General features: G+C 63.8%; 41 protein-coding genes, 2 tRNA genes, 3 rRNA genes and 1 pseudogene (2 of these 47 cut by a window edge). 20 read left to right on the top strand and 27 right to left on the bottom strand.

The window, feature by feature from the left end; all coding sequences use genetic code 11:
- The 6 genes from DTA15_RS32560 to DTA15_RS32535 all read left to right on the top strand — a co-directional run.
- On the top strand, window positions 1–894 hold the 3' portion of the coding sequence (locus DTA15_RS32560; RefSeq protein ID WP_006482417.1) for a DMT family transporter. Its footprint begins 27 nt before the window's first position; only the last 894 of its 921 coding nucleotides appear in the window; the start codon falls outside the window, past its left edge; it ends in the stop codon at window positions 892–894.
- Between the two features lie 27 nt (window positions 895–921).
- Window positions 922–1,683, top strand: a complete 762-nt coding sequence (locus DTA15_RS32555; protein WP_006482454.1) for a glycine betaine ABC transporter substrate-binding protein — start codon at window positions 922–924, stop codon at window positions 1,681–1,683.
- 236 nt (window positions 1,684–1,919) lie between these two features.
- Window positions 1,920–2,720, top strand: coding sequence for an SDR family NAD(P)-dependent oxidoreductase (locus tag DTA15_RS32550; protein ID WP_006482433.1), 801 nt, complete (start codon window positions 1,920–1,922; stop codon window positions 2,718–2,720).
- 56 nt (window positions 2,721–2,776) lie between these two features.
- Window positions 2,777–3,538: an SDR family oxidoreductase gene (locus DTA15_RS32545; protein WP_006482429.1), complete on the top strand. Its 762-nt coding sequence runs from the start codon at window positions 2,777–2,779 to the stop codon at window positions 3,536–3,538.
- A gap of 42 nt (window positions 3,539–3,580) precedes the next feature.
- Window positions 3,581–4,945, top strand: a complete 1,365-nt coding sequence (locus DTA15_RS32540; protein ID WP_006482403.1) for an FAD-dependent oxidoreductase — start codon at window positions 3,581–3,583, stop codon at window positions 4,943–4,945.
- A gap of 498 nt (window positions 4,946–5,443) precedes the next feature.
- A complete protein-coding gene (locus DTA15_RS32535) occupies window positions 5,444–6,772 on the top strand; it encodes an MFS transporter (RefSeq protein WP_006482446.1) in 1,329 nt (442 codons plus the stop codon).
- A 39-nt stretch (window positions 6,773–6,811) separates the two neighbouring features.
- On the opposite strand, the gene DTA15_RS32530 is transcribed toward DTA15_RS32535, so the two are convergent.
- From DTA15_RS32530 to mdeB, 5 genes are all read right to left on the bottom strand, one after another.
- Window positions 6,812–7,456 (bottom strand): response regulator transcription factor, encoded by a 645-nt coding sequence (locus DTA15_RS32530; protein WP_006482375.1) that lies wholly within the window; start codon window positions 7,454–7,456, stop codon window positions 6,812–6,814.
- Window positions 7,453–9,351, bottom strand: coding sequence for a PAS domain-containing sensor histidine kinase (locus DTA15_RS32525; protein ID WP_006482381.1), 1,899 nt, complete (start codon window positions 9,349–9,351; stop codon window positions 7,453–7,455). Before DTA15_RS32525 ends, DTA15_RS32530 begins: the two co-directional genes overlap by 4 nt.
- 29 nt (window positions 9,352–9,380) lie before the next feature.
- Window positions 9,381–9,761 carry a response regulator transcription factor gene (locus DTA15_RS32520; RefSeq protein ID WP_006482387.1) on the bottom strand — a complete coding sequence of 127 codons (381 nt, stop codon included), beginning with the start codon at window positions 9,759–9,761 and terminating at the stop codon, window positions 9,381–9,383.
- A 158-nt stretch (window positions 9,762–9,919) separates the two neighbouring features.
- Window positions 9,920–10,936 carry a LysR family transcriptional regulator gene (locus DTA15_RS32515; RefSeq protein WP_006482426.1) on the bottom strand — a complete coding sequence of 339 codons (1,017 nt, stop codon included), beginning with the start codon at window positions 10,934–10,936 and terminating at the stop codon, window positions 9,920–9,922.
- 450 nt (window positions 10,937–11,386) lie between these two features.
- Window positions 11,387–14,101, bottom strand: a complete 2,715-nt coding sequence (gene mdeB, locus DTA15_RS32510; protein WP_006482385.1) for an alpha-ketoglutarate dehydrogenase — start codon at window positions 14,099–14,101, stop codon at window positions 11,387–11,389.
- A 160-nt stretch (window positions 14,102–14,261) separates the two neighbouring features.
- On the opposite strand from mdeB, the gene DTA15_RS32505 reads away from it, so the two are divergent.
- Window positions 14,262–14,801, top strand: a complete 540-nt coding sequence (locus DTA15_RS32505) for an Lrp/AsnC family transcriptional regulator (RefSeq protein ID WP_006482427.1) — start codon at window positions 14,262–14,264, stop codon at window positions 14,799–14,801.
- A 284-nt stretch (window positions 14,802–15,085) separates the two neighbouring features.
- On the opposite strand, the gene DTA15_RS32500 is transcribed toward DTA15_RS32505, so the two are convergent.
- Window positions 15,086–15,919, bottom strand: a complete 834-nt coding sequence (locus DTA15_RS32500; protein ID WP_006482392.1) for an SDR family oxidoreductase — start codon at window positions 15,917–15,919, stop codon at window positions 15,086–15,088.
- Between the two features lie 101 nt (window positions 15,920–16,020).
- Here DTA15_RS32500 and DTA15_RS32495 point away from each other — a divergent pair, with 101 nt between their 5' ends.
- The 4 genes from DTA15_RS32495 (at window position 16,021) to DTA15_RS32480 (ending at window position 24,975) form a co-directional block, all read left to right on the top strand.
- The gene (locus DTA15_RS32495; protein WP_006482414.1) at window positions 16,021–16,968 is read left to right on the top strand and encodes a LysR family transcriptional regulator; all 948 of its coding nucleotides are present in this window, start codon (window positions 16,021–16,023) and stop codon (window positions 16,966–16,968) included.
- Between the two features lie 629 nt (window positions 16,969–17,597).
- On the top strand, window positions 17,598–20,015 hold the full coding sequence (locus DTA15_RS32490; protein WP_006482398.1) for a restriction endonuclease: 2,418 nt from the start codon (window positions 17,598–17,600) through the stop codon (window positions 20,013–20,015).
- 561 nt (window positions 20,016–20,576) lie between these two features.
- Window positions 20,577–23,297: a tetratricopeptide repeat protein gene (locus DTA15_RS38390; RefSeq protein ID WP_012493815.1), complete on the top strand. Its 2,721-nt coding sequence runs from the start codon at window positions 20,577–20,579 to the stop codon at window positions 23,295–23,297.
- A gap of 557 nt (window positions 23,298–23,854) precedes the next feature.
- Window positions 23,855–24,975, top strand: a protein-coding gene (locus tag DTA15_RS32480) for an IS3-like element IS407 family transposase (protein ID WP_102896096.1) whose coding sequence is annotated in 2 segments (ribosomal slippage) — window positions 23,855–24,113 and window positions 24,113–24,975 — 1,122 coding nt in all. Because the reading frame shifts where the segments join, the coding sequence is not laid out codon by codon here.
- A gap of 44 nt (window positions 24,976–25,019) precedes the next feature.
- On the opposite strand, the gene DTA15_RS32475 is transcribed toward DTA15_RS32480, so the two are convergent.
- From DTA15_RS32475 to DTA15_RS32455, 5 genes and pseudogenes are all read right to left on the bottom strand, one after another.
- On the bottom strand, window positions 25,020–25,997 hold the full coding sequence (locus DTA15_RS32475; protein ID WP_041494551.1) for a lipoprotein: 978 nt from the start codon (window positions 25,995–25,997) through the stop codon (window positions 25,020–25,022).
- Window positions 25,998–26,051: 54 nt separating this feature from the next.
- Window positions 26,052–26,951, bottom strand: a complete 900-nt coding sequence (locus DTA15_RS32470; RefSeq protein WP_006482377.1) for an anti-phage nucleotidyltransferase — start codon at window positions 26,949–26,951, stop codon at window positions 26,052–26,054.
- Window positions 26,952–26,960: 9 nt separating this feature from the next.
- Entirely contained in the window at window positions 26,961–27,923 is a 963-nt protein-coding gene (locus DTA15_RS32465; protein WP_006482380.1) for an anti-phage phospholipase, read from the bottom strand.
- 84 nt (window positions 27,924–28,007) lie between these two features.
- Window positions 28,008–28,187 (bottom strand): annotated as a pseudogene (locus DTA15_RS32460) (integrase core domain-containing protein); the annotation flags it as partial.
- Between the two features lie 12 nt (window positions 28,188–28,199).
- Window positions 28,200–29,234, bottom strand: coding sequence for a PDDEXK nuclease domain-containing protein (locus DTA15_RS32455; protein ID WP_006482379.1), 1,035 nt, complete (start codon window positions 29,232–29,234; stop codon window positions 28,200–28,202).
- 931 nt (window positions 29,235–30,165) lie between these two features.
- On the opposite strand from DTA15_RS32455, the gene msrB reads away from it, so the two are divergent.
- From msrB to DTA15_RS32435, 4 genes are all read left to right on the top strand, one after another.
- Entirely contained in the window at window positions 30,166–30,696 is a 531-nt protein-coding gene (gene msrB / locus DTA15_RS32450; protein ID WP_012493816.1) for a peptide-methionine (R)-S-oxide reductase MsrB, read from the top strand.
- A 31-nt stretch (window positions 30,697–30,727) separates the two neighbouring features.
- Window positions 30,728–32,587: a cytochrome c biogenesis protein DipZ gene (locus tag DTA15_RS32445; RefSeq protein ID WP_012493817.1), complete on the top strand. Its 1,860-nt coding sequence runs from the start codon at window positions 30,728–30,730 to the stop codon at window positions 32,585–32,587.
- Between the two features lie 61 nt (window positions 32,588–32,648).
- On the top strand, window positions 32,649–33,392 hold the full coding sequence (gene msrA, locus DTA15_RS32440; protein ID WP_006485646.1) for a peptide-methionine (S)-S-oxide reductase MsrA: 744 nt from the start codon (window positions 32,649–32,651) through the stop codon (window positions 33,390–33,392).
- Window positions 33,393–33,629: 237 nt separating this feature from the next.
- On the top strand, window positions 33,630–34,745 hold the full coding sequence (locus DTA15_RS32435) for a Rieske 2Fe-2S domain-containing protein (RefSeq protein WP_006485640.1): 1,116 nt from the start codon (window positions 33,630–33,632) through the stop codon (window positions 34,743–34,745).
- A gap of 33 nt (window positions 34,746–34,778) precedes the next feature.
- Here DTA15_RS32435 and DTA15_RS32430 read toward each other — a convergent pair whose 3' ends face one another.
- The 8 genes from DTA15_RS32430 to DTA15_RS32395 form a co-directional block, all read right to left on the bottom strand.
- Window positions 34,779–35,168 carry a cytidine deaminase gene (locus tag DTA15_RS32430; RefSeq protein ID WP_006485641.1) on the bottom strand — a complete coding sequence of 130 codons (390 nt, stop codon included), beginning with the start codon at window positions 35,166–35,168 and terminating at the stop codon, window positions 34,779–34,781.
- Window positions 35,169–35,193: 25 nt separating this feature from the next.
- A complete protein-coding gene (gene deoA, locus DTA15_RS32425) occupies window positions 35,194–36,510 on the bottom strand; it encodes a thymidine phosphorylase (protein ID WP_006485638.1) in 1,317 nt (438 codons plus the stop codon).
- A 33-nt stretch (window positions 36,511–36,543) separates the two neighbouring features.
- The gene (locus DTA15_RS32420) at window positions 36,544–37,818 is read right to left on the bottom strand and encodes a NupC/NupG family nucleoside CNT transporter (RefSeq protein ID WP_006485647.1); all 1,275 of its coding nucleotides are present in this window, start codon (window positions 37,816–37,818) and stop codon (window positions 36,544–36,546) included.
- 248 nt (window positions 37,819–38,066) lie between these two features.
- Complete coding sequence (gene hydA / locus DTA15_RS32415; RefSeq protein WP_006485639.1) at window positions 38,067–39,524, bottom strand: dihydropyrimidinase; 1,458 nt, start codon at window positions 39,522–39,524, stop codon at window positions 38,067–38,069.
- A gap of 65 nt (window positions 39,525–39,589) precedes the next feature.
- Window positions 39,590–41,098 carry an NCS1 family nucleobase:cation symporter-1 gene (locus tag DTA15_RS32410; protein WP_006485642.1) on the bottom strand — a complete coding sequence of 503 codons (1,509 nt, stop codon included), beginning with the start codon at window positions 41,096–41,098 and terminating at the stop codon, window positions 39,590–39,592.
- 102 nt (window positions 41,099–41,200) lie between these two features.
- A complete protein-coding gene (gene preA / locus DTA15_RS32405) occupies window positions 41,201–42,517 on the bottom strand; it encodes an NAD-dependent dihydropyrimidine dehydrogenase subunit PreA (protein ID WP_006485645.1) in 1,317 nt (438 codons plus the stop codon).
- A gap of 55 nt (window positions 42,518–42,572) precedes the next feature.
- Window positions 42,573–43,910, bottom strand: a complete 1,338-nt coding sequence (locus DTA15_RS32400) for an NAD(P)-dependent oxidoreductase (protein WP_006491469.1) — start codon at window positions 43,908–43,910, stop codon at window positions 42,573–42,575.
- A gap of 127 nt (window positions 43,911–44,037) precedes the next feature.
- Window positions 44,038–45,318, bottom strand: a complete 1,281-nt coding sequence (locus DTA15_RS32395) for a Zn-dependent hydrolase (RefSeq protein ID WP_006485716.1) — start codon at window positions 45,316–45,318, stop codon at window positions 44,038–44,040.
- Between the two features lie 321 nt (window positions 45,319–45,639).
- Here DTA15_RS32395 and DTA15_RS32390 point away from each other — a divergent pair, with 321 nt between their 5' ends.
- Window positions 45,640–46,332 carry a TetR/AcrR family transcriptional regulator gene (locus DTA15_RS32390; protein ID WP_006485720.1) on the top strand — a complete coding sequence of 231 codons (693 nt, stop codon included), beginning with the start codon at window positions 45,640–45,642 and terminating at the stop codon, window positions 46,330–46,332.
- Between the two features lie 108 nt (window positions 46,333–46,440).
- Here the strand turns inward: DTA15_RS32390 and DTA15_RS32385 are convergent, their stop codons facing one another.
- The 3 genes from DTA15_RS32385 to DTA15_RS32375 are packed head-to-tail and all read right to left on the bottom strand — an operon-like array spanning window position 46,441 to window position 50,098.
- Window positions 46,441–47,631: an acetyl-CoA C-acetyltransferase gene (locus DTA15_RS32385; RefSeq protein WP_006491472.1), complete on the bottom strand. Its 1,191-nt coding sequence runs from the start codon at window positions 47,629–47,631 to the stop codon at window positions 46,441–46,443.
- A gap of 18 nt (window positions 47,632–47,649) precedes the next feature.
- Window positions 47,650–48,417: a 3-hydroxyacyl-CoA dehydrogenase gene (locus DTA15_RS32380; protein WP_006483642.1), complete on the bottom strand. Its 768-nt coding sequence runs from the start codon at window positions 48,415–48,417 to the stop codon at window positions 47,650–47,652.
- Between the two features lie 13 nt (window positions 48,418–48,430).
- Complete coding sequence (locus tag DTA15_RS32375) at window positions 48,431–50,098, bottom strand: acyl-CoA synthetase (RefSeq protein ID WP_006483645.1); 1,668 nt, start codon at window positions 50,096–50,098, stop codon at window positions 48,431–48,433.
- Between the two features lie 143 nt (window positions 50,099–50,241).
- On the opposite strand from DTA15_RS32375, the gene DTA15_RS32365 reads away from it, so the two are divergent.
- The 4 genes from DTA15_RS32365 to DTA15_RS32350 all read left to right on the top strand — a co-directional run bounded on the left by DTA15_RS32365 (window position 50,242) and on the right by DTA15_RS32350 (window position 53,053).
- Window positions 50,242–51,246, top strand: coding sequence for an AraC family transcriptional regulator (locus DTA15_RS32365; protein ID WP_006483644.1), 1,005 nt, complete (start codon window positions 50,242–50,244; stop codon window positions 51,244–51,246).
- Window positions 51,247–51,421: 175 nt separating this feature from the next.
- Entirely contained in the window at window positions 51,422–52,021 is a 600-nt protein-coding gene (locus DTA15_RS32360) for a hypothetical protein (protein ID WP_006491465.1), read from the top strand.
- Window positions 52,022–52,076: 55 nt separating this feature from the next.
- Window positions 52,077–52,448, top strand: a complete 372-nt coding sequence (locus DTA15_RS32355; RefSeq protein ID WP_006483646.1) for a nuclear transport factor 2 family protein — start codon at window positions 52,077–52,079, stop codon at window positions 52,446–52,448.
- Window positions 52,449–52,588: 140 nt separating this feature from the next.
- Entirely contained in the window at window positions 52,589–53,053 is a 465-nt protein-coding gene (locus DTA15_RS32350; RefSeq protein WP_006483647.1) for a GNAT family N-acetyltransferase, read from the top strand.
- A gap of 136 nt (window positions 53,054–53,189) precedes the next feature.
- On the opposite strand, the gene rrf is transcribed toward DTA15_RS32350, so the two are convergent.
- The 5 genes from rrf to DTA15_RS32320 form a co-directional block, all read right to left on the bottom strand.
- Window positions 53,190–53,302 (bottom strand): 5S ribosomal RNA (rrf, locus tag DTA15_RS32345).
- Between the two features lie 155 nt (window positions 53,303–53,457).
- Window positions 53,458–56,338 (bottom strand): 23S ribosomal RNA (locus DTA15_RS32340).
- A 288-nt stretch (window positions 56,339–56,626) separates the two neighbouring features.
- Window positions 56,627–56,702: transfer RNA gene (locus DTA15_RS32330), tRNA-Ala, on the bottom strand.
- Window positions 56,703–56,792: 90 nt separating this feature from the next.
- Window positions 56,793–56,869 (bottom strand) — tRNA-Ile (locus DTA15_RS32325).
- A 63-nt stretch (window positions 56,870–56,932) separates the two neighbouring features.
- Window positions 56,933–57,671 (bottom strand): 16S ribosomal RNA (locus DTA15_RS32320); it runs 794 nt beyond the window's last position.
- The 16S, 23S and 5S rRNA genes sit together here with 2 tRNA genes alongside, the layout of an rRNA operon.

Here is a 57,671-nt window from a genome sequence, read left to right as displayed (position 1 = left end):
CAGCGCAGCACGACGGCTGCGTCGTCGTCCAGATATGGCGGTGCGTTGTTATTGAGCGCAGCCATCTTCCTGTGGGGCGCCAACTGGCCGGCGATGAAGCTGGGCCTCGCGCACGTCACGCCGCTGTGGCTGTCGGCGACACGCTTCGCATCCGGCGCGCTGTGCCTGTTCGCCGTGCAGGCCGCGACCGGCACGCTGCGGGTGCCCAAGCGCGGCGATCTGCCGTTCCTGGCCAGCATCGGCGTCCTTCAGATGCTCGCGTTCACCGCATTGAGCGCGGTTGCACTGCATCACGTCGGCGCCGGCCGCTCGGCCGTGCTCGCTTATACGACGCCGATCTGGGTCACGCCGGTGTCGGTCCTCGCGTTCCGCGAGCGGCTGTCCGCTCGCGCCGCCTTCGGCACGGCGCTCGGTGTGGCCGGCGTGCTGCTGTTCAGTCCGCTCGACGTGGACTGGCACGACCATCGCGCCGTGCTCGCGAACCTCATGCTGCTCGCGGCCTCGCTGTGCTGGGCCGTGTGCATCCTGCACCTGCGGCATTTCCGCAGCGCATCGAGCGCCTATGCACTCGCACCGTGGCAGATGCTCGTCGCCGCCGCGCCGCTGGTCGCGCTCGCCGCGATCGTCGAAGGGCCGTACACCGGCGACGGCAGCGTCGCGCTGACGTCGGCGCTGGTCTACATCGGCCCGATCGCGACGGCGTTCTGCTTCTGCGCGGTGAATGCGGCGAACACGCGCATGTCGAGCACGAGCATGGCGACTGCGATGCTCGGCGTTCCGGTCGTCGGGCTCGTCACGTCGGTGCTCTGGCTTCACGAGCATCTCACCACGGGTCTCGCGACCAGCGTCGTCCTCATCGTCGCCGGCATCGCGCTTTCCGTTACATCGCGCTGAACGCGTTCGTCTACCCAGGAGCATCCCATGATCGACCCCATCCCGACGCCATCCAGCCTCACGCTGGTTACCATCGACCTGTCGTTTCATCGTGCGGCGTCCGCCGTCGTGCGACGCATTCTCAACGCGCACGGCATCGCGGTCGACGAGTGCTTCGCGCCGCACGAACAAGCGTTCCAGATGCTGCGCGAAGGCCAGGCCGACATGCTCAGCAGCGCGTGGCTGCCGAGCAGCCACAGCATTTATCTCGCGCCGTTTGAGCATGACGTCGAGAAAATCACCGTTCTTTATCGGCCATACGCGTTGTGGGGCGTGCCGGATTATGTTCCGGCCAGCGCAGTGCGCGCGATTCCCGATCTGAAGCGGCCCGATGTCGCCGCCCGGATGGTCAAGCGGATTCAAGGCATCAATCCAGGCGCGGGCATCAGCCGCTTTTCGCGCGAAATCGTTACGCAGTATGGTCTGGACGACGCGGGCTATCACTTCGAGAACGGCACGCTCGATGACTGCGTTGGCGCCTTCGAACAGGCGGTCGCCGAGCGTCGCTGGGTCGTCGTTCCGCTGTGGACACCGCAGTATCTGCATGAGCAATACACGATCCGCGAACTCGACGATCCAAAGGGTCTGCTGGGCGGCACGGACGACGCCACGCTGATCGTGAGGAAGGCATCGCTGCACGCTATCGCCCCCGCCGCGCTGGCCGAACTGCGCGCGCTGAACCTCGGCAATCGCGAGACGAGCCGGCTCGACTACCTGCTGTCACGCACCGGTGCGACGCAGCCGAGCTGACGCGCGACGATCGGCGCCGCCAGACGCCAGTTCGCCGATCGAGTATTCATGCTGGATGAATTGAGTTTATGGGTGGGGCTCGTTGATCGACCTGTCATGCGACCAATACACTGCATCGCACTACGCCGACACGACCGAGGAAGCGCATGCAGCACCGAGCCACCGGCATCACGCAAGCGGTTCGTGGACTTCCCCGACAGTGTCGATCACTTCGTCACCCTCATCGGAGCAACAGCATGACGCAAGCACATCAAGGCACCGCACTCATCACCGGCGCATCGTCGGGCATCGGCGCGATCTATGCCCAACGACTCGCACGCCGCGGCTTCGATCTCGTCCTCGTTGCCCGCAACCGCGACCGGCTCAACGACTTCGCGAAGCGCATCACCGACGACACGCAGCGCAATGTAGACGTGATCGCCGCCGACCTCGGCGATCCGCATGCGCTCGCCGAGATCGAAGCAAAGCTGCGCACGGACGCGAGCATCACGCTGCTCGTGAACAACGCCGGCGTCGGCACGCACAAGCCGCTGCTCGAAAGCGATGTCGACGCCATGACGCGCATGATCGACCTCAACGTGACGGCGCTGACGCGCTTGACCTATGCGGCCGTACCGGGCTTCGTCGCGCGCGGCCGCGGCGCGGTCATCAACATCTCGTCGATCGTCGCAATCGGCCCCGAGCTGCTGAACGGCGTGTACGGCGGCAGCAAGGCGTTCACCCTCGCCTTCACGCAGTCGCTTCATCACGAGCTGGCGGACAAGGGCGTGCAGGTGCAGGCCGTTCTGCCGGGCGCGACGGCCACGGAGTTCTGGGACATCGGCGGGCTCCCGCTCGACAATCTGCCGAAGGAGATCGTGATGTCGGCGTCCGACCTGGTCGATGCGGCACTCAGCGGTTTCGACCGTCGGGAAGTCGTCACGATTCCGTCGCTTCACGCAGCGGAAGAATGGGACGCCTACGATGCCGCGCGTCGCGTCATGCTTCCTCATCTGTCGAACAGCGTCGTCGCTGCCCGTTACGCGGTCACGCATTGACCGTCGCCATCCATTTTCGTAGCAGCTCCCGTCACACACTCAAAGGAACGTCGATCATGAAACTCACCGGAAACACCATCTTCATCACCGGCGGCACGTCGGGCATCGGCCGCGCGCTCGCGGAAAACCTGCATCGTCGCGGCAACAAGGTCATCGTCGCCGGGCGTCGCAAGGCGCTGCTCGACGAAATCGCACGCGCGAATCCGGGCATCGACACCGTGGAGCTGGACGTGGGCGACGCGCAGCAGATCGAGCGCGTCGCACGCAAGCTGATCGCCGACTATCCGACGCTGAACGTCGTCGTCAATAACGCGGGCATCATGCCGTTCGACGATGCCGGCGGCGCGCTCGACGACGCCCAGGCCGTGCGGCTCGTGACCACCAACCTGCTCGGACCGGTTCGCGTCAGCGCGGCGCTCGTCGAGCATCTGAAAGCGCAACCCGAGTCGTACATCATCAACAACAGCTCCGTTCTCGCATTCGTGCCGCTCGCGGGCACCGCGCTCTATTCGGCGACGAAGGCGGCCGTTCACTCGTACACGCTGTCGCAGCGCTTTGCGTTGCGAAACACGAGCGTGCGTGTTCTCGAGATCGCACCGCCGTGGGTCGATACGGACCTAATCCACAAGAGCGGCGATCCGCGCGCAATGCCGCTCGACGCATTCATCGCGGAGACGCTCAAGCGTCTCGAAACCGCGACGACGGAAGTCGTGGTCGAGGCGGCGCAGCCGCTGCGCAGCAACGTCGGCCCGAACGAGCATGCGTTCGTCGAGCAGTTCAATCAGGCGCTCGTCGACAACCCGATTCCGGTTGCATGAGTCGTTGCGGATCAACGTATGGACAACTGGAGGAGTCGCATTATGGAAAGCCCCAGACATTACGAGTACCTGTTCCTTGGCGGCGGCAAGGGCGGCAAGTCGCTGGCGATGGATCTCGCGCGTAGCGGCAAGCGCGTGGCTGTCATCGAGCGCGGGATGATCGGTGGTTCGTGCATCAACGTCGCGTGCATTCCGAGCAAAACGTTGATCCAGAACGCACGCAACATGCACGCGTGGCGCACCGCCGCTGCGCCGGCGCGCCCCGTTGCCGACATGGCGCGCGTTCATGCGAACGTTCGCGGCGTCGTCGAAGGGATGGTGGATATCAACCGCCGCGCGTTCGAGCAGTCCGGCCTCGAGCTAGTCATCGGCTCCGGCCGCTTCGTCGCGCCGCGGCGGATCGCCGTACGTGCTGCCGACGGCAGCGAGCAGGTGTTCGAAGGCGAGAACGTCTACATCAACACCGGCACCGTCGCGACGATTCCCGACGTACCGGGGCTACGCGACGCCGGCCCGCTGACCCACGTCGAGGCGCTCGACCTCGACGTGCTACCCGAAAAACTGATCGTCATCGGCGGCGGCTACGTCGGCCTCGAGATGGCGCAGGCGTTCCGGCGTCTCGGCAGCGAGGTCGTCGTCGTTCATGACGCGCCGCGCGTCGCAGCCCGCGAGGACGAAGACGTCAGCATCGCGATCCAGCAGGCGTTCGAAAGCGACGGGATCACGCTGAAACTGTCCGCCCGCGTGGCACGCGTGGACGGCCGGTCGGGCGCCGGCGTCACGGTCGCGCTCGGCGACGGCACTACGGTCGAAGGCAGTCATCTGCTCGTGGCGACCGGCCGGCGGCCGGTCACGGACGGCATCGGCCTCGAGCTGGCCGGGGTCGAGCGCGACGAGCGCGGCTTCATCAAGGTCGACGACACGCTCGCGACCACAGCGGAACGGACCTGGGCCATCGGCGAAGTAGCCGGCACGCCGATGTTCACGCACGCGTCGTTCGACGATTATCGCGTGCTTAAGGCCGGCATCGAAGGCCGTCGCGGCAGCACGGCGTCGCGCGTGATTCCGTACGCGTTGTTCACCGACCCGGAGCTGGCGCGCATCGGCCTGAACGAAGCGGAAGCCAAAGCGCGGAACACGCCGGTCATTGTCGCGAAACTGCCGATGGCGGCCGTACCGAGAGCGCGCACCAACGGCACCACCACAGGGTTCATGAAGGCGCTCGTCGCGCCGGACACCGGCCGGATTCTCGGCTTCACGATGGTCGGTGCGGGCGCTGGCGAAGTGATGTCGGCCGTGCAGATCGCGATGATCGGCAAGTTGCCCTACACGTCGGTGCGCGACGCGATTCTTGCCCATCCGCTTCTCGCCGAAGGCCTCAACCTGCTTTTCGCAACGATCAAGTAAGCCGCCGCTCGCGCAGATTGCCGGTTTTTCCCGGCCGGTCGCGCGGGCCGGGCCGGCCGCTCGCGCCGTCGCGACGCCTGATGCGTCGCGACGGCGCCGGCACTTCCGCACGCGTGTCGCAGCCGACATAAAAATGACTGCACTTGGCGTACTCGCGTCGCCACTATCCGGTAAAATCCGCGGGCAAGTTCGAATGGCGCGTCGCTCCTGTCAACGTACACGGGCTGCGCCGCAGTCGCGAGCTTCGAGAAAAACATGCGTTCGTCGATACCGGCGCCCCGCCGCGGGCGTGTGGGCATCGACCGTGGGTAAAGTCGCCGTTCTTCCACTTGCATCGAGCATCCCGCTGCGCTTCGTTAGCGAGCGAACGACGTGCACGCGTAGATGTGGGTCGCGGCGTGGAAACATGAATTGCTGTTGGCATTCGATATCGACGAACACAGGCGTTGCCATGGACGAATCCGCGTGGCCTGGCTCGCCAAGCAACGGGGAAACCTCTTGGATCTGAACGCGACGCGCTCATCCGGTCATCCGGCCGGCAGCGACGACCCCAACGACGAAGCGCGCGAAAATCGGATTGCGCGGCATCTCGCGCTACGCATCCTGCCGATCTTCATGTTCGCGTACGTTGCCGCATACGTCGACCGCATCAACGTCAGCTTCGCGAAACTGCAGATGGGCGTCGACCTCGGTTTCACCGATGCGGTCTTCGGATTCGGAGCCGGCACGTTCGCGCTGGGCTACGTGGTGTTCGAGGTCCCGAGCAACATGATCCTGCAGCGGGTCGGAGCGAAGCGCTGGCTCACGCGCATCATCCTGTCATGGGCGATCGTGTCGGCGCTGACCACGTTCATCGCGACACCGAAGCAGTTCTATGTGATGCGCTATCTGCTGGGCGTCGCGGAAGCCGGGCTCGTACCGGGCATCGTCTATTACATCTCGCAGTCGTTCCCGCGATACCATCGCGCGCGGGTGCTGTCCACGTTCTACGCGGCGCTTCCGCTGTCCGGGCTGATCGGCTCGCCGCTGAGCGGCTTCATCATGGAATACTTCGACGGCATCGGCGGCCTCGTCGGCTGGAAATGGATGCTGGTCGTCGAGGCGCTGCCGGCCTTCGTCGCCGCGCTGCTTTGCTGGAGATATCTCGAGGACGACGTCACCCAGAGCGTCCACGAAAGCGACGCCGATCGAGCGTATCTGAGCCGGACGCTCGCCGTAGACCGCGCGCTCGCCGCATCGGCGAACAACAACCAGATGTTCGGCAGCTGGATCTTCTGGACGTTCGGGGTGATCTACTTCCTCGACGTGTTCGGAATATACGGCTACACCCTGTGGGCGCCCACGATGATCAAATCGCTGGGCGTCGGAAGGGATCTCTTCATCGGATTGATTGCGGCCTTGCCGAATGCGGTCGCGATGATCGTGATGATCACGGTCGGCCAAAGTGCGGATCGCCGTCGCGAGCGACGCGTTCATACCGCCGTGCTGTTCCTGCTGGCAGCGACCGGACTGACGCTCGCGCTCGTCTGGCACGGCAACCTGTGGCTGACCGTGATCGCGCTGTGCATCGCCAATGCCGGGTTGCTGTCCGTGCCACCCGTGTTTTGGGGTATGCCGACGGCATTGCTCGGCCCGAGCAACGCGGCGAGCGGCATCGCATGGATCAGCGCGATCGGCAACATCGGCGGTTTTTTCGGCCCCTATGTCGTCGGCGTGCTGAAACAGTCGTCGGGCAGCTTCGTGCTTCCCGTGTCGTGCATGATCGTGTGTCTGCTGGCAGGCCTGTGTCTCACACTGACGCTGCCGAGGCACATCGTGAACCGATAGGCTGCCGGCAGCGCACGCGCCGCTGCGGCGCCGACACCGTCATTCCGATGCGGGATCCAGCCCCAGTGCTTGCGCGCCAAGCACGAATTCGGGCAGCGTTCGCGCGCCCATTTTGCGCATCGCATGGCCGCGATGGATCTTCACGGTGATTTCACTGAGCCCCATCTCCGCGGCAATCTGCTTGTTCAGCAGGCCGCTCACCACGTACTTCATCACTTCGCGCTCGCGCGGCGTCAACGTGCCGTAACGGCGGCGAACGTCGGCGAGACGACCGTCCGACTTGCGGCGCTTCTCGTCCTTCAGCAATGCATTCTGGACGACGTCCAGCATGTCCTGATCGCGGAACGGCTTGGACATGAAGTCCAATGCGCCGTTCTTCATCGCCTTCACCGACATGGCGACGTCGCCGTGCGCCGTGATGAAGATGATTGGCAACTGGAGATCGCCGGCAACGATCTGTTCCTGCAAGGCGAGGCCGCTTTGACCTTTGAGCCGGACGTCGAGAATCAGGCAGCTCGGCACATCGCGCTTGTCGAAATCGAGAAACTCCTGAGCCGAACCGAAGAGTTCCACGCCAAGACCGACAGAGCGAAACAGCCGGCCGAGCGCATTGCGCATCGAGTCGTCGTCGTCGACGACATATACGACGGAGTTCGTTGCGAGGAGATCGGAACCGTTGCTCATGGCTGCGTGATTCCTTCGACTGGTAGAACGAACTGCATCGATGTCCCCTCGTTTTCTTGTGATTCGGCCCAGATGCGGCCACCATGCCCTTCGACGATCGAACGGCAGATCGACAGGCCCATTCCCATGCCCTCCTTCTTGGTCGTGAAGAACGGCGTAAAGAGCGAATCGGCGTCTTGCCTTCTGATGCCGTGACCCGCGTCATCCACCCTCACCTGCACAGACGTGCCGTCAACGAGCCGCGTCGACACGGCCAGCGTGCGCCTGCGGTCCGTGACGCCGCTCATCGCCTGCACCGCGTTCATCAGCAGATTGATGATCACCTGCTGCAACTGAACACGATCGCCGCGCACCCACAGCGACGGCTGGCAGTTCTGCGCAACTTCGACGTCGTGGCTCTGCAGCTCGCGGCGCATCAGATCGATCGATTGCTCGACGATCGACGTCACGTCGACGCGCGCGTCGTCCCGGTCATTGCGCTTCGCCATCGCACGAATCTGCCGAATGATATCCGTCGCGCGCCGCGCGTCGTCGGTCATCTGTTCGATCGAATCCCGCACCTCGTCGAGATCCGGCACGTCGTGGTTGAGCCAACGAAGCCCGGCCTCGCCCGATGTGACGATCGCAGCCAACGGCTGCGTGACTTCGTGCGCGATCGACGCCGCCAGTTCGCCGAGCATCGTGACCCGCGTGACATGGGCCAGTTCCGCGCGCGACCGCTCGAGCGCCTGCTCGGCCTGCCGGCGCGCCTCGATGTCCGTATTGACGCCGTACCAGCGGCGAATCCGGCCGTCGCCGTCGCGCAACGGGGCGGCGCCGATGATCATGCAGCGATACTCGCCGCTGCCGAGCTGGACCCGCACCGTCACCTCGAACGGGCTGCCCGACGTAATCGCGTCGTGCCACGCCGCCTCAAGCGTTGCGATATCGTCGGGATGCACGATGTCGCGCCATACGTTCGTGCCGTCGCGCGTTCTCACGTCGTAATCGGTCCAGCGCCGATTGAGGTACAGCAGCCGGCCGTCTTCGGCGGTGCTCCATACCATTGCGGGGATCGCGTCGATCGTCGCTACCAGTTCTTCCTTCTGGCGGCGCAACTCGGCCTCAAGCGACTTCGCCTTCGTGATGTCGCTGTCGGTGGACAGAATCGCGATCGGCTGGCCCGACTTGTCGCGCGACACGATCCACCGGCTCGAAACCAGCACCGTCTCGCCGTTCTTGCGCGTGCGCGTAAGTTCGCCTTGCCAGCTACCGTCCCGGATCGTCGTGTCGATCAGTTCGGCGATCGGCGATACGGCTCCGGTGCGCGTCAGCTCGTGAAACGCCTCGCCGAACGCTTCCTGCGCGCGCCATCCGTACAGGCGCTCCGCGCCCTTGCTCCAGAAACGGACTCGCCCGTCGAGCCCGTACACCACGATTGCATCGTGCGTGAGATTCAGCAAATCGACCTGGTTTTGCAGCATTGCGCGGCTGCTCTGATTGCGCAGCGCCAATGCCGACACCGTCACGATCGCAATGACGCTAACGATACAGCGCGCGAGTGAACTCACCGCGATCTGATCGCTTTGCGCGAGCAAAAAACCGAGGAGGGTCAGCGACACGCACGCCCATGCCATGCCGACGGTGACCGTCGGGGACGCAACCGACGCGACCAGCAGCACCACGACGACATACAGCACGGCGACCGCGACGTCGACCGGTGCAAACGCATCGATGAGGAACACCGCTAAGCCCAGTGCAATCGCAACCGCATATACGACGTACGGGCTCGTGCGCAGTTGAGCGTCGATATTCGGGCCCAGCGCCGACGCGTGCACCGCCGCGAGCTCGGGCGGCGCAATGATGTGGTCCACACGTACGCCGCGACCCTCGCTCATCTGGCGATTGCTATCCATATCGTGACTCGGTAAAAACGATGTCCGGGTTACTGGGGGCCGCTGCTCGCGGCGACGTCCTCGAGGCGCTCCTGGATTCGCGCCGGATCCACCGGTTTGCTGAACACGCAGATCGCGCCAAGCTTCATCGCTCGCTCGCGCGTTGCTTCGGACGGGAAAGCCGTGATGAAGATCACAGGAGGAGCCGGCCCGCGCTCCAGCAGGGTTTCATACATCTCCAACCCCGTGATGCCCTTCATATGCACGTCCGAGATGATACACGCGACATCCAGTATCAGATCAGCGTCGAGGAACGCCTCCCCGGACTCGTAGACGCGCACGTCCCAGCCCAGCGAGCGCACGAGACTGCGCGTTGCCCGACGGATGGACCGGTCATCATCGACGATGGAAACAATACCTCGGTTCGGCATACCAGCGGGTCCTTGCCCTTCAATTCAAAAAAATGGCGAGATCGCGCCTTCGAGGTCCGCGGGCTCGACCGCATCCTATGCCGCCGGCATCGGCTCGCAAACTATACTTCGGTATAACGCCGCGCCCGATATGCATGCTGCCACCCAGTCTGTGCGTCTCACGCCGTAGCCGACAGCTGCTGGAAGCCCGTTGTAATGAACGGCCGCTCGCTGTTCGACGTCCAGTACGGTGCCGCGTCGCGCCTGCCGTTCGGCGCCGACGTGTGGTCGAAGCTGGCGATTTCCAGATCGCGAAGCTGGGTCTGCATCCAGTCGATGAACGCGCGTATCGACATCGGCACCTGACGTCGATCCGGATACAGCACCGAAATCGGCAGCGGCGGCGGGCCGTACTCGCCGAGAATGCTGACGAGCGTACCCGTCGCCAACTCTTCCGCGACCATCCGTTCGCTCACCTGCGCGATGCCGACGCCTTCGACCGCATATCGAACGGCCGAACGCACATCATTGACGGAAATCCGCTCCGCCAGCTTGAGCCGCGTCTCGGCGCCGTCCACGGTGTAACGGAACTCTCGGACCGGACCGAAGCGCCGCGGCGTGTAATGGATCACGTCGTGGCAATGGAGGCCGTCGGGGTCGACCGGCGTGCCGCGCGCTTTCAGATAGTCGGGACTCGCCACCGTCACCGCATGAAACTGCCCGACGCGCCGGCTGCGCAGCGACGAGTCCGCCAGCTGGCCGACCACGACCGCGCAGTCCACGCCGTTCGCGATCAGGCCGTCCGCGTCGCCGCCGACGTCGACCCGCAAGCCCACTTCCGGATGGTTCGCACGGAACACCGGCAGGAACGGCAACACCGAATGCGCGACTTCCTGATCGAGATCCACCGCCAACCGTCCGCGCGCGATCTTCCCGGCGCCGCTCAGTTGCTGCTGCATCAGTTCGATCTCGCCGAGAATGCGCTGGCAGTGCTCCTGATACTGCTCGCCCTCCGTCGTGAGCCTGACACAGCGGGTCGATCGCTGAAGCAACGTTACGCCGAGATATTCTTCCAGTCTGCGAACCAGCGTGCTGGCCGACGCTGCACTGATACCGAGCATATCAGCCGCTGCGGTGAAACTGCCGAGGCGGGCGACGTGACTAAACACTGACATCGCGTGCAGGGTACGGTCCATGCTGTTCTCCGGAAATCGTTGCGGTGGAAGGATTAACCGGAAGTCTAGAGAACAGTCGGTCTCCGCAATATCACCTCGTGGGAGTTCGGACCTTATACGATAGTGTTAGCCGCCACACCATCGACTCGGCGAAATCGCCCGGCGGTACGTGGAATTGAACGGGTGATCGCTGTTGGTCACGCGCAGCCCGGCGCAGGGTCGCCTGGCCGGCTACTGACACCCATGGATTTCCGATTCAGCACGTCGCCCAAGTCCGTTGGCCCGGAACGAAACTTTTGGACGTTCAGACGAGTTCGCTTCCGAGCGGGATGGTCGCCCCGATTCCATTCAACACTGATGTTGGGGTAAAGCGGTTCTTCCTTCAGGGAACGCTAATGCCGGGCGTGCGCCACAAGCGACGGCCCGGCTGTTCGAAAGAGCGCGGTTTGCGCCCCTCTCTCTTGCGACAGTTCAACGCTCCCATGTTGGTGCAGCCGGTGCCCCTCCTCTGGCGTAGCGCTCGAGCGCCGCCTTGAGCACGGTGCGCTCGATCGAACCCTCGTCCGCGAGCGCACCGAGCGCTGCAATCACGATCGAGATACGATCGACCTCGAAGAACTCGCGCAGGGCCGCGCGCGTGTCGCTACGGCCGAAGCCGTCGGTACCGAGCGTGACATAGCGCCGTGGCACGAAGGCACGAATCAGTTCGGGCACGGCGCGGACATAGTCCGTCGCCGCGACGACCGGACCACAAGTGGTGCCGAGAACCGACGTGACGTAGGCCGGCGTCGCCTCCGCCGCTGGGCTCAAGCGGCGATTCCGCTCGGCGGCAACGCCGTCTCGATGCAGTTCGGTGAAGCTCGTCACACTCCACACCGCTGCTTCGATGCCCCAGTCCTGCCTGAGCAGTCGGGCCGCCGCGAGCACTTCGCCGAGGATCGCGCCGGAGCCCAGTAACTGAATACTCGCCTCGCCGCTTTGTGCATCCGGAACCGGATGGATTCCTTTGAGCACCCCAACTCGCAGCGATTCGTAATCGCCGGTCGGTGCGGACGGTTGAGGATAATTCTCGTTGGTGACGGTCAGGTAGTAGAACACGTCCCGCTGACGCTCGACCATTTCGCGCATGCCTTCCTCCATGATCAGCGCGACCTCGTACGCGAACGCCGGATCATAGGCTCGGCAATTGGGCACCGTCGAGGCGGCGAGATGGCTTGTGCCGTCCTGATGCTGGAGTCCTTCTCCGCCAAGCGTTGTCTTGCCCGCCGTGGCGCCGATCAGAAAACCCCGCGCGCGCTGGTCTGCCGCCGCCCAGATCAGATCACCGATGCGCTGAAAACCGAACATCGAGTAGTAGATGTAGCAAGGCAGCATCGCCAGATCGTGAACGCTGTACGACGTCGCGGCCGCGATCCACGACGAGATGGCGCCGGCTTCCGAAATACCCTCTTCAAGGATTTGGCCACCTTTGTCCTCGCGGTAGTAAAGCATCGTGCCAAGGTCTTCGGGTTCGTACAACTGACCAAGCGGCGAATAGATTCCGACCTGGCGGAACAGATTGGCCATGCCGAAGGTACGAGCCTCGTCTGCGACGATAGGGACGACGCGTGGGCCGAGCGTTGGATCCTTCAGGAGACTGCCGAGCATGCGCACGACAGCCATTGTCGTGGACATTTCGCGGCAACTGGCATCAACGGAAAATTGCGCCCAGGAAGCGAAGTCAGGCAAGGCCGGTACCGAGGACGCCGCGCGGCGCCGCCGGGGCAGGTAGCCGCCGAGGGCCGTGCGCCGGTCGTGGAGATACTTCATCTCCGCACTCGTGGCGGCGGGCTTGTAGAAGCGCAATTGCTCGACGTCCTCATCGGACAACGGCAATCGAAACTTGTCGCGGAATATCTTGAGCTGTTCGACGTCGAGCTTTTTTTGCTGGTGCGTCGTCATCCGCCCCTGGCCGATCGGGCCCATGCCGAAGCCCTTCATGGTCTTTGCGAGGATGACGGTCGGCTGGCCGCGGTGCCGAACAGCTCGGAGATACGCGGCGTAGAGCTTGCGAACGTCGTGGCCGCCACGGCGCAGGCGGTCGATGTCGTCGTTGCTCAAATGAGCCGCCAAGGCAGCAAGTTCTGGACTCTGGTTGAAGAATCGTTCGCGATTGTACTGACCGTCGTTCGCGGAAAATGTCTGGAACTGGCCGTCCACCGTGTTGGAAAAGGCGCGCGGCAACGCGCCGGTACGATCGCGCTCGAGGAGATCATCCCAGTCCGAACCCCAGAGCACCTTTATGACGTTCCACCCGGCCCCCACAAATTGGGCTTCGAGTTCGTCGATGATACGGCTGTTGCTGCGCACCGGGCCGTCGAGCCGCTGAAGATTGCAGTTGATCACGAAGACCAGGTTATCGAGGCTCTCGCGGGCGGCAAGTGACAACGCGCCGATCGATTCTGGTTCGTCCATTTCGCCGTCGCCAAAGAATCCCCAGACCCTGCGTTCCTCGGTAGCCGACAGGCCGCGGTTTTGAAGATAGCGCATGAAACGCGCCTGATAGATGGCATTGATCGGACCGATGCCCATTGAGCCTGTAGGGAACTGCCAGAAGTCGGGCATCAGCCATGGGTGAGGGTACGAACACAAGCCCTGCCCCGCGATCTCGCGACGGTAGTGTTCAAGATGAGTGTCGTCGAGAAATCCTTCGAGATACGCCCGCGCATAAATGCCCGGCGACGAATGCGGCTGGAAGAACACCAGGTCGCCTCCGCCTGCGGCGTGCGCACCGCGAAAGAAATGGTTGAAGCCGACTTCGAACAGGTCGGCCGCGGACGCGTAGCTGGCGACGTGTCCTCCGAGTTCGCCATAGGCGCGGTTCGCGCGGACGACCATGGCGAGGGCGTTCCAGCGCAAAGCCGCCGAAAGACGTTCTTCAATTTCCAAGTCGCCCGGGTACGGGCCCTGTTCCTCGACTGGGATCGTGTTGACGTACGGCGTCTTGCTCGCGCGGGCCGATGCGATGCCGCGTGTCAGTGCATGGGCGGCGAGCCGGTCGAACAGATATTGTGCGCGATCGAGGCCCACGTGCTGAATGACGCCGTCCAGCGCGTCAAGCCACTCCGCAGTCTCGTGAGGATCATTATCTTCGTCGCTTCGGGCAAGGGCCTGCAGCGAGGCGTGGCCGCTCGATAAATCGGTCATGACGCAACTCCGGATAGGAAAACAGGGGTTTGATCTTGCTTGGGATCGCCGTATCAGCTTACGCGCCGAGTCGCAGAAAGTGCGTCTGTTTCCACTATCAAATCGCAATCAAGTAGTGTATAAATTCCCCAAACCCGCCACTAATCGGAATATGTGAACTATGGCTGCAGAGCAGAAATCCGGCGCCCGCCGGCTCGATCGCATCGACATCGCGATCTTGCAGCAATTGCAGAACGACGCCCGCATCACTAACGCCGAACTGGCGCGCGCCGTCAATCTGTCATCGACACCATGTTTCAACCGCGTACGAACGCTGGAGCGACTTGGGTTGTTTCGTCAGCAGGTCACGCTTCTGGACGCCGAAGCCCTGGGTCTGCATCTGAACGTATTCATCCAGGTAAGCCTGGAAAAGCAGGTAGAAGACGCGCTGAACCGCTTCGAAGATGCGATCGCGCAAAGACCCGAAGTCATGGAGTGCTATTTGATGACGGGCGATGCCGATTATCTGTTGCGCGTCGTGATGCCCGACATGCAGAGCCTCGAGCACTTCATTGTGCACTGGCTCACGAAAATTCCCGGCGTTTCGAATATCCGGTCGAGCTTTGCACTGAAGCAGGTTCGCTACAAGACTGCGCTGCCGTTGCCGGCAAGCGGAATGGAACTCCTGGCACGGCCACAGGCGCCGATCGAATGGACGTGAGCACGGAGGCGCGCGTGAGCAGTCTTGGCGTCTTTGCGCGCGATCACTCTAAAGCACGAGTGCCGGGCGGGTAAGAGTGCGCCCCGCGGCACGGTCACTCGTATCGCATTCCCCAAATGCCCACAGCGGTGACCGCATCGTCCCCGCCTGGCGCATGACGCACGTACAAGCGTTCCGCCATCGCAACGACGGCGGCGGCAGACTTACCCGAGGAGTTCCATGCGACGCTCCGGATCAAGCTGATGGGCACGATCATGTGTTCGCGCCATCCAGCGATTTCGGCGTTACGCACTGTCCGTCGACTGTGCCTGATCCTTTTGGGCCTCAAGGCTGGCGAGGCGTTCGCTGAGGGCCTTATGGATCATGTTGTATGAATCAGTGCCCAGCACGATCCGTCTTGGCGCTGGAGTTTCGTGCGCGCTGGCGATAATCAAGCGCACCATCTTCTCAAGATCGCCATTCGGCGCGAAAGCAGGATCGGCCAGCCGCGCGCGCAGTGCGCCGATTGGCGTGTCCTTGTAGGCCGGCAGGTCCGCACCCATCCGGGTGCCGGCCGTGCGTCGGAATGCCGTACGTACACTGCCGGGCTCGACGATCGTCACGCCGATATCGAAAAATGCGACCTCGGAGGCAAGCGATTCAAAAAAACCCTCTAGCCCCCACTTGCTCGCATGGTAGAGCGACGCGCCAGGATGTGCGGCCTGGCCACCGTACGTAGACATCGCGACGATTCGCCCGCCACCCTGCGCACGCAGGTGAGGAAGTACCGCACGTGTCACATGTATCGGACCAACCAGGTTGGTATCAATCTGGTCTCGGATTTGCTCATTCGTCAAACCTTCGGCCGGCCCGAACAGCCCATAGCCTGCATTATTCACCACGACATCGACCCTGCCGTATTCTGCAAACGCTCGCTGCACCACCTTGGGGATGGCTGCGACGTCGGTGACATCCAATGGGAGTCGCCGAAACGATTCCGGGTACCTCTCGTGCAGGTCTTCGACGGATTGCAGTTCACGTACCGTGCCAACGACACGGTCACCACGCGCGAGCAGTTGTTCGCTCATTTCGCGGCCAAAGCCGCTGTTCACAGCCGTAATGAACCAGGTATGGGTCATAACACGCTCCTTCGGTCGAATGGGAATTGGGCCATCACTGTATCCGCCGCTAAAGCAGGCGATAAGTGGTCTAATGCGGCATGTCTTGATGGCAAAAAACCATGAATAGCCGCCCCACATTGAATGAACTGAGAGCGCTCAGCGCGGTTGTCAGTCACCGCAGTTTTCGAAAGGCCGCCGAAGAACTCGAGCTGGCTGCCTCCACGCTTAGTCACATGATGCGCGACCTGGAAGAGCGAGTAGGCGTGCGCCTGCTTAACCGGACGACGCGCAGTGTCTCCCCCACACCAGCCGGGGAGCGCCTCGTCACGAAGCTTCATCCGATTTTGCAGGATCTCGATAGTGCGCTAGCCGAGATGGATGCGAACCGCGATCACCCTTCTGGCACATTGCGTCTCACTGCATCCGAGACGGTATCGATGTTGCTTGTTCAGAAGATCATCCCCGAATTCCTGAACCGCTACCCCGAAATGCGCGTGGACCTCGTCGCCGAACCGGCCTTTGTGGATATCGTTGCCGAAGGCTTCGATGCAGGCTTTCGGCTCGGGGAGGCAGTGCCTCAGGATATGGTCGCGGTCCATTTCGGCGGTCCGTCTCGAATGATTCCCGTCGCATCGAAAACATATCTCGCTGCCCGCAAACCGCCGCGCACGCCCGTTGACCTTGCCGAACACCAGTGCATTTGTTCTCGTACGCCGAACGGGCGACCGTACAAGTGGGAGTTCAAGCGCCGCGGTCACGCAGTTTCGATTGATGTTCCGGGCTCGCTGGTCTTGAACCGGACCGAATTGATGCTTGAGGCCGCACTACAAGGGCTCGGGGTAGCTTTCGTTCCCGAGCAGATGGCCAGGCCGTACCTCGATAATGGCTCACTGAGCGCGTTGCTGAGCGAGTGGTGCCCGACCTACCCCGGCTTGTATTTGTACTACCCCGGACACCGACAAGTTCCTGTTGGTTTGCGCGCTTTTGTCGGCGTTCTTAAGGAGCTCGACGCTACGCGGTCGCATCGCTGCAGTCCAAAGGCGCCCACCGAAACTCTGGCGAGGTAGCCGGCCTCAGCGCATTTGCGCCCGCGACAAGCGCACGGCCGGGCCCGCCTATGTTTAGCCATAGGTTACCGAGCTTTGCGCCGCAAAGACGGGGTTAGCTCGCCGTTACGCTGTTGTACCACCTGGCAGCTCCTGTCACTAGTTGAGCGAGTTGCGTGTTCGAGCGGACTAATAGTGCTGGCGTGATAAGGTTCCCTATCTTGCGGGCACGTTCTTCCCGGCGTCAGCGGTGGCACGCAACCGCGAATGGCGGTTCTGGCACGACGCGAACGACTCTGCACGTCCCGCTGCCGCCGGTCACCGTAGGGTGCACCCTACGGCTGCTTTTGAGCCAAAGCGATCGCAAGGTGCTCAAGCCGGTCGGCCGACCCAAGGCTTTTGCTCGTACGGTGAGACCGACGGCGGTGAGACTGCTGCAAAATGCTCCCCAATCATTTACTCCTGATTGGTGTCCAATGTGAACAGCCCTCAATTGTCCCGTTGAGCGGACCAACTTCAATACAGACCAATTTGTCGTTGCCGATCCGTCGACCATTGATTGGTAAGATAGGCGATGGGGTTGCGGCAACGTACGCCCATCTGCGGGCATCATATGACTACCTCATCCTAAATCGGCTTCGAAATCGAACATGGACGACGACAAAAACGATGCAGCAGAAATCGCCCCATCCGGAGAGACACGCCGCACTCAAACAGCTGATATGCCATTCGCTCGTGCAAAGGCGACACACTCTTTGCCGATTACCGCCGACGGGTTGAGAGAGCTTGTGGCGAAATTCTGCGGTACGACGGTCGGGCAGCGTTTCTTTGGGCCTGCGTGGGTGGGCGATGATGGCGTACCCTGCATAATCTTTATCGCGTACGATCCCGACGCTGTTAAACGCGTTCGTCGTGCAGGGGCATGTGCGGCAGTCGGGTGGAGATGGAATACCTCGCCATCGACGCTTTTTTCCTTGACGGTCATGACGCGCGCACAAAATCCGCGTCCACATGTGCGCTGGATGCGATCCGGCACGGACGCCGTCGTGGTGGCTCTTCGCCAGAAAGGCCGTTTCCTCATGACTGTCGCCACGCCAGACGGGCAGCATTCAGGCTGGATGGAAGCCGATCTGTACGCGGGCATGAGTAGTACCACGCCCTCAGTCCGCGCTATGGACGCTCAGTGGAAATTCCCAACGCCCGGAATTCCACGTTCCAACGTTCAGGAACGGTTCGATCCGTTTTGTCTCGATAGCGTCGCGAGCAGAGACGAGAGGGTCGAAATACCACTATGGCCGGATGCATCGTCAGACGTGTGGGCCGAACTCTCGTACCAGGGACCATGGGCAGACGATCTTCATGCAAAAGATCGGGCACGCGCCGCATGGGGTCGTCAGGCTCTCCGTAACCGCGGGCGGGCCGCCGGTTTCGTCCAAGCGATTCTTGATCGCCAAGCGCTCGACGGTGTCCGGCCTGTGGTCGATGCCGACGGCATGTGGCTAGAGCCCGGGCCATTGCAACAGCGCGCGATTACGCTGGTGAAGCGCGCTCCGCTTATTGGTCGCTGGCTTGCCGAAATGGCTGGACCGGAACCGAGTGCGCAAGCTGCGTACGAGGCCTGTTTCGCGGTTCTTAACGACCCATACTCGCTCTTCTGCTTGCTAGACAAACTGATGCCGATCTTGCTCGATGCGGCAGATGACGTACTGGCTGAGGCGGCAAAAGGCACGTTCGAAGCCGCGTTGCTCGACACCAGAATCACCAAATCAGGTTCTCATCGGCCTTGGATGGCCAACACGTCGGACTATGGTCTCGAGATGAAGGCCGCAGCCATCGACATGGAAGCGCCGCTCGGCGACATCGAGGAACTCTGGCGTAGCGGCCTGGAAATCATTGATCTATTGGATGCCGGTTTGCGACTGACCCCGCACGATTTCCCAGTGCCGTTGGCGGATATCTGCGAGTCATTGCGGAATGTGGCGCTCGAAGGCTCTTATGACGAGGCAGAGGCTGCTATCGAGAGGATGCTGCGTGAAGCCCAGGAAGCCAGGCAGTGGTCGATCCCTTGGGGTGCGCGCGTCGAGGTGGCTTTCGGCCCCTTCGTTGCAGCAAGAATATTCGAGACCAATGGGGAATTTTCCTGCCATTTTCTAGACTCATCCGAACGATATCACCACGTCGCCATAGGCATCACAGGCGATCCGCCAAGAGCGGTATCGGCACACCTAATTCGTCCACGCAACGACGACGGCGAGGCCGTCTGGAACTCTGACGCGGAGCTTAGCCTAAAGCTAATCGCCGCGGCGATCGTTCGCGACTTTCTAGTCGTCGAGGAGCGGGAACGCCTTTTCAACGTGCGCCCGATGCGTCGTCGGATTCGAGGGAGAGACGTGCGAACCGTTATCTATCTTCCGCGGGTGCGTTATTCGGCCCCCCACTCCGACCGCTTGGCCGTCGGCGAACTGAGCGCAGGCCGCCCAAAGCATTCAGTGGCACCGCATCTTAGACGAGCAGGCACTGCGTCCGCCGCGCAGCGGTTCCTGGCCCAAAGATATGGTATGCATATTCCGGAAGGATTCACTTTCGTTCGTCCGCACGAGAGGGGGCACGCTGGCGACGAGGAGCGGATAAGGATCTATCGGAGTAGGTCGGCGTCACGGATGATCTTCGACGAGGTATCGACTGCCCCGGCCGGATCTCGACCAGCGTGGTTCGACTTCGAAAAGGACTGTCTTCGTCTGTTGACGCGCCGAGGGCTGCGAGTCGTCCATCAGTCGGCAAACAGGGACGGCGATGGCGGTGTCGATCTCTATGCTGTGGGCGAGGACAATCAATCGTGGATCGCTCAGTGCAAATGTTGGGCACAGCATCGCACCGTGGGGCCAGAGGTCGTGCGCGAACTTTACGGCGCCATCGCCCTTGCGGATAAAGGGGCGTCGTCAAAAAGTCGCGGCATCCTGATCACCACAAGTAGGTTCTCGGCGGACGCTATAGCGACTGCGGCAGAGTTCGGCTTCGAGCTTATCGACGGTGAGCTGTTTCCAAGTCTGCTGAGCGATGGCGACTAGGCTCGTCTGTCCAGCGCTATGTGCCAGTGACGTCAATAGTCCTATGACGACCTCAGGTTCCGATGACTGCTGGCGTCAAGTTGCGCATACGCTCGCCGGTGAACGCCGCGTAAAGGTCCGTTGTCTATGCGTAGCTGACGCAAGAGCGTCCACTTCAGCTCCCCCAACGAACGGCCCAAGATGGCCGAACGCGCGCGGATGCCACTCTGCACCGTGCAACCGTCTCGGATCGACCCTGTTCCGCCATTCGTTTCTGGTAATGCGCTATGTTCCTTCGAAGACTCAGCGGTCAATCACCCGTGTTTCCATCGTGGGCAGATCGCCGGCCTTCTGCCACTCCTGCGGATCCGATGGAACTCCGACCAAGGATACTTGCAACCGTTCGGAAAGGCCGGAAAATCTTATCGCTCACATAGGCGGCGCAGCCTACATGCGGATGCGAATGGGCTGGTTGTCTCTCAGGACTATGCCCGATGGACTGACCTTTATAATAATATTCTGAATGGTATGTCAGTCACGTCCGGGCGGGCGGATTAGAACCGGGAATACGGGGGAATCAAATTGAACGGTGACGGTCAATTGCGCATTCAATGCGCGATGGTGATATATGAATTCGAACGTAGTCTGGGACGCTATATTCTCGAATCAAACACGAACATCGCCTCCGTCCCTGTGGGGAGGGAAATACTGAACCGAATAGGTCGCTCCATCGTCGGGGATCTGCAAGAGACTTGTTCGATCATTATCGAAAACAGTTACTTCGCAGAAGTCCTGCAGCTTGCCGTCGAAGTAGCAGAGGGCTCGTCAGAGTCCGCACACGCTAAGCGACTGATGGCGCTTTGCAATGCTCTTGAGGTGTTCGACATCCGCAATGCGGTCAGCCATCCCAACAGGCCGTTCCCGCACTGCTACTGGTACCGGTGCTGCGCTCTAGCCAGTGACCCCGCGATTGACTCGCTGCACCTATATGATGTCTCTGCGGCGCTGGCAAGCGCAATTGCCGGCGACCTCAAGGAACCGCCAGAAGAATGGTTGAACCAGCCGCGATGGTGTGTCCCCACGAATTTGCCCACAGAGTTCGAACACTCGTCCACGGGCTTGATCGGGCGAAATCGGGATGTCGCAAGATTTCAGAAGGAACTGAGGAATGCTCGGTCGCCTCTTGTCTCGATTGTAGCTAGAGGTGGCATCGGCAAAACGAGTTTAGTACTGCAGGTGCTAGCCGATTTTTGCGTTTCGCCGGAGGCACCGCAGCTAACCGATGGCGTACTCTTTATCTCGCTCAAACAGGAAAAGTTGACCGAGCGTGGCATCGAGACGCTCAACGCCCCGCAGACCATTGCCGGCGTTCGTGACCATCTCACCGCCTCATTGAACGCTATGTTCGGCTGGGACTGGCCCGACTTTTCTGCCGCGCTGAGGGCTTGTGACGACAGACGGATATGGCTATTTGTTGACAACTTAGAAACTCTGCTGCGCGATGAGCCGCTCGTCTTTGATGGCCTCATGGATGAGTTGCCGCAAAACTGGAAGGTGATTGTCACAAGTCGGGTACCGCTCGACGGGGCGAAAAACATCCCGTTGCCATCTCTCGATGATGGCGGAGCAATGGCGCTCGCGCGTGCCTACCTAGCTGCGAAAGGCGCGGCGGCCCTCGACGCCGTTACACTCCAGCGCATCATTGATACTTGCCACAGCAACCCACTCGCAATACGTCTAACGGTAGACTACTACGTCGCAGGCCGAGACATCAACGAGAGCCTAGAATCGTCGCAAGTCGATGTTACCGAGTTTTCCTTTTCGAATTTGCTCGAAACATTGTCCCCGGCAGCAAACGAAGTACTTGAAGCGCTATTCGTGTTGGAACAGCCATCTCGAGGTCGCCTCTGCGAAGCGTTGAACTTGGACGTCGACACGATTTCGGCGGCAATTGCCAGCCTTGGTAAGACTTCCCTTATTACACGGGAAACCACAGATGCGGGCGAGGTTTACGCGTTGGGCACATCAATCCGGGAACTGTTGCGTGTACAGCCCAGAAATCTGAAAGTGCGGGCCTCGCTGCTTGATTGGCAGCGAAAGAGCGAGGCCGCCGTCGCTTCCGCGCTCAAACTGCAGGCCGAGCGCGGGCTTTCCCCGCTCGATCCATTTTTCATCCCTGAAGGTACACCGGCTTCGACGATTGCGCTCTCAAGACAGGTTGCAGGCGCATGCGCTGCCGAGAGTCCTTTGGCATGTGCACCACTTCTGACGCGCGTACGGCAGCAAATCGATAACCAAGGAGGTTCGGCATTTCTATATCGCCTGCAAGCCAAGTTGCTCCTGAGATTGAATGATCCGAGGGACGCAGAGTCTGCACTGAGGTTTGCAATCCAGCAGGATAGTGCCGATCCTGCTGCCAAGCTCATGCTTGCAGCGCTGGCAATGCGTGCAAACAACCACGAAGAGGCGGAGACCCTATGTCAGGTTCTTATCGACGCAGGATGGGGTAATGCGTCAGAAGATGTAGAGCATGCCGTCCTGCGGCTGTGGAGCATCTATCTGTCCGCACTAAATTTCCAGGAGAAGCTGGGAACCGTTTATTCGCTGACGCAGGATTGGAAGGTGTCTGGACCGTTAATGGCGACACACGGTGCAGCACGTGTGTCAGCATATCGCCGACAGGCTGATCTTGAGTTCCGGCGAGGTGTCGCTGGGCACGGGCGTGTATGGAAGCTAATTGGCCATGGCATTGACGCCGCAGCTTTCTTGCTAAAGCGATACGGTATGTCTCGCACACTTGCGCACGAGCTACGAAAACTGTGCGGCGATATCGCGTTCTATCTGCGCAAGCCCGACCTCGGAAAGCCCTCCGACCCACAGGCCGACTCAATCCGCCGCCTTATTGATGACTATTTGCCCGAACTGCAACGCGCCGGCGCTGACGAATCGGACCTGCGGCTGGTCGCGGCAACGTTGGGTATCGCGCTGCCGCCGAAAATCGGCATCGCCGAGATCGCGCCAGCGGTCGGAGAATCGCTCCAAGGGGCGACCGAAACGCTCGGGGCTGAGGGCTATACCCTTGTTTGCGTCAGCAACGTGCCCGCTGCCGATGGGTTTCCAAGTTATGTGTTCGCAAAGGACGACGATGGCCAATCGTATTTCCTGCATTCATCTGCGTTCGAGAACCGGAATACGCACCGATGGACACATATTGGAGCCGGTACGCGACTGGCGATCAAGCATGAGGCCGACACAAATGGCCGGCGCTCGCGACGCGCGACGGCAATTATGTATCTCGGTTAAGTGTCTCTGCCGCCTCGCCCTTGAATCCAAGCGGCGAGGCGGCTGACGCGATACGCCCGCCGCGATTTTACTTGCGTCCGCATTGGACATAGCGACCGGTTTCAAGCGGCAGCACGAGGCAAACATTTGGATGCGCACCGTCCAGGCCCTGAGCAAGGGGCCGGTAGTGAGTGCAGAGCAGACGCTTGAAGGTTCGTGCGATAACGCCTACGAACGATGCTTCCTGGTCGAGAGCCGACGGATTCAGTCGGCCTCGGATGCCTCACAATACAGCCCTTGACCCGGCCACCATCGGCGGGCTTAGCTAAAACAAAGAGCGTCCAGCCTGAACACCGTGTCGTGATGGACTGCATCGTGCGTCAAGAATCGATCAAGAAATCAGGGGATTACCGCGGGAAGTCGAGGTCTGCTACGAGAGTAGACGACATTATTTTGGTGAGATTTTCAATAAAGCCGTCAACTCGTGTCCCGAGTGCCTTGGTCTACGGGTGACCTGCCCCCTGCAAACAGGGCCAGCCGGAGTCTAGTAAAGTTCGTTTTCGGAGAAGAAGACGAACATGAAGAAGCGCTTTACGGAACAGCAAATCATCGGGTTTCTGAAGGAAGCCGAGGCCGGTATGCCGGTCAAGGAACTGTGCAGGAAGCACGGGTTCAGTGATGCGTCGTTCTACACTTGGCGTGCGAAGTTCGGCGGCATGGAGGTCTCGGAAGCCCGCCGGCTCAAGAACCTCGAGGTGGAGAATGCCCGGCTGAAGAAGCTGCTGGCCGAAGCAATGCTCGATATGGAAGCGTTGAAGGTCGTCGTCAAGGGAAAGCCCTGAGCCCGCAAGCCAAACGCGAAGCAGTATCGGCGATTCGGGGGAAGGTCAACATCTCCGAGCGCCGCGCCTGCCGGCTTGTCGGGCTTTCTCGCAGCGTGCTGCATTACGACGCGAAGCCAGACCACGAGAATGAGGTGCTAGCGGCGCGTCTGGTGGAGTTGGCACACGAACGTCGTCGATTCGGCTACCGCCGATTGCACGCCCTAGTGGAACGCGAAGGCACGCACGCCAATCACAAGCGCATCTATCGCCTGTACCGTGAGGCAGGGCTGGCTGTGCGGCGCCGTCGCAAGCGCCACGGCGTAATGATTGAGCGCGAGCAACTGGCATTGCCGGGCGCCCCCAACGAGGTGTGGTCAATCGATTTCGTGATGGATGCGCTTTCCAACGGCCGGCGCGTGAAGTGCCTGACCGTCGTCGACGACTTCACGAAAGAGGCTGTCGACATCGTTGTCGACCATGGCATCTCAGGTTTGTATGTCGCTCGGGCATTGGACCGCGCAGCTCGCTTCCGTGGCTATCCCAAGGCGGTGCGAACAGACCAGGGCCCCGAATTTACGAGCCGCGCGCTTGACCAGTGGGCGTATGCGAACGGCGTCGCTCTGAAGTTGATTCAGGCGGGCAAGCCAACGCAGAATGCGTACATCGAATCGTTCAACGGCAAGTTCCGCGACGAATGCCTTAACGAGCACTGGTTCACGACGCTCGCGCATGCTCGGGCAGTCATCGCGGCATGGCGTCAGGACTACAACGAGCAAAGGCCGCACAGCGCACTGAACTACCTTGCGCCGTCAGAGTTTGCGGCGAAACATCGGGCAACCGCGGATACTCCTGCCGCTTTCCAGGAGTTGGTTTAAAGGGACTTTGCTAGAAGCCCATTGGCCCTATTGATGGGGGCAGGTCAACGTACCCGCGTCACGCAGCGCAGCGGCGTAGTTTCCCGTTTACCGAGGGGATCGCTGTAAGGCACCGAGGCCTGGCGCACCACCTCGAGTTTGAGCAGCAGGTCGAGCCACGGCGATCCGCGATAGGCCTGGAAGTATTCGAAGAAACGCACCCCGAACGACGGATGCAGCGGGCTCTCGCCTTGTTGCATCGACAACACCTCGCGCACACGCTGCGGCAGATAGTCCACGCCGCTGACGCGGGCAATCGCGCCGCGGTCGTCGAGATACAGATCGTCGGTTTCCGCGTGCAGGGCCCACCCGCTGCCGAGGTCGCTCACGTCTACGCGCGCCGCACCGGGCGCCACCGTGCACCGAAGGTGGTAACCGGCGTCCTGTTTCGCGAGGACCGGCGCCGCGGCGAGAACACGGCCGTCGCCCAGTTCGTTGCTGAGCACATAGCGATCCTCGGGAGACAGGCGTCCGAACCGGTCGATGTAGTCGACGACCCCTTGGAGATCGCCGATCAGGAAATGCCCGAGCCGCAGCGTCCATCCACTCGCGTCGACCTGTGTCAAATCGCCCGTGCAGACGATCTCGGGGCCGATCGCAAGCAGCCCCGCCGCGACCAGCGCGGGCTGCCCGGTGCGCACGGCCCGCTTGCAGGCGTCCTCGTGAGCCTGTTTCATCGCGCGCAGCCGCGGTGCGGTATAGGTGACGCTGTCGCGGTCGATCAACCGAGCATGGTCGACGCAGAGCCAGATCGCGTTGTCGATGCCGCTACGCGCTTCCGGCGTCATCGTCGCATCGTAGCGCCGGCCGCCCGGCGCGGCGGCATGGATATGGGCGGCCTCGCCGATCGTGGTGCTTCTGTCGGCCCCTTCGTCGCTCGGCCCGACCGTCAGCTTGCCGCAGCCGGTGAACGCGCAGTGCCAGCCGGCATTCGCCGCGACCGCCTGCCGCACTTTCTTGCTGAAATCGTCCCGCTGGCTCATCCGCGCCTCCCGCGCATCGTTATCCGGATCGGCCCTCTCGCCGCCGACGCGCCCTCATGCGCCCCAATCGTCCCAATACGCCAGGGTCGCCGCGAGAAAGGCCTCGCATTGCGCCGGGGCCCAGCAGGTCGGCGCGTTATCGCGCAACAGGTAGTACTGCCGGTTGGCGCACACCAGCTGAGTCTTATCCGCCTCGGTCACCAGCCAGTTGTAGACGTTGACGAACGTATCCCCATAGCTGCCGACGAACTTGTCCACCGGCACGTTGTACAGCAGGCCCTCGAGATAGTAGGACGGCGCGGCGCCAGCCTCGATCGCGGCCGCCTCGACCAGCGCGCTGCGCAGGTTCTTCCAGATCCGCACCATCGGCTTGAGCCGCTGCTGGGTGGCCTGATGCTGGGCGGTAAGGTTCTCAGCGTGTTGCTTGGGATAGTTGGCGATCCGCGTCCCCGCCGCGTCGTAGAAACAAATGCCTTCGTCGTAGGACTGGTCGCGCAGGCCGTTGAAGCGGTAGTAGCGCCGGTAGCCAATCGCCGCGATCACATCCGCCTTGCGGCGCACGCCGCGCGCGGCGATGGCGATCGCCTTGTCGCCGACCGTGACGTCACCGCCGTAGGCATCCCTCAGGACCGACACCACGTCCTTCTTGAAATCCCGGTGCGCATACACCGCATCGTGATACGCCGCCCTCCAAGCGGTTTTCTGCTCCTCGCTCAACGCCTTCAGGTCCTGCTGGAAGCAGTCCTTCAGCAGGATCACCACGTCGACATCGCTCTCGGCGTAGATATTCGTGGCGTTGCCGTAGGAGCCCTGCAGGAATACCTCGATGTTCTTGCCCGCATAGGGACTGTCCGCGTTCTCCAGCGTGGATTTGATCGCCTGATAGGTCAGGCTCGACCCACGGATGGCCCCCTGGTGCGACCAGGTTTCCAATTGCGCTTCGGAAATGGACATACGGTCTCCTTACCGCATGAATGCTCGCAACGCCGCCTCGCGGGTGGCGAAGGATTCGCTGCCGCGCTGGCGCAGCAGGTTGAGCTTGGCGAGGTCGTGCTCCAGCAGGTCGGTGGCCATCTCTGGACGCTCGAACACGTCGCTGATGCGGATCGTGGGCACGTCCTTGAACAGCACCTCGCGCAACTGGTCCATCGACTGCGTGTTGATTTCTAGGGTCTTCTGCAGCAGTTGCACGCTGAGCAGGTATTTCTTGGCGAGCCGCATCGTCCAGCTTCGCTTAGGCTCCGGGTAGACGCCCACGCCGATGCTGACCACGCGCAGATCCTCGTGTGCGTGCCCCAACGCGACGACCGCGTCGGCGATCGCATACAAGGTGGGATTGTTGGCGCAGTAACCACCGTCGACCAGCTCGACATGATCCCCGGCCGCGGTGGTCACGAAGGTGCGCTCGAAGAATGGAAAGGCCGAACAGGACGCCTGCACGGCCTTGGCCAGGGTCACGCCAAAGCCCGGCACGAAGGTGGCCGCGCGCCCGTGGGCCTGGGCCGCGCTGCCCTTGAAGATCATCGGCTTCTCGGTCATCCAGCGGGTCGCCACGACGCCGATGCCGGTCTTCACGTCAGCGAAGGTGCGCTCCTGGAATACCTCGGTGGCGAGCGCTTCCAGCGCGGCCGTGCGATCCCTCGCCCGGCGTTGCGCCATGACCGTCGGCACATGCCGCTGGTAGAGCGCGTGAATCACCTCGACCTCGTAGCCCAGGGCGAGCAGGCTGGCGATAATGGAGCCGGTGCTGGTGCCGAAGATCAGGTCGAAGCACTGGCACAGCGGCCGCCCCGCCATCGCCTCGATCTCGCGCAGCACGCCCAGCGTGTAAAACCCCTTGGCGCCGCCACCGTCCAGCGAAAGAATCCTGCATGGCCTCCTGACCGCAGCCGCCGGCACGTCGCGTCCTGCGCTTGTCTCGCTCATGTAACGCCCCCCGTCTCCGCGCCAGTGTAGCAGCAACAATACGGTGCGCCGGCCGCTCGCCTTAATTTGCTGGTTGTGAAGCGTCTAGAGCTTGTTTCTCGATGCGGGAGGTCTAGCCATCGGCACTTTGCCGCCGATGGCGTTACGAGCTCGATGCCAGTTGTAGTGGTGCTGCCAACTGGCCCAGGCTTCGTTGCGATGGGCCGAGCTTTGGTATGTCGATGCGCAGCCCCACTCACGTGAAGCTGACCGGATGAAGCGTTCAAGGCACTGTCATCACGACTCGCGTTTATCATCAAGTCGGGCACGTGCCGCGGCGATCGATTGGTGCAGCTTCGCCTGCAGCGTCTCGCGCGGCGGTAGCACCGTGAGGTACTCAGCGACGTGAATGCCGCTTTTGCCAAGCTCAAGCAATTCGATCTGTTCTTGCTTCTTTCCCGCACATAGGATGATGCCGATCGGCGGCGCTTCATCCGGCTCCTGCTCGTGCTTGGCGAGCCAGCGCAAGTACAGCTCCATCTGACTCTTGTACTCGGCCTTGAAGGAACCGAGCTTCAGTTCGATCGCGACGAGGCGTTTGAGCTTGCGGTTGTAGAACAACAGGTCGAGATAAAAGTCGTCGTCGTCGATCAACAACCGCTTCTGGCGCGCAACGAATGTAAAGCCGGCGCCGAGTTCCAGGAGAAACTGTTCCATCTCGCGCAGGATCGCATCCTCGAGATCGCGCTCGAGATAGTGATCGTTGAGGCCAAGAAAATCGAGGATGTACGGATCTTTCAGCACGAGATCGGGCGTCATCTGCTGCGCGTCACGCAGGTGCGCCACTTCGCGCCGGATCACTTCGTCGGGCTGGCGCGATAGCGCGCTGCGCTCGAACAACATCGACTGCATCCGCTCCTGCAACTGCCGCGACGACCAGCGCTCTAGGCGACAGAGTTCAATGTAGAAGTCGCGCTTGAGCGGGTCTTCGACGTACATCAACATCTTCAGATGGGTCCAGCTCAATTCTCTCCGCAGTGCGGAGAGAATTGACTCGTCCGGAAACACCTCGGCCGCGCGGACGCAATGGCGCAATTGCTGCTCGCTCCAACCCCGGCCGTATTCGGCTCTCAGTTGCCGGGCGAGCGCGGGGACGATCTGCTGTCCATAGCCCGCGCGCTCACCGCCCAGCACGTCATCCCGGATGCGGCAACCAACTTGCCAATAAAGTAGGGTCAGTTCAGCATTGACGGCCGCCGCCGCTCGGGCGCGCGCCGAATCAATCATGCTGCGGATGTCGGTCAATAGGGATGCGGGGACGAGTTCGGTCATCTGGTCTTGAATGGAGGACTCGGCGGGCCGGCGCGCGCCAATAGGGGCCACGTTACCGGAATCTCAGCCACGGCGGAACCCTGCTGGGCGCTCTTCCCAATTCTCTCCGCACCGCGGAGAGAATTCAGCCCCCGGCCAGCTGAGGCCCTCGTCTGCCACCGAGCGAAATGTGAGCGCGCGCAATTGAGCTTCAGCACCCCCTGAGATGAAGTCGCCTCGCCAACAGCCCCACCCGGATCGAAGAACCTCCCGGCCCGCATGCGACGCCATGCCCAATGAACCCGCCCACCGGCACGTCGTCGCCCGCGCCAGAAATACTGGGGGGCCGAAACGGTGACGGCACCGCTTTTCGCTCGCCGCCGCGCGAGCGCTCAATGCCCCCTCGGACAGGGTGCCGCGCACGCGGGGGCATCGCTTATGTCCCGAAATGAAGGGTAACATAGTCCTTACTATGTTCCCCTTCATTCCGCCGGATCCTGCCTCGAAAGGGACCACCTCGGCGGAGCGCATTTGCGCCCCTCTTTCACTGCACAACCGGGCACGTCCTAACTCGCCCGCTGAAGTTGCTACGAAAAAAACTGTCAAACTTCCGCGTCCACATGCGCATCACACGCTCGGCGTGATGCATGACCGCAGTCAAACAACACTCGTGTCCCTGTCCGATTCGACCGGCAAGCCAAAGTCCGGATTCGCCGCGCCTCTCGACGAACGCTAAAAAGACACTAAAAATCACGGCGCGAACAAGTGCTCGGTAAACATCGGCGGCTCACCCGCTCGAAGGCCCTTGCCAGCCGGAGCTTCGACGGATTCCGGCCCACCTCGACGGAACATCCCAACCTTCACAATTCATTTAACTTTCCGTGAGGACTTCGACACCGGCCGCTGCCTACGATGGGCGCATGTTTTCAGGACCTGCTTCCAGGAGCCCATCATGCCCACCCGCAGACATCTGCTGTTCGCCGGCGCCACCGGTCTCGCCACGCTCGCGGCGCTGTCGTCCGCCGGCCGCCGCGCGCTGGTCGGCCGCGCGTTCGCCGCGCCGCCCGCCGGCTCGCCCAAGGCCGCCCCGTTCGAGATCACGCTCAGCGACGCCGAATGGCATCGCCGGCTCACGCCCGCCCAATACACGGTCCTGCGCGAAGCCGGCACCGAGCGGCCGTACAGCAGCCCGCTGAACGCCGAGCACCGGCCCGGCACGTTCGCGTGCGCCGGCTGCGACCTCGCGCTGTTCTCGTCGGCCACCAAGTTCGACAGCCATACGGGCTGGCCGAGCTTCTGGAAACCGCTCGACCACGCGGTCGGCACCGACACCGACGCGTCGTTCGGGATGGTCCGCATCGAAGTGCACTGCCGCCGCTGCGGCGGCCATCTCGGCCATGTGTTCGACGACGGCCCAGCGCCGACCGGCCTGCGCTACTGCATGAACGGCGTCGCGCTCGTCTTCCACCCGGCTGCCGCCTGATCCGGCCCCCCGACCGACTGGAGAACGCATCATGCTGCTCATCGTCCTTGCCTATCTCGGCGGCGTGCTCACGATCCTGAGCCCGTGCATCCTGCCCGTGCTGCCGTTCGTGTTCGCGCGCGCCGACCAGCCGTTCGTGCGCACCGGCCTGCCGCTGCTCGCCGGCATGGCGCTCACGTTCACCGTCGTCGCGACGCTCGCCGCAGTCGGCGGCGGCTGGGTCGCGCAGGCCAACCAGGCCGGCCGCTGGATCGCGATCGTGCTGCTCGCGGTGTTCGGCCTGACGCTGCTGATGCCGCGCTTCGCGGAACACCTGACGCGCCCGCTGGTCGCCGCCGGCAACCGGCTCACCGGATTCGCACAACGCGACGGCCGCCCGGCCGGCCCGGCGTCGTCGCTGCTGCTCGGCGTCGCGACCGGCCTGCTGTGGGCGCCGTGCGCGGGCCCGATCCTCGGTCTCGTGCTGACCGGCGCCGCATTGCGCGGCGCGAGCGTCGGCACGACGCTGCTGCTCGTCGCGTATGCGGCCGGCGCGGCGACCTCGCTCGGCGTCGCGCTCGTGATCGGCGGCAAGGTGTTCGCCGCGATGAAGCGCTCGCTCGGCGCCGGCGAATGGATCCGGCGCGGGATCGGCGCGGCGCTGCTGGCCGGTGTCGGCGCGATCGCGCTCGGCCTCGACACCGGCGCCCTGGCGCAGCTGTCGACCGTCACCACCGGCGGGCTCGAAACGAAGCTCGTCGACCGCCTCGGCGGGCGCTCGAACGGCGCGCCGGCGGCAACGCCCGCGACCGGCGCCGCCGACAACGCGACGGGCGGCGCGATGATGGCCGCCGCGACGGATGGCCCGCAGGCCGGCGGCGCTGCAATGGTCGGCAGCGCGATGATGCGCGCGGCCGGCGCGACCGCGGCCGCGCTGCCCGTCGAAGGTACGCTGCCGTCGCTCGACGGCGCGGTGCAGTGGCTGAACTCGCCGCCGCTGACGGCGGCCGGCCTGCGCGGCAAGGTCGTGCTGATCGATTTCTGGACGTATTCGTGCATCAACTGCCTGCGCACGCTGCCGTACACGACCGCCTGGGCACGCAAGTACGCGCCGTACGGACTCGTCGTGATCGGCGTGCACGCGCCGGAGTTCGCGTTCGAGCGCGACATCGGTAACGTCAAGAAGGCCGTGCACGACCTCGGCATCGACTACCCGGTCGCGATCGACAACGGCTATGCGATCTGGCGCGCATTCAACAACGAATACTGGCCCGCGCACTACTTCATCGACGCGCAAGGGCGGATCCGCCATCACCACTTCGGCGAAGGCGAATACGCACAGTCCGAACGCGCGATCCAGTCGCTGCTCGCCGAAGCCGGCCATCCGGACGCGCTGAACGTGCCGCTCGGGCTCGCCGGCGCGCCCGCGAAGGGTGCGCTCGCCGCCGCCGACAGCGCGGACGTCCGTTCGCCCGAAACCTATGTCGGCTATGCGCGCGCGGAAAGCTTCGCGTCGCCGGGCGGCGTCGTGCGCGACGCGGCGCACCGCTACGACGCGCCGGGCAGCCCGGATCTCAACGGCTGGGGCCTCGCGGGCACGTGGAACGTCGGCGCCGAACGCGCGTCGCTGGCCGCACCGGATGGCCGGATCATCTACCGCTTCCATGCGCGCGACCTGCACCTCGTGCTCGGCCCCGGTGCGAACGGCCGGCCCGTGCGCTTTCGGGTGACGCTCGACGGCGCGGCGCCCGGGGCCGCGCATGGCGCCGACGTCGATGCGCAAGGCTACGGCACCGTCACCGACCAGCGTCTGTACCAGCTCGTCCGGCAGCCGGGCGCGATCGCCGATCGCACGTTCGCGATCGAGTTCCTCGATCCGGGCGTCGATGCGTACGCGTTCACGTTCGGTTGATTGCTCGCGCCACCGCCCTCCGAGCATCGGCTTTTTTCAACGCAGTCCGAAGGAGCAAGAGATGATCCCGATCCCCACCCGCGATGCCGCCGCACCACGGCGCGCGGCCATGCTGCGCCGCATCGGCGCCGTTGCCGTGGCAGCCGCCGCCGTGTTCGGCTACCAGCGCATCGTCAATTCCGCGGAGCCGATGCGCACCGTGCCCGCACCGACGCTCGACGAAACGCCCGGCGCGTCGCACGACGAAACGGCCGTGCTCGCCGGCGGCTGTTTCTGGGGCGTGCAGGGCGTGTTCGAGCATGTGAAGGGCGTGAAGCAGGTCACCGCCGGCTATGCGGGCGGCGCGTCCGAAACCGCGCACTACGCGCTCGTCGGCTCGGGGCTGACGGGGCACGCGGAATCGGTGCGGATCGTCTACGACCCGACGCAGATCACGTACGGCCGGCTGCTGCAGGTGTTCTTCTCGGTCGCGCACGACCCGACCCAACTGAACCGGCAGGGTCCCGACGAAGGCTCGCAGTACCGGTCCGCGATCTTCCCGACCACCGCGCAACAACGCGCGGTCGCGACCGCGTACATCGCGCAGCTCGGCAGCGCGCATGTGTTTCCGGCGCCCGTGGTCACGCGCGTGGAAGCCTACAAGGGGTTCTATCCGGCCGAGGCCTATCATCAGAACTACCTCGAACTGCATCCGGATGCGCCGTATATCGCGTTCAACGACCTGCCGAAGGTCGCTGGGCTGAAGCAGCGCTTCCCGGCGCTGTACCGTGCCGACGCGGTGCTGTGGCGCGAAGCGCGCTTGTGAGCCGCGTGTCACTCACCCTGCCGCGCGACGGGAGGCCGCCCGCCGCACTGCCGGGCCGGCCCGCCACGCCAGGCGCCGGCAGCGGCCGCTTTGCGCCGCATCAACGAATCGGCGGACGCGACGCCGGGGCAAACCCGCATCGCGTCCGCCGCGGCCGGCAACTTCGCGTAGACTTCTCCTGATCCTCGCCGCATGATGCGGCATCCGGACCACCCGCCCAGCCAGGAGGCGTCACGCATGCGCGCAGTGCCTTTGCCTGACAGCAATACCCTCGAAGAACCGTCCACCGGCGCGGTCGTGCGCGACCTGCGCCGCGTGCCCATTCACCCCGATCACTGGTACCCGCTCGCGTGGTCGCGCGAGCTCAAGCGCGGCAAGACGCTCGGCGTGCGCTTCGCCGGCGATCCGATCGTGCTCGTGCGCACCGAATCGGGCGCCGTGTATGCGCTCGAAGATCGTTGCGCGCACCGCCAGGTGCCGCTGCACGCAGGCGTCGTGAGCGGCGAAACGCTGCGCTGCTGCTATCACGGCTGGACCTACGCGTGCGACAGCGGCCGCTGTGTCGACGTGCCCTACCTCGGCCGCGAACGCTTGCCCAACGGCGTGCGCGCGTATCCGTGCCGCGAGGCGCACGGGCTGATCTTCGTGTTCCCGGGCGACGCCACGCTCGCCGAGGCACGGCCGTTCCCCGCGCTCGAATCGGCGGACGATCGAGCGTTCAAGACACGCCGCTTCGGCCGCGAGGTCAAGTGCCACTATTCGTTCATGCACGAGAACCTGATGGACATGAACCATCAGTTCCTGCACCGCAAGCAGATGGGCCAGATGCGCGCACGCTCCGTGGGCCGCCGCCGCGGCGACGACTGGGTCGAGGTCGACTACACGTTCGCGCGGATGGAAGGCAAGCAGCCGGTCGGCGAGGCGCTCGTGTTCGGTTCGAGCAAGAAGCCCGGCGACCAGGCCAACAAGAGCGTGATGACGGTGCGCACCGAGTATCCGTACCAGACGCTGCGGATCCGGTCGAGCGAAGGCACGCTCGTGATGGACCTGTGGATCGTCTACGTGCCGCTCGACGCCGAGCAGCGCACCAACCGCACGTTCGGGCTGCTGTCGATCCACAAGCCCGGCATCCCGTTCGCGCTCGATCTCGCGTGGCCGCTGCTCGTGTGGTTCACCGAGCGCATCTTCCGCGAGGATCGCTGGATCGTCGAACGAGAGCAGGAAGCGCATGACCGGCAGGGCGCCGACTGGAATCACGAGGTGTTCCCGGTCATCAACGAGCTGCGCGATCTGCTGCGCCAGTGCGGCGCGCGCACCGTGATCCCGATCCGCGACGCGCGTGACAGCGCATGAGGCGACGCGCGCATCTCGCCGCGGCGCGTGCGGTTACAGCATGAACGCGCCCGGCAGCAACGCGCGGGCCGTCGTGATCTCGACGGCCCCTTTCAGGTTGGTCAGGATCACTTCGATGTCGGGCTTGCCGATCTCGATGATCACCTGACGACACGCGCCGCACGGCGCGATCGGGCCGTCCGTGTCGCCGACGACCGCGAGCCGCGCGAAATCCCCGGGCCGATAGCCGGCGGCGATCGCCGCGAACAACGCCGTGCGTTCCGCGCAATTGCACAGTCCGTACGACGCGTTCTCGACGTTGCAGCCGTGGAAAACCGTCCCGTCGCGCGCCTGCAGCGCCGCGCCGACCTTGAAGCGCGAGTACGGCGCATACGCGCGCTCGCGCGCCGCCTTCGCCTGTTCGATCAGTTCGTCTCGTTCCATCGTGGTGAGGCCTCCGGGAGCAGGGTCAGTCGACCCGCTGGTAAAGGGTCGGCGGCGCTTCGCCCGTGTCGCCGAGCACGTAGCCGCGGCGAATCGCGTCCGCCGCGTGCGCCGCGGTCGCTTCGTCGCGGGCGTGCACGAAACCGAGCGGCTCGCCCGCTTCGACGCGTTGCCCGATCTCCGCGAGCGCCGACAGGCCGACGCTGACGTCGATCGCATCCTCCGCGCGCGTGCGGCCGCCGCCGAGCGCGACCACCGCCAGCCCGAGCGCGCGGCAATCGACGCGCTGCACCACGCCGCTCGCAGGCGCCGGAACCGGCACGATCACCACCGCGCGCGCCAGATGCCGTGCGGGCGCGTCGAGCAGGTCGGCGGGGCCACCGAGCGCGACGACCATGCGCGCGAAACGCTCGGCCGCCGCGCCCGAATCGAGCGCCTGCTGCAGCTTCTCGCGCGCGTGGCCGACGTCGCGCGCCAGCCCGCCGGTCACGAGCAACTCGGCCGACAACGCCATCGTCACGTCGTGCAACCGCGCGGGACGCGACTTGCCGGTCAGGTAGTCGATCGCGCACGCAACCTCGAGCGCGTTGCCCGCGCACGGCGCGAGCGACTGGTTCATGTCGGTGAGGATCGCGGTCGTCTTCATGCCGGCGCCGTTGCCGACGTCGACGATGCTGCGGGCCAGTTCCGCCGATTTCTCCGCGGTCGGCATAAACGCGCCGGAGCCGACCTTGACGTCCATCACGAGCCCGTCGAGCCCGGCCGCGAGTTTCTTCGACAGGATCGACGCGGTGATCATCGCGACCGATTCGACGGTCGCCGTCACGTCGCGGATCGCATAGATGCGCTTGTCGGCCGGCGCGAGCCGCGCGGTCTGCCCGATGATCGCGACACCGACCTCGCGCACCGTGCGACGAAACGCGTCCGTGGCGGGCATCACGTCGTAACCGGGAATCGCGCTGAGCTTGTCGAGCGTGCCGCCGGTGTGACCGAGCCCGCGCCCCGAGATCATCGGCACGTAGCCGCCGCACGCGGCCACCATCGGCCCGAGCATCAGCGACACGACGTCGCCGACGCCGCCCGTCGAATGCTTGTCGATCACCGGCCCGTCGAGATCGAGCGCGCGCCAGTCGAGCACGTCGCCCGAATCGCGCTGCGCGAGCGTCAGCGCGACGCGCTCATCGGTGCTCAGGTCGTTGAAATACACGGCCATCGCGAACGCGGCCACCTGGCCCTCGGTCACGCTGCCGTCGGTCACGCCGCGCACGAACGCGGCCATCCCGTCGCGATCGAGCGGCTGCCCGTCGCGCTTCCTGCGAATGAATTCCTGCGGTAGAAACATCGTTGCCTCGCTTCGATCGGTCGGAGTCTACTGTCAATGCAGCGAGAAAAACAGGCCGGCAATCGCCGCGCTCATCAGGTTCGACAGCGTCGCCGCCGTCAGCGCGCGCAAGCCGAGGCGCGCGACGTCCGAGCGGCGCTCGGGCGCGACCGCGCTGAAGCCGCCGGCGAGAATCGCGATCGACGAGAAGTTCGCGAAGCCGCACAGCGCGAACGACACGATCGCGAGCGTCTTCGGGTCGAGCACCTGCAGGCCGGCCGCCGCCGCATGCGCGCCGCCCTTCAGGTACGGCGACAGGTCGCCGTACGCGACGAATTCGTTGAAGATCAGCTTCTCGCCGATGAAGTTGCCGGCCAGCGCCGCATCGTGCCACGGCACGCCGATGATCCACGCGAGCGGCGCGAACAGGTGGCCTATGATGCCGACCAGCGTGACCTGCGGAAAGCCCACGAACGCGGCCGCGCCACCGACGATCAGGTTCATCAGCGCGATGAGCCCGACGAACGCGATCAGCATTGCGCCGACGTTGATCGCGATGCGCAGCCCGACCGATGCACCGGAGGCGGCCGCCTCGATCACGTTGGCGGCGCGCTTGTCGTCGAAATCGAGACCGTCGACCACCACGCGGCTCGGTTCGACGGTCGGAAACAGCAGCTTGCCGAACAGCAGCCCGCCCGGCACCGCCATGAACGACGCGGCGAGCAGGTACTCCATCTTCACGCCGAGACCGGCATAACCGACCAGCACCGAGCCCGCGACCGATGCCATCCCGCTCGCCATCACCGTGAAGATCTCGGCGCTCGTCATGTTGCGCACGAACGGCTTCACGAGCGCGGGCATCTCGCTTTGCCCGAGGAAGATCGTCGCGACGGCCGAACACGCCTCGATGCGGCTCACGCCCAGCACCCTGGCGAGCCCCGCACCGAGGATCGCGACGATCCACTTCATCACGCCGATGTAGTACAGCACCGAGATCAGCGCGGTGACGAAGATGATCATCGGCAGCACGCGCAGGCCGAACACGAACCCGCCGTCGCCGAACAACTGGAACATCCGTGCGTCGACCAGACCACCGAACACGAACGCGATGCCGTGATTGCCCATGTCGAGCACGCGGTTGACGCCGTTCGCGGCCGCGGCCAGCGCCGCGCGACCCGACGGCACGAACAGCACGAGCGCGCCGATCGCGAACTGCGTGAGCAGCGCGGCGATCATGGTCCGCCCACTGACCGCGCGGCGGTTGTTCGACAGCAGATACGCGACCAGCAACAGAAACAGCATGCCGAGGAGACTGCGCAGAATATCCACCTTGTGCTCCTTTCTCACTATTTGAACTGTCCGGCGGGCGGCCCGTGCCCGCGACCCGCGTGATCGGGTTGGTGGATGTTACTCGCTCGATATGCACGCCGGCAACGTCGCCAAAATCGCCGCGACCAATGGCGTCGATCGTTTCTTTTTTCGTGCTTCGACGACTTGATCAGTTGTTCTACCTACCTCGCGAAAACGCGCGCGGGGCGCGCCGTTCGAACGGACACGCCCCGCCTGCTACGCATCGCTCAACCCGCGCGTTCGACCGGATGGGGTTCGCGCAGCCGGTTCGCGATCCGCGCGGCCTCGTAGTAGCCGGCACCGGGCGGGCGCTTCAGGTAACGGCCCGCGCCGCGCACCGCGCGCAATTCGCCGTCGGCCCAGGCGAGTGCGCCGCGCGTGAGCGTGTGCGTCGCGACGCCCTGCACGGTCATCCCCTCGAACACGTTGAAGTCGACCTGCTGGTGATGCGTGTTCACCGAGATCGTCTTCGTCGCGGCCGGGTCCCATACGACGAGGTCGGCATCGGCACCGACCTGCACGGCGCCCTTGCGCGGATACAGGTTGAAGATCTGCGCGGCGTTCGTCGACGTGATCCGCACGAACTCGTTCGGCGTGATGCGGCCATGATTCACGCCGTGATGCCACAGCACCGACATGCGATCCTCGACGCCGCCGCAGCCGTTCGGGATCTTCGTGAAATCGTTGCGGCCCATCGCCTTCTGCGATGCGCAGAACACGCAGTGATCGGTCGCCGTCGTATGCAGCTGCCCCGACTGCAGCCCGCGCCACAGCGCCTCGCGATGCTCGGCGGAGCGGAACGGCGGGCTCATCACGTGGGCCGCCGCGCGCGTCCAGTCCGGATCGCGATAGACGGCCTCGTCGATCACCAGGTGGCCCGGCAGCACTTCGCCGAACACGCGCAGCCCTTCGCTGCGCGCGCGCGTGATCACGTCGACCGCGTCCTTCGCCGACACGTGCACGATATACACGGGCACGCCGAGCACCTGCGCGATGCGGATCGCGCGGTTCGCGGCCTCGCCTTCCACCTCCGGCGGCCGCGACAGCGGATGCGCCTCCGGCCCCGTCATCCCGCGCGCGAGCAGCGCCTTTTGCAGCTGGAACACGAGCTCGCCGTTCTCCGCGTGCACGGTCGGCAGCGCGCCGAGTTCGAGCGAACGCGTGAAGCTGTTCACGAGGATCTCGTCGTCGGCCATGATCGCGTTCTTGTACGCCATGAAGTGCTTGAAGCTCGACACGCCATGCTCGCGCACGAGCGTGCCCATGTCGCGGTGCACGCTGTCGTCCCACCACGTCACGGCCACGTGAAACCCGTAATCGGAAGCCGATTTCTCGGCCCAGCCGCGCCATTCGTGGAATGCCTCCATCAGCGGCTGCTTCGGGCTCGGAATCACGAAGTCGATGATGCTCGTCGTGCCGCCCGCCAGCCCGGCGGCCGTGCCCGAGTAGAAATCGTCGCTCGCCCGCGTGCCCATGAACGGCAGCTCCATGTGCGTATGCGGATCGATGCCGCCCGGCATCACGTACTGGTCGTGCGCGTCGACGACGGTCGCGCCGGCCGGCGCATCGATCTGCTCCGCGATCTGCAGGATCGTGCCGCCGTCCTGCGGGTCCGCGCAGAGCACGTCCGCGCGATAGGAACGGTCCGCATCGACCACGGTGCCGCCACGAATCAGGATTGCCATTTGCTTGCCTCCTCGTTGACTGTCGGGTGCCGCATGCCGCGTGCGAGTCGAATCCGGCTCGCGCGTCATGCGCTCGCGATCTGCGCGCGCTGTCCGGCGCGCCACTTCATCCAGGTGCCGTACACGCCCGACGCCAGCACGAGGCCGACGAACCACGCGTACGTGTAAAGCGTGTTGAAGAACGCCGGCACGTTCGGGAACGACGCCGGAAACGCGGTATGCAGGAAGCCCGGCAGGTTCGGCAGCACGCCGACCGCGAGCGCGATCAGCGCGGCCGGGTTCCAGCCGCGCGCGTAGCTGAAGCCGCCGGCCTCGTCGAACAGCGCACGCGTGTCGAGCTGCGTGCCGCGAATCAGGAAGTAGTCGACCATCAGGATGCCCGCGACCGGCCCGAGCAACGCCGAATAGCCGACGAGCCAGGTGAAGATATAGCCGTCCGTCGTCGCGAGGATCTTCCACGGCATCATCACGATCGCGATCGTCGCGGTGATCATCCCGCCCGTGCGGTACGAGATCGCCTTCGGCCACAGGCTCGAGAAGTCGTACGCGGGGCCGACGAGATTCGCGGCGAGGTTGCAGCACATCGTGTCGAGCGTGAGGATCACGAGCGCGATGCCGACGCCGATGCCCGTCATCCGGCTCGTCAGGTCGATCGGATCCCAGATCGCGTTGCCGTAGATCACGACGGTTGCCGACGTCACGACGACCGACACCACCGACAGCAGCGCCATCGGCAGCGGCAGCCCGATCGACTGCCCGATCATCTGGTCGCGCTGCGAATGCGCGAAGCGCGTGAAATCAGGAATGTTCAGCGCGAGCGTCGCCCAGAAGCCGACCATCGCGGTCAGGCCGGGCCAGAAGGTCGCCCAGAACAGCCCGGCCTTCTTGCCGCCTGCCGCAAACTGCGACGGCGCCGACAGCATCGAGCCGAACCCGCCCGCCTTCGACGTCGCCCACCACACGAGCGCCACGCACATCACGACCTTGATCGGCGCGGACCAGCTTTCGAGCCAGCGGATCGAATCGGTGCCGTGCCAGATGAAGTACAGCTGCAGCGCCCAGAACACGAGGAAGCACGCGAGCTGCCCGAACGAGATGCCGACGAGCGGCAGCGCCGCGCCGTGCAGCGCATTGCCGGTCAGGATGTTCAGCAGCGTGTAGATCGCACTGCCGCCGAGCCAGGTCTGGATGCCGTACCAGCCGCAGGCGACGATCGCGCGCAACAGCGCCGGCAGCTTCGCGCCCTGCGTGCCGAACGACGCGCGCACGAGCACCGCATACGGAATCCCGTGCTTCGCGCCCGCATGGCCGATCAGCAGCATCGGCACGAGCACGATCAGGTTCCCGAGCAGCACCGTCATCACCGCCTGCCACGGCGACATGCCTTCCTGGATCAGCCCGGCCGCGAGCATGTACGACGCGATGTTCATCACCATCCCGACCCACAGCGCCGCGAAGTGGTACCACTTCCACGTGCGCTGCGCCGGCGTCGTCGGCGCGAGATCGTCGTTGTACAGGCTGCCGCCGTGCGCCGCGGCGCTGTCGGGATCGGCGGGATTCGCTGCGTGATTCATCGAACACACTCCACGAAAACGTCAACGCCGGCATCGTGCGATGCCGGCCCGGGTGGAACGAAAGGCGGCGATGCAGGATGACCCCGCCTCGCCGGACGCCGGTCAGGCAGCCTTCTTCGCGTGCTTATCCGGTGCCGCCGCGCCTGCACTCGCCCCCGCCTCCGCGCTCGCCGGATTGTTCGGATGCGTGGTCCAGTTCGCGTAGTCGCCCGAATCGACGCGCTCCATCGTGATGCATTGCTCGACCGGACACACATGCATGCAAAGATTGCACCCGACGCACGCCGAATCGACCACTTCGAAATGCCGCACGCCGTCCTTCGTCGCCGTGATCGCCTGGTGCGAGGTGTCCTCGCACGCGATATGGCACAGCCCGCACTGGATGCAGCGGTCCTGGTCGATGCGCGCCTTGATGTCGTACTTCAGGTTCAGGTATTTCCAGTCGGTCACGTTCGGCACCGCGCGGCCGCGGATGTCGTCGAGCGTCGCGTAGCCCTTCTCGTCCATCCAGTTCGACAGCCCGTCGGCGAGATCCGACACGATCCGGAAGCCGTAATGCATCGCGGCGGTGCACACCTGCACGCTGCCGGCGCCGAGCACCATGAACTCGGCCGCATCACGCCACGACGAGATGCCGCCGATGCCCGAGATCGGCAGGTTCGGCGTTTCCGGGTCGCGGGCGATCTCCGCGACCATGTTCAGCGCGATCGGCTTGACCGCCGGCCCGCAATAGCCGCCGTGCGTGCCCTTGCCGTCGACGGTCGGCATCGGCGCCATCTGGTCGAGGTCGACCGCGACGATCGAGTTGATCGTGTTGATCAGCGACACGCCGTCCGCGCCGCCCTTGTACGCGGCGCGCGAGCCCATCCGGATATCGCTGATGTTCGGCGTGAGCTTCACGAGGCACGGCAGCTTCGTGCCTTCCTTCACCCAGCGCGTGACCATCTCGACGTATTCGGGCACCTGCCCGACCGCCGCGCCCATCCCGCGCTCGCTCATCCCGTGCGGGCAGCCGAAGTTGAGCTCGACCGCGTCGGCCCCGGTATCCTCGACGAGCGGCAGGATCCATTTCCAGTCGCGTTCGTTGCACGGCACCATCAGCGACACGATCAGCGCGCGGTCCGGCCAGTCGCGCTTCACCTGCGCGATCTCTCTCAGGTTCACGTCGAGCGGACGGTCGGTGATCAGCTCGATGTTGTTCAGCCCCGCGATGCGCTGGCCGTTCCACTGCACGGCGCCGTAACGCGAACTGACGTTGACGACGTGCGGATCGAGCCCGAGCGTCTTCCAGACGACGCCGCCCCAGCCCGCCTCGAAGGCGCGATTGACGTTGTAGGCTTTGTCGGTCGGCGGCGCGGACGCCAGCCAGAAGGGATTCGGCGAAGTGATGCCTGCGATGGTGCAGCGAAGATCGGCCATGTTCGGCTCCGTGAGAATGGGGTCGTGTTCGGTGTGCCGGCGGGACGCCGCGCGTTCAGGCCGCCTTCGCGTCGCGCGCGGCGAGCGTCGCGTCGATCGACGCGGCCGCGCGCTTGCCGTCCTGCACGGCCTGCACCGTGAGATCGATGCCGTCGGTCGCCGCGCAGTCGCCGCCGGCCCACACGTCCGGCAGCGCCGTGCGCCCGTCCGCATCGACCGCGATCCGCGTGCGGTCCGAAGTCAGCAACGTGGCCGCGATGCCGTCCGGCACGAGCGTCTGGCCGATCGCTTTCAGCACCATGTCCGTGTCGACGGTGAAGCGCTCGCCCGATGCGCCCTCGAATTCGACGCCCGTCACCTGCCCGTCCGTGCCCGCGATACGCACCGGCTTCGCGTGCGTGACGAGCGTGACGCCGCTCTTCTGCGCGAACTCGCGCTCGGCCCACGTCGCGCTCATCGCGTCCACGCCGCGCCGGTACACCATCGTCACGCGCTCGGCGCCGAGCTTGCGGCTCTGCACCGCCGCGTCGATCGCCGTATTGCCGCCGCCGATCACGACCACGCGCCGCCCGACCGGCACGTTCGCGAGCGCGTCGGCCTGCCGCACCTGCGCGATGAAATCGACCGCGTTCATCACGCCGCCCAGTTGCTCGCCGTCGATCGCGAGCGCGCGCACGCCACCGAGCCCCATCGCGAGGAATACCGCGTCGTGCTGCTCGCGCAGCGCATCAAGCGTCACGTCGCGTCCGAGCGCCGCACCGGTTTGCAGCGTGATGCCGCCCACCGACAGCAACCACTCGACCTCGCGTTGCGCGAAATCGTCGACGGTCTTGTACGCGGCGATCCCGTATTCGTTGAGGCCGCCGGCCTTCGGGCGCGCGTCGAACAGCGTGACACGATGCCCGGCGAGCGCGAGCCGGTGCGCGCACGCGAGCCCGGCCGGCCCCGCGCCGACCACCGCCACATGGCGGCCCGTCTCCGGCGCGCGCCGGAACTGCACCGCGCCGGTCTGCATCGCCCAGTCGGTCGCGTGCCGCTGCAGCGCGCCGATCGCGACCGGCTGCGCATCCTGATGGTTGCGCACGCAAGCGCCTTCACAGAGGATCTCGGTCGGGCACACACGTGCGCACATCCCGCCGAGCGGATTCGCGGACAGGATGTCGGTCGCGGCGCCTTTGAGGTTGCCGTTGCCGATCTTGCGGATGAAGCTCGGGATGTCGATCTGCGTCGGGCACGCGTGCACGCACGGTGCGTCGTAGCAGTAATGGCAGCGGCTCGCGGCGGCCGCCGCCGCGGTCGGATCGAGCAGCGGCGCGATATCGGCGAATTCGCACGAGAGTTGCGTGGACGACAGGCGATGCGCGGCGATATCGCCGGTTGGCTGGGTGGTCATACGCGTTCCTTCGGCTGGGTGGAGACAAAGCCGTCCCCGCCGGCTGCGAATGCACAGTCGGGGCGGTCATGCTTAGGGATGCAAATTTCTGACGACAGGCAGCCTCGCGGCTGCTACGGCCGATCCATCATGAAGCCGGCTCGCATGCGCGCGACAGCATCGCGTGCAGCAGCACGTTCGCGCCGGCCTCGATCCATGCGGGCGTCGCGTCCTCGATCTCGTTGTGGCTGATGCCGTCGACGCAGGGCACGAACACCATCGACGTCGGCGCGACCTGCGCGAGATAGCACGCGTCGTGGCCCGCGCCCGACACGATGTCGCGATGCGAATAGCCGAAGCGGTCGGCCGCGCCGCGCACGGCCGCCACGCACGCGGGATCGAACGCGACCGGCTTGTAGTAGAAAATCTGCTCGAGCTCGGTGTCGAGCCCGATGTCGGCCGCGATGCGCGCGACGCCGTCGCGCAGCGCCGCATCCATCTTCGCGAGCACGGCGTCGTCCGGATGACGGAAATCGACGGTGAAGAACACGCGGCCCGGAATCACGTTGCGCGAGTTCGGGTGGACCTGCATCATGCCGACCGTCGCACAGCCGAACGGCGCATGATCGAGGCCGATCCGGTTGACGAGATCGACCACGCGCGACGCACCAAGCAGCGCGTCGCGGCGACGCGGCATCGGCGTCGGCCCCGCATGCGCTTCCTGGCCGGTGAACGTGATCTCGTACCAGCGCTGCCCCTGCGCGTCGGTCACGACGCCGATCGTCTTGCATTCCGCTTCGAGGATCGGCCCCTGCTCGATATGCAGCTCGAACGCCGCGTGCAGCTTGCGCCCGCCGCACGGCACGTCGCCCGCATAACCGATGCGCGCCAGTTCCTCGCCGATCGTCTTGCCGTCGACGTCCTTGCGCGACAGCCCGTATTCGAGCGGGAACGCGCCCGCGAACACGCCCGATGCGACCATCGCGGGCGCGAAGCGCGAACCCTCTTCATTGGTCCAGATCACGACCTCGACGGGATGCTCGGTCTCGATGCCGTGATCGTTGAGACTGCGAATCACTTCGAGGCCGCCGAGCACGCCGTAGATGCCGTCGAAGCGTCCGCCGGTCGGCTGCGAATCCGCGTGCGAGCCCGTGACGACCGGCGCGGCGTCGGCCACGCGGCCCGCGCGGCGCATGAACACGTTGCCCATCGTATCGACCGTCACCGTGCAGCCGGCCGCCTTCGCCCAGCCGACGATCAGGTCGCGACCGGCCTTGTCGAGATCGGTCAGCGCGAGGCGGCACACGCCGCCTTTCGGCGTCGCGCCGATTTTCGCGACTTCCATCAGGCTGTCCCACAACCGCTTGCCGTCGACCTTGATCGACGTGTCGAAAGCTGCCCGCTTCACTGTTTCCGATACCGCGTTCATTCGTATCGCTCCTGTGGGGTCGGTGATGTCGTCAGCCCGGTCTGTGCCGGTGCGTGTGATGCCTGTTTCGAGGGCACACCGCCCGGATGCGGTGCATGTCCCCGTCGATTCGCGAAACGCGCAAATCCTGTCCGATTGGACAGGTTTTAGACGATCAAAATGACCAGCGCAACGTCTTTCTTGCGCGACGCGATGGAGCGAGAAACGTGCCACCGCAACGCAGCATCGCGGCGGAATCGCGGCATCCGGATGCGTGCGCGCGACGCGAATCAGCAGCTAGAATGAAGCCCAACGCGGCATGGCCGCCGCGCGAGGGACACGATGAGACATGACGAGGCGGCGATCGAAGCCACCGACCGGGACGAAACGCCCGCGCCTTTGCGGCGACGCAAGGCACACATTCGCGAGTCCAACGAAGCCCATCTGCTCGCGTGCGCGGAAGCCGTATTCGCGGAACGCGGGCTCGCCGGCGCCAGCACCGCGATGATCGCGGAGCGCGCGGGCCTGCCGAAGGCGAATGTGCACTACTACTTCCCGACCAAGCTTGCGCTGTACCGCCGCGTGCTCGACGACCTGTTCGAGGACTGGCATCGCGCGGCCGGCTCGTTCGAGGCCGGCGACGATCCAGTGGAGGCGATCGGCAGCTACGTGCGCGCGAAGATGGCGCTGTCGCAGCGACGCCCGCTCGGCTCGAAGGTCTGGGCCAACGAGATCATCCACGGCGCGGAACACATGCAGGACATCCTGTCACAACGCGTGAAGCCGTGGTTCGACGCGCGCATCAACGTGATCGACGGCTGGATCGCGCGCGGACTGCTCGCGCCGATCGACCCGCATGCGCTGATGTACCTGATCTGGGCGACCACGCAGCACTATGCGGATTTCGATGCGCAGATTCGCGCGCTGAGCGGCAAGCGCGCGTTCACGAAGAAGGCGTTCGACGACAGGACCGAACAGGTCGTGCAACTCGTGATTCGCGCATGCGGCGCGGTATCGCCGAACGCGAAGTCGTAGCGCGACACGGCGATCCGGCAAATAAAAACGGGCGGCGCGCACCACACGGAAGGTCCCGTGCGATACGCGCCGCCCGCGATGCCACGGACGGACGAACGATGCGTCGCGTTACGCGAGGCGCTCGATCGCGACGGCCGTCGCTTCGCCGCCGCCGATGCACAGCGATGCGACGCCGCGCTTCAAACCATACGTTTCGAGCGCGGCCAGCAGCGTCACCATCACGCGCGCACCCGATGCGCCGATCGGATGCCCGAGCGCGCATGCGCCGCCGTGCACGTTGACCTTCTCGTGCGGCAGGTCGAGGTCGCGCATCGCGGCCATCGGCACCACCGCGAACGCTTCGTTGATCTCGAACAGGTCGACGTCGCGCAGGTTCCAGCCGGTTTTCTCCGACAGCTTGCGCAGCGCGCCGATCGGCGCGGTCGCGAACAGGCCGGGCTGGTCCGCATGAGTCGAATGCCCGACGATCACGGCCTTCGGCGTGAGGCCGAGGCGCTCGGCTTCCGAGCGACGCATCATCACGAGCGCGGCCGCGCCGTCCGAAATCGACGAGGCGTTCGCGGCCGTCACCGTGCCGCCGTCGCGGAACGCCGGCTTCAGCGTCGGGATCTTGTCGAGTTTCGCCTTGCCCGGCTGCTCGTCGATCGACACGACGCTTTCCGTCTTGCCGGCCTTCACGGTCACCGGCGCGATTTCCGACACGAAACGCCCTTCCGCGATCGCGCGCTGCGCCCGCGTCAGCGACGCAATCGCGAACGCATCCTGCGCTTCGCGCGTGAACTGGTAGGCCTGCGCGCAATCCTCGGCGAAGGTACCCATCAGGCGGCCCTTTTCATACGCGTCCTCGAGCCCGTCGAGGAACATGTGGTCGAGCACCTGCCCATGACCCATGCGCATGCCCGCGCGCGCCTTCGGCAGCAGGTACGGCGCATTCGTCATGCTCTCCATCCCGCCCGCCACGGCCACGCCCGCCGAACCCGCCAGCAGCAGGTCGTGCGCGAACATCGCGGCCTTCATCCCGGAGCCGCACATCTTGTTGACCGTGGTCGCACCCGCGGCGAGCGGCAGCCCGGCCTTCAGCGCGGCCTGGCGCGCCGGCGCCTGGCCCTGGCCGGCCGGCAGCACGCAGCCGAACACGATCTCGTCGATGCGCTCGGCGGACACGTTCGCGCGCTCGAGCGCGGCGCGAATCGCCACCGCGCCAAGGTCGCTCGCGCTGGCCGCCGCCAGGTCGCCCTGAAAACCGCCCATCGGCGTGCGCGCCGCGCCCACGATTACGATCGGATCCTGAGTCGTCATGATTCGTTTCCTCCAGTGTCAGCGCGGTGCCATGCGCAACGCGCCATCGAGACGGATGACTTCGCCGTTCAACATCGTGTTCTCGGCGATGTGGCGCACCAGCGCCGCAAATTCTTCCGGGCGGCCGAGCCGCGGCGGGAACGGCACGCTCTTGCCGAGCGCGTCCTGCACGTCCTGCGGCATGCCGGCCATCATCGGCGTCGCGAAGATGCCGGGCGCGACCGTCACGACGCGAATGCCGAAGCGCGCGAGCTCGCGTGCGATCGGCAGCGTCATGCCCACCACGCCGCTCTTCGACGCCGCATACGCGGCCTGTCCGATCTGCCCGTCGAACGCCGCGACCGATGCGGTATTGACGATCACGCCGCGCTCGCCTTCCGCGTCGGCGTCCTGCTTCGACATCGCTTCTGCGGCCAGCCGGATCATGTTGAACGTGCCGACCAGATTGATCGACACCGCGCGCGCGAAGCGGTCGAGCGAATGCGGGCCGTCGCGGCCGACGACCTTCTCGCCCGGCGCGACGCCCGCGCAGTTGACGAGCACGTCGACACGGCCGAACGCGTCGCGCGCGGCCGCGACGGCTGCCTGACCATCGGCTTCGCTCGTCACGTCGGTCTTCACGAAGCGCGCGGCCGCGCCGAGTTCGTTCGCGAGGCTCGTGCCCGCCTCGTCATTGACGTCCAGCAGCACGGCTTTGCCGCCCTGCGCGACGACCATGCGCGCCACCGCGGCGCCGAGGCCGGAACCGGCACCGGTAATCAGAAAAACGCGATCCTTGATATTCATTCGCAGTCCGTATTCAGGGTTGAGCGGCCTTCTCGGCTTCCATCTTGCGCAACACGAAGCGCTGGATCTTGCCGCTCGGGGTTTTCGGCAGCGCGTCGACGAAGTCGATCGCGCGCGGATAAGCGTGAGCGGACAGCCGCCGCTTCACGTGCAGACTCAATTCCTCGGCCAGTTCCGGCGTGCCGTCGAACCCTTTCGACAGGACGACGAACGCCTTCACGATCTCCGTGCGCTCCGGATCGGGCACACCGATCACGGCAGCCTCGCTGACGGCCGGATGCTCGATCAGCGCACTTTCCACGTCGAACGGGCCGATCCGGTAGCCGGACGACGTGATCACGTCGTCCGCGCGGCCGATGAAGCTCACGGTGCCATCCGGCTCCAGCTCGACGTTGTCGCCGGTCCGGTAGTAGCCGCCCGCGATCGCCGGCGTGTCCTGCTGCCAGTAGCCGCGGAACCACAGCAGCGGCGAGCGCGCGATGTCGATCGCGAGGTTGCCGGGCTCGCCGGGGCCAAGCTCGCGGCCGGCTTCGTCGAGCACCGCGACACGGTAGCCCGGCATCGCGAGGCCAGCCGAACCGGCATGGATGACGTGCGTGAGGCCGTGATGATTGTTGACGACCATCCCGAGTTCGGTCTGGCCGTAGTGGTCATGGATCGGCGCGCCGAGCGCCGCGTGGAACCAGCGCACGACTTCGGGATTCAGCGGCTCGCCGGCACTGCTGACCACGCGCAGCTGGCCTTTCAGCCGTGCGGCCGCTTCGTTGCCGGCCGCCATCAGCATCCGGTACGCGGTCGGTGAACCGGCGAGGCTCGTGATGCCGAGTCGCTCGATCACGTCATAGGTGCTCTCGACCGTGAAGCTGCCCTCGTACAGCGTCGTCGCATGACCGAGGAGCAGCGGGCCGGTGATCGCGTAATAGAGCCCGTACGCCCAGCCCGGATCGGCGATGTTCCAGAACCGGTCGCTCGCGCGCAGGTCGACCGCTTCGCGCATGTACGCGCCGAACGCGAGCAGCGCGTACAGCGGCACCGGCACGCCCTTCGGCAGACCCGTCGTGCCCGACGTCGACATCATCATGAACAGGTCCGACCCCTTGCGCAGCACCGGCTCGAACGTATCGGACTGCGCAGCGAGCGCCGCGCGGAAATCGATGTCGTGAGCCGGCAGCGTCTCGCCTGCTTCGCGCACCGTCGCGACCGCCGGACAGTCGGCAATTTCGTCGAGCTTCGCGCGATTCGCGACGTTGGTCACGACCAGCCGCGCGCCGCTCATGCGCAGCCGGTGCTCGATCGCCTTCGGGCCGAACGCGGTAAACAGCGGCTGGTACACGGCGCCCGCGCGCCACGTGCCGAGGATCGTCGCGACGAGTTCCGGCGTGCGCGGCAGCATGCCGGCCACCACGTCGCCCGGTTTCACGCCCTGCGCGACGAGCAGGTGCGCGACCCGGGCCGACAACGCCTGCATCTGCGCGAAGGTGAAGCGATGGTGCTGGCCGCCGGCGTCGATCCAGTCGAGCGCGATCGCGTCCGCCTTCGCGTGCCGGTCGCAGCATTCGACACACGCGTTCAGGCCGCGCTCCAGGTCGCCGTCCAGTTGCGCGGCGGCGGTCTCGATACTGAACCGGGCCACGGCGTCGGCGTAGGCCGGCACCGCCCGGGCGGTAGCTCCTTCAGGCATGCGTGTCTCCTGTGCGTTATGGCCGCCGGCGAGCCAGGGGCGCGACGGGGATACATTGATAGTAGACAGCCCCTACATTGCAATCAATGACAAACGGAATCTAGAATCGTGATCGCTTTTGCCATGTCGGAGGACGCAGGAAAATGGGGCCGCAGATGATTTCGCCGGATTTCGTCGACGATGCGCTTGCGTGCCTGCGCCGGCGCGGCCTGCCGACCGTGCCCGTGCTGCGTGCCGCGGGGCTGCCGGCCGCCGTGCACGAGCCCGTCACGCCGCAGCAGTACGGCCGGCTGTGGCTCGCGATCGCCGGTGCGCTCGACGACGAGTTCTTCGGACTCGCCGCGCGCCCGATGCGGCGCGGCAGCTTCACGCTGCTGTGCCACGCGGTGCTGCGTGCCGGCACGCTCGACAAGGCGCTGCGGCGCGCGCTGAAGTTTCTGCGCGTGGTGCTCGACGAGCCGCACGGCGAGCTCGTGGTGGCCGACGGGCAGGCGCAGATCGTGCTAGCGCAATCGGGCGCGCCGTACCCGGCGTTCGCGTACCGGACGTTCTGGCTGATCCTGCTCGGCGTCGCGTGCTGGCTGATCGGCCGGCGCATCCCGCTGCAGCGCATCGATTTCGCGTGCCCGAGCGCCGGCCAGCGCAGCGACTATCACCAGTTCTTCGGCGTCCCCGTGCATTTCGACCGGCCCGACAGCCGGCTCGCGTTCAACGCCGCGTACCTCGCGCTGCCGACGATCCGTTCGGAGCAGGCGCTGAAGACCTTCCTGCGCGGCGCGCCCGGCAACCTGCTCGTGCGCTACCGGCACGACACCGGCTGGGTCGCGAAGACGCGCGCGCATCTCAAGGCGCGGCCGGCCGCCGAATGGCCCGACTTCGACACGCTGGCCGTGCGCCTCGACACGACGCCCGCGACGCTGCGGCGGCGTTTGCGCAGCGAAGGGCAAAGCTTCGCGGCGATCAAGGACGAGTTGCGCGGCGCGCTCGCGCAGTCGCTGCTGCGCGGGCACGCGCTCAGCGTCGCGGAGATCGCGGCCGAGCTCGGCTTCACCGAGCCGAGCGCGTTTCATCGCGCGTTCCGGAAATGGACGGGGACGAGCCCCGGTGCCTTCCGGCGCGACGTGCATGCGGCTCAGGCGGAGTCTTGAATGGCTGATGGATGTGGAGCGCCTCGTCATGTGCCGTCGATACGCTCCAGTCCGGTTTCTTCTGCGTTCCGGTGCGAATCCGCGCAGCGTTCACCGCACCGCGGAGCCGGCACGACGTTGCGCCGCGATCCGTCAGACCACATACTGGTCGGCCAGTCCGGACGAGGTTGCGTCGATGGTGAATGTCGATCAGGGCGCCGCTTCGATCTTCGGCGCGATCGGAACGGCCGTGTCGTTGCTGGCGGCGATTCCTTACGCGCTCGCGATCTATCGGCGCACCGTGCGCCCGCATCTGTTCACGTGGCTCGTGTGGTCGGTCGTCACGGCGATCGCGGCTGCCGGCCAGTTCGTCGCGGGCGCGGGGCCGTCCGCGTGGTGCACGGCGGCGATCGCCGTCACGTGCTTTCTGACGCTGATCGCCAGCCTGTTTCGCGGCGAACGCGGCTGGACGGGCCTCGACTGGCTGTTTCTGTGCGCGGCCCTGTCGGCCATTCCGCTGTGGAAGCTGACCGACGATCCGACGGTGTCGATCTGTCTGGTTACGCTGATCGAGCTTGCCGGCCTCGGCCCGACCGTGCGCAAGACGATCCGCGATCCGTGGAGCGAGAGCCTCGCGTATTTCGCGCTATGCGTGCTCAAGTACGCACTGGCGCTGCTGGCACTGAGCACGTGGAGTGTCGCGGTCGCGTTCTATCCGGCCGTCAATCTCATCGCGTCGATCGGCATCTGCATGGTGATGCTGGTCCGGCGTCAGTCGTTGTCGAACGCGCGGTAGGCTGCGTTTGTCACCGCCATGCTGCTCCCCTTCCGAAAATGATGCGAGGCCTGACATGGATGCAATCCGTACCGTCATCGAACCCTATGAGACCGCGCTCCGCACAGCGATGCTGAGCAACGACGTCGAAGCGCTCGACGCGCTGCTGGACGACGATCTGGTATTCACCGCCCCGACCGGCCAGGTCATCTCGAAGGAGGACGACCTCACCGCGCATCGGGCGAAGCTTCTGCGTCTCGACACACTCGACGTCCTCGAGAGGCGCGCATGCGCGATCGACGAGATGATCCTGACCACGACGCGAGCGACTCTCGCCGGACATTTCGATGGCGCGGCATTCGCCGGCACGTTTGCCTATACGCGTGTCTGGCGTCGATCGGGCGCCCACTGGCGTGTCGTCGCCGGACATGCGTCGCAGGTCATGTAACTGCGACGGGCGTGTGGGGATGCATAGTGTCGAGCAAAGCCGCTGCGAGCAGCCGGCCGTCGACCGGACGGTGAGATGCCGCGATCCCGACGATGCACTGATGAAGGCGCGACACGGTGTCGGCAATGACGAGAGACGAAATGCACAAGCTATTTACCGTGCGTTCCGCGCGTGCCGCGGACGCAGACGAACTCACGCGACTGGCGCGCCTGTCGAAAGCGCACTGGGGCTATCCGAAGGAATGGCTGGACGTGTGGCAAAACGATCTCACGATCTCGCCGGAGACGATCGAAGGGGCGATCGGTTATGTCGCGGAATCAGGCGAGTCGATCATCGGGTTCTGGATCCGAGCATCGTTGAATTCGGATCGACCAACGCCCGGATGGCTGTTCGTTCACCCCGATCACATGGGTCAGGGCGTCGCCCGTGCGCTGTGGGAATCAGTTCGGACCGAGGCCGCTGCGAGAGGAATCAAGCGCTTTGTGATCGAAGCAGATCCCAATGCCGCGCCGTTCTATCTGACACTGGGGGCTGAAAAGATCGGCGAAAAGGAATCGAGCGCTATCCCGGGCAGATTTTTTCCGATCTTGCGGATCATGGTCTGATGGGTGAGGAGATCGCAGCAAGATGGCTCACTGCGTACGGTTGACGAGATTGGGCTACCGACTGCGGCAAGCATGTTTTTTTGGCACGCCAATGCAAAAACCCCCGCCTTTCGGGCGGGGGTTTCTGGCTTAGGGAGCCTGACGATTACCTACTTTCACACGGGAATCCGCACTATCATCGGCGTAGAGTCGTTTCACGGTCCTGTTCGGGATGGGAAGGGGTGGGACCGACTCGCTATGGTCATCAGGCAAAGGGGGTTGTTCTGCTGGCGTGGCCAACAGAACCAATCTTGGAAGAAGCAGTAATTTTGAGTTGTGTGTATCACACACGAGAATTCAACATGTCGCTTTGGATCGCGACCGGTGCTTTCGCACGGCGCCGATCTACAAGGCAGACTCGTTATAGGATCAAGCCTTACGGGCAATTAGTATCAGTTAGCTGAACGCATTACTGCGCTTACACACCTGACCTATCAACGTCCTGGTCTCGAACGACCCTTCAAGGGGATCTAGTCCCCAGGGATATCTCATCTTAAGGCGAGTTTCCCGCTTAGATGCTTTCAGCGGTTATCTCTTCCGAACATAGCTACCCGGCGATGCCACTGGCGTGACAACCGGTACACCAGAGGTTCGTCCACTCCGGTCCTCTCGTACTAGGAGCAGCCCCCTTCAAATATCCAACGCCCACGGCAGATAGGGACCAAACTGTCTCACGACGTTTTAAACCCAGCTCACGTACCTCTTTAAATGGCGAACAGCCATACCCTTGGGACCGGCTACAGCCCCAGGATGAGATGAGCCGACATCGAGGTGCCAAACACCGCCGTCGATATGAACTCTTGGGCGGTATCAGCCTGTTATCCCCAGAGTACCTTTTATCCGTTGAGCGATGGCCCTTCCATACAGAACCACCGGATCACTATGACCTGCTTTCGCACCTGCTCGACTTGTCGGTCTCGCAGTTAAGCACGCTTATGCCATTGCACTATCAGCACGATTTCCGACCGTACCTAGCGTACCTTCGTACTCCTCCGTTACGCTTTGGGAGGAGACCGCCCCAGTCAAACTGCCTACCATGCACTGTCCCCGACCCGGATCACGGGCCAAGGTTAGAACCTCAAACAAACCAGGGTGGTATTTCAAGGACGGCTCCACCGAAACTAGCGTTCCGGTTTCATAGCCTCCCACCTATCCTACACAGATCGGTTCAAAGTCCAATGCAAAGCTACAGTAAAGGTTCATGGGGTCTTTCCGTCTAGCCGCGGGTAGATTGCATCATCACAAACACTTCAACTTCGCTGAGTCTCGGGAGGAGACAGTGTGGCCATCGTTACGCCATTCGTGCAGGTCGGAACTTACCCGACAAGGAATTTCGCTACCTTAGGACCGTTATAGTTACGGCCGCCGTTTACCGGGACTTCAATCAAGAGCTTGCACCCCATCATTTAATCTTCCGGCACCGGGCAGGCGTCACACCCTATACGTCCACTTTCGTGTTTGCAGAGTGCTGTGTTTTTATTAAACAGTCGCAGCCACCAGTTTATTGCAACCCCTTCACCCTCCTGGCGCAGGCCAGTCAAGCTACAAGGGCGTACCTTATCCCGAAGTTACGGTACCAATTTGCCGAGTTCCTTCTCCCGAGTTCTCTCAAGCGCCTTAGAATACTCATCTCGCCCACCTGTGTCGGTTTGCGGTACGGTCATCGTTAGACTGAAGCTTAGAGGCTTTTCTTGGAACCACTTCCAATTGCTTCGCTCCCTAAGGAGCTCGCGCCACACCCTTGAATCCTGCGCCCGGATTTGCCTAAGCGCCTTCTCCAATGCAGCGACCGGGACTTCCAACACCCGGACAACCTTCCGCGATCCGTCCCCCCATCGCATCTAACAATGGTGCAGGAATATTGACCTGCTTCCCATCAGCTACGCATTTCTGCCTCGCCTTAGGGGCCGACTCACCCTACGCCGATGAACGTTGCGTAGGAAACCTTGGGCTTACGGCGAGGGGGCCTTTCACCCCCTTTATCGCTACTCATGTCAGCATTCGCACTTCCGATACCTCCAGCACCCTTTACAAGGCACCTTCGCAGGCTTACGGAACGCTCTCCTACCATGCGAGCAAGCTCGCATCCGCAGCTTCGGTATATAGCTTAGCCCCGTTACATCTTCCGCGCAGGACGACTCGATCAGTGAGCTATTACGCTTTCTTTAAAGGGTGGCTGCTTCTAAGCCAACCTCCTGACTGTTTTAGCCTTCCCACTTCGTTTCCCACTTAGCTATATTTGGGGACCTTAGCTGGCGGTCTGGGTTGTTTCCCTCTTGACACCGGACGTTAGCACCCGATGTCTGTCTCCCGTGATTGCACTCTTCGGTATTCGGAGTTTGCTATGGCGGGGTAATCTGCAATAGACCCCCCAACCATGACAGTGCTCTACCCCCGAAGGTGAGACACGAGGCACTACCTAAATAGTTTTCGGAGAGAACCAGCTATTTCCAGGTTTGTTTAGCCTTTCACCCCTATCCACAGCTCATCCCCTAACTTTTCAACGTTAGTGGGTTCGGACCTCCAGTACGTGTTACCGCACCTTCATCCTGGCCATGGATAGATCACCTGGTTTCGGGTCTACGCCCAGCAACTGAACGCCCTATTCGGACTCGCTTTCGCTACGCCTGCCCTATACGGTTAAGCTTGCTACTGAACGTAAGTCGCTGACCCATTATACAAAAGGTACGCCGTCACCCCTTACGAGGCTCCGACTGTTTGTATGCATGCGGTTTCAGGATCTATTTCACTCCCCTCCCGGGGTTCTTTTCGCCTTTCCCTCACGGTACTGGTTCACTATCGGTCGATCACGAGTATTTAGCCTTGGAGGATGGTCCCCCCATCTTCAGACAGGATTTCACGTGTCCCGCCCTACTTGTCGCACACCTAGTTCTTTCATACTGTTTTCGCCTACAGGGCTATCACCTGCTATGGCCGCACTTTCCAGAGCGTTCGGCTAACAATACAAATAAAGAGTGCAAGGCTCATCCCATTTCGCTCGCCACTACTTTGGGAATCTCGGTTGATTTCTTTTCCTGCGGTTACTTAGATGTTTCAGTTCACCGCGTTCGCTTCGCATGGCCTATGTATTCAGCCATGGATACTCCAAAAGGAGTGGGTTTCCCCATTCGGACATCTACGGATCAAAGCTTGTTTGCCAGCTCCCCGTAGCTTTTCGCAGGCTACCGCGTCCTTCATCGCCTGTGATCGCCAAGGCATCCACCACATGCACTTGTTCGCTTGACCCTATAACGAGTCTGTCTCATCGACAGTCGCTACAGGTTGAGTTCTCGCGTTGTGCCGTATTCCAATTGAGTCAAACATAGAGTTCGAATCATCTTGAGATACATCGATACAATCACAACCCGGATAGTTTCCACGTCCATCTCAAGACGCTTCCGCTATCCAAATTACTTACTTCTTCCAGATTGTTAAAGAACGACAGCCGATATCTGTTGATATCCTCTGACTGGCTCAATCGCCAATGCAAAATTCTCGGTTCAGTGTCTGAACCAAGCCCTTAGCGTTGGTGATTGGTGGAGGCAGACGGGATCGAACCGACGACCCCCTGCTTGCAAAGCAGGTGCTCTCCCAGCTGAGCTATGCCCCCATGTACAGATTTGCCTCAGGTACCTACAGCCTGCCGGCATGGGCTGCTCGTAAGCGCTAAAGCGCTAACGATCACCGACACGTCAGACAATGGTGGGTCTGGTTGGATTCGAACCAACGACCCCCGCCTTATCAAGACGGTGCTCTAACCGACTGAGCTACAGACCCCTGAGTCTGTCTTTAATTTACAGCCGATAAGCGTGAGCGCTCAACTTCGCGAGATAGCTCTGGAAAGGAGGTGATCCAGCCGCACCTTCCGATACGGCTACCTTGTTACGACTTCACCCCAGTCATGAATCCTACCGTGGTGACCGTCCTCCTTGCGGTTAGACTAGCCACTTCTGGTAAAACCCACTCCCATGGTGTGACGGGCGGTGTGTACAAGACCCGGGAACGTATTCACCGCGGCATGCTGATCCGCGATTACTAGCGATTCCAGCTTCATGCACTCGAGTTGCAGAGTGCAATCCGGACTACGATCGGTTTTCTGGGATTAGCTCCCCCTCGCGGGTTGGCAACCCTCTGTTCCGACCATTGTATGACGTGTGAAGCCCTACCCATAAGGGCCATGAGGACTTGACGTCATCCCCACCTTCCTCCGGTTTGTCACCGGCAGTCTCCTTAGAGTGCTCTTGCGTAGCAACTAAGGACAAGGGTTGCGCTCGTTGCGGGACTTAACCCAACATCTCACGACACGAGCTGACGACAGCCATGCAGCACCTGTGCGCCGGTTCTCTTTCGAGCACTCCCGCCTCTCAGCAGGATTCCGACCATGTCAAGGGTAGGTAAGGTTTTTCGCGTTGCATCGAATTAATCCACATCATCCACCGCTTGTGCGGGTCCCCGTCAATTCCTTTGAGTTTTAATCTTGCGACCGTACTCCCCAGGCGGTCAACTTCACGCGTTAGCTACGTTACTAAGGAAATGAATCCCCAACAACTAGTTGACATCGTTTAGGGCGTGGACTACC

It is taken from the genome of Burkholderia cenocepacia, assembly GCF_900446215.1.
GTDB lineage: Bacteria > Pseudomonadota > Gammaproteobacteria > Burkholderiales > Burkholderiaceae > Burkholderia > Burkholderia cenocepacia.
The sequence above is the reverse complement of the archived record's forward strand: the minus strand, read 5'-3'. Positions and strand labels throughout refer to the sequence as shown.

Coding starts and splice junctions, on each gene's coding strand:
- DTA15_RS32555 (WP_006482454.1), top strand. CDS start 922: ATGATCGACCCCATCCCGACGCCATCCAGCCTCACGCTGGTTACCATC.
- DTA15_RS32550 (WP_006482433.1), top strand. CDS start 1,920: ATGACGCAAGCACATCAAGGCACCGCACTCATCACCGGCGCATCGTCG.
- DTA15_RS32545 (WP_006482429.1), top strand. CDS start 2,777: ATGAAACTCACCGGAAACACCATCTTCATCACCGGCGGCACGTCGGGC.
- DTA15_RS32540 (WP_006482403.1), top strand. CDS start 3,581: ATGGAAAGCCCCAGACATTACGAGTACCTGTTCCTTGGCGGCGGCAAG.
- DTA15_RS32530 (WP_006482375.1), bottom strand. CDS start 7,456: ATGAGCAACGGTTCCGATCTCCTCGCAACGAACTCCGTCGTATATGTC.
- DTA15_RS32525 (WP_006482381.1), bottom strand. CDS start 9,351: ATGGATAGCAATCGCCAGATGAGCGAGGGTCGCGGCGTACGTGTGGAC.
- DTA15_RS32520 (WP_006482387.1), bottom strand. CDS start 9,761: ATGCCGAACCGAGGTATTGTTTCCATCGTCGATGATGACCGGTCCATC.
- DTA15_RS32515 (WP_006482426.1), bottom strand. CDS start 10,936: ATGGACCGTACCCTGCACGCGATGTCAGTGTTTAGTCACGTCGCCCGC.
- mdeB (WP_006482385.1), bottom strand. CDS start 14,101: ATGACCGATTTATCGAGCGGCCACGCCTCGCTGCAGGCCCTTGCCCGA.
- DTA15_RS32505 (WP_006482427.1), top strand. CDS start 14,262: ATGGCTGCAGAGCAGAAATCCGGCGCCCGCCGGCTCGATCGCATCGAC.
- DTA15_RS32500 (WP_006482392.1), bottom strand. CDS start 15,919: ATGACCCATACCTGGTTCATTACGGCTGTGAACAGCGGCTTTGGCCGC.
- DTA15_RS32495 (WP_006482414.1), top strand. CDS start 16,021: ATGAATAGCCGCCCCACATTGAATGAACTGAGAGCGCTCAGCGCGGTT.
- DTA15_RS32490 (WP_006482398.1), top strand. CDS start 17,598: ATGGACGACGACAAAAACGATGCAGCAGAAATCGCCCCATCCGGAGAG.
- DTA15_RS32475 (WP_041494551.1), bottom strand. CDS start 25,997: ATGAGCCAGCGGGACGATTTCAGCAAGAAAGTGCGGCAGGCGGTCGCG.
- DTA15_RS32470 (WP_006482377.1), bottom strand. CDS start 26,951: ATGTCCATTTCCGAAGCGCAATTGGAAACCTGGTCGCACCAGGGGGCC.
- DTA15_RS32465 (WP_006482380.1), bottom strand. CDS start 27,923: ATGAGCGAGACAAGCGCAGGACGCGACGTGCCGGCGGCTGCGGTCAGG.
- DTA15_RS32455 (WP_006482379.1), bottom strand. CDS start 29,234: ATGACCGAACTCGTCCCCGCATCCCTATTGACCGACATCCGCAGCATG.
- msrB (WP_012493816.1), top strand. CDS start 30,166: ATGCCCACCCGCAGACATCTGCTGTTCGCCGGCGCCACCGGTCTCGCC.
- DTA15_RS32445 (WP_012493817.1), top strand. CDS start 30,728: ATGCTGCTCATCGTCCTTGCCTATCTCGGCGGCGTGCTCACGATCCTG.
- msrA (WP_006485646.1), top strand. CDS start 32,649: ATGATCCCGATCCCCACCCGCGATGCCGCCGCACCACGGCGCGCGGCC.
- DTA15_RS32435 (WP_006485640.1), top strand. CDS start 33,630: ATGCGCGCAGTGCCTTTGCCTGACAGCAATACCCTCGAAGAACCGTCC.
- DTA15_RS32430 (WP_006485641.1), bottom strand. CDS start 35,168: ATGGAACGAGACGAACTGATCGAACAGGCGAAGGCGGCGCGCGAGCGC.
- deoA (WP_006485638.1), bottom strand. CDS start 36,510: ATGTTTCTACCGCAGGAATTCATTCGCAGGAAGCGCGACGGGCAGCCG.
- hydA (WP_006485639.1), bottom strand. CDS start 39,524: ATGGCAATCCTGATTCGTGGCGGCACCGTGGTCGATGCGGACCGTTCC.
- DTA15_RS32410 (WP_006485642.1), bottom strand. CDS start 41,098: ATGAATCACGCAGCGAATCCCGCCGATCCCGACAGCGCCGCGGCGCAC.
- preA (WP_006485645.1), bottom strand. CDS start 42,517: ATGGCCGATCTTCGCTGCACCATCGCAGGCATCACTTCGCCGAATCCC.
- DTA15_RS32400 (WP_006491469.1), bottom strand. CDS start 43,910: ATGACCACCCAGCCAACCGGCGATATCGCCGCGCATCGCCTGTCGTCC.
- DTA15_RS32395 (WP_006485716.1), bottom strand. CDS start 45,318: ATGAACGCGGTATCGGAAACAGTGAAGCGGGCAGCTTTCGACACGTCG.
- DTA15_RS32390 (WP_006485720.1), top strand. CDS start 45,640: ATGAGACATGACGAGGCGGCGATCGAAGCCACCGACCGGGACGAAACG.
- DTA15_RS32385 (WP_006491472.1), bottom strand. CDS start 47,631: ATGACGACTCAGGATCCGATCGTAATCGTGGGCGCGGCGCGCACGCCG.
- DTA15_RS32380 (WP_006483642.1), bottom strand. CDS start 48,417: ATGAATATCAAGGATCGCGTTTTTCTGATTACCGGTGCCGGTTCCGGC.
- DTA15_RS32375 (WP_006483645.1), bottom strand. CDS start 50,098: ATGCCTGAAGGAGCTACCGCCCGGGCGGTGCCGGCCTACGCCGACGCC.
- DTA15_RS32365 (WP_006483644.1), top strand. CDS start 50,242: ATGGGGCCGCAGATGATTTCGCCGGATTTCGTCGACGATGCGCTTGCG.
- DTA15_RS32360 (WP_006491465.1), top strand. CDS start 51,422: ATGGTGAATGTCGATCAGGGCGCCGCTTCGATCTTCGGCGCGATCGGA.
- DTA15_RS32355 (WP_006483646.1), top strand. CDS start 52,077: ATGGATGCAATCCGTACCGTCATCGAACCCTATGAGACCGCGCTCCGC.
- DTA15_RS32350 (WP_006483647.1), top strand. CDS start 52,589: ATGCACAAGCTATTTACCGTGCGTTCCGCGCGTGCCGCGGACGCAGAC.